Origin of the sequence: Alpinimonas psychrophila, from assembly GCF_014137865.1 — a bacterium.
GTDB classification, from domain to species: Bacteria; Actinomycetota; Actinomycetes; order Actinomycetales; family Microbacteriaceae; genus Alpinimonas; species Alpinimonas psychrophila.
In genome coordinates this window covers 1-57671 of record NZ_JACGWU010000007.1, presented here as the reverse complement: position 1 = coordinate 57671, position 57671 = coordinate 1, and the positions used below count along the sequence as shown (strand labels likewise).

Annotated in this window: 55 protein-coding genes, 5 tRNA genes and 1 other RNA gene (1 of these 61 running past the window's edge); 15 read left to right on the top strand and 46 right to left on the bottom strand. The window is 58.7% G+C overall.

Features of this window, described 5'->3' with window-relative positions:
• The 4 genes from folE to tilS form a co-directional block, all read right to left on the bottom strand.
• Positions 1–330: the 5' portion of a GTP cyclohydrolase I FolE gene (gene folE, locus FB555_RS09305; protein ID WP_182485206.1), read on the bottom strand. It extends 240 nt beyond the left edge of the window; the window shows 330 of its 570 coding nt (coding positions 1–330); its start codon is at positions 328–330; its stop codon lies off the left edge, out of view.
• Between the two features lie 9 nt (positions 331–339).
• A complete protein-coding gene (gene ftsH / locus FB555_RS09300) occupies positions 340–2337 on the bottom strand; it encodes an ATP-dependent zinc metalloprotease FtsH (RefSeq protein WP_182485205.1) in 1998 nt (665 codons plus the stop codon).
• A gap of 64 nt (positions 2338–2401) precedes the next feature.
• Positions 2402–2971, bottom strand: coding sequence for a hypoxanthine phosphoribosyltransferase (gene hpt, locus FB555_RS09295; protein ID WP_182485204.1), 570 nt, complete (start codon positions 2969–2971; stop codon positions 2402–2404).
• A gap of 7 nt (positions 2972–2978) precedes the next feature.
• Positions 2979–4046, bottom strand: a complete 1068-nt coding sequence (gene tilS, locus FB555_RS09290) for a tRNA lysidine(34) synthetase TilS (RefSeq protein WP_182485203.1) — start codon at positions 4044–4046, stop codon at positions 2979–2981.
• Positions 4047–4097: 51 nt separating this feature from the next.
• On the opposite strand from tilS, the gene FB555_RS09285 reads away from it, so the two are divergent.
• Entirely contained in the window at positions 4098–4598 is a 501-nt protein-coding gene (locus FB555_RS09285) for an inorganic diphosphatase (protein ID WP_182485202.1), read from the top strand.
• Between the two features lie 91 nt (positions 4599–4689).
• Here the strand turns inward: FB555_RS09285 and FB555_RS09280 are convergent, their stop codons facing one another.
• The 5 genes from FB555_RS09280 to FB555_RS09260 form a co-directional block, all read right to left on the bottom strand.
• The gene (locus tag FB555_RS09280; RefSeq protein ID WP_182485201.1) at positions 4690–5988 is read right to left on the bottom strand and encodes a peptidoglycan DD-metalloendopeptidase family protein; all 1299 of its coding nucleotides are present in this window, start codon (positions 5986–5988) and stop codon (positions 4690–4692) included.
• A gap of 101 nt (positions 5989–6089) precedes the next feature.
• Positions 6090–7151: an ABC transporter ATP-binding protein gene (locus tag FB555_RS09275; RefSeq protein ID WP_182485200.1), complete on the bottom strand. Its 1062-nt coding sequence runs from the start codon at positions 7149–7151 to the stop codon at positions 6090–6092.
• Entirely contained in the window at positions 7148–7999 is an 852-nt protein-coding gene (locus tag FB555_RS09270) for an ABC transporter permease (RefSeq protein ID WP_182485199.1), read from the bottom strand. The genes FB555_RS09275 and FB555_RS09270 overlap by 4 nt, the downstream gene beginning before the upstream one ends.
• On the bottom strand, positions 7996–8877 hold the full coding sequence (locus FB555_RS09265) for an ABC transporter permease (RefSeq protein ID WP_425485620.1): 882 nt from the start codon (positions 8875–8877) through the stop codon (positions 7996–7998). Before FB555_RS09265 ends, FB555_RS09270 begins: the two co-directional genes overlap by 4 nt.
• Entirely contained in the window at positions 8849–9979 is a 1131-nt protein-coding gene (locus FB555_RS09260) for an ABC transporter substrate-binding protein (RefSeq protein ID WP_182485198.1), read from the bottom strand. The genes FB555_RS09265 and FB555_RS09260 overlap by 29 nt, the downstream gene beginning before the upstream one ends.
• A gap of 239 nt (positions 9980–10218) precedes the next feature.
• On the opposite strand from FB555_RS09260, the gene FB555_RS09255 reads away from it, so the two are divergent.
• The 3 genes from FB555_RS09255 (at position 10219) to FB555_RS09245 (ending at position 10537) form a co-directional block, all read left to right on the top strand.
• Positions 10219–10291 (top strand) — tRNA-Glu (locus FB555_RS09255).
• A 35-nt stretch (positions 10292–10326) separates the two neighbouring features.
• A tRNA-Asp gene (locus FB555_RS09250) sits at positions 10327–10400 on the top strand.
• A 64-nt stretch (positions 10401–10464) separates the two neighbouring features.
• Positions 10465–10537 (top strand) — tRNA-Phe (locus FB555_RS09245).
• Between the two features lie 193 nt (positions 10538–10730).
• Here FB555_RS09245 and katG read toward each other — a convergent pair.
• The 3 genes from katG to FB555_RS09230 all read right to left on the bottom strand — a co-directional run bounded on the left by katG (position 10731) and on the right by FB555_RS09230 (position 15915).
• The gene (katG, locus tag FB555_RS09240) at positions 10731–12884 is read right to left on the bottom strand and encodes a catalase/peroxidase HPI (protein WP_246323705.1); all 2154 of its coding nucleotides are present in this window, start codon (positions 12882–12884) and stop codon (positions 10731–10733) included.
• A 451-nt stretch (positions 12885–13335) separates the two neighbouring features.
• Positions 13336–14769, bottom strand: a complete 1434-nt coding sequence (locus FB555_RS09235) for an APC family permease (protein ID WP_182485196.1) — start codon at positions 14767–14769, stop codon at positions 13336–13338.
• 51 nt (positions 14770–14820) lie between these two features.
• Positions 14821–15915 (bottom strand): alcohol dehydrogenase catalytic domain-containing protein, encoded by a 1095-nt coding sequence (locus FB555_RS09230; RefSeq protein WP_182485195.1) that lies wholly within the window; start codon positions 15913–15915, stop codon positions 14821–14823.
• Between the two features lie 147 nt (positions 15916–16062).
• Here FB555_RS09230 and FB555_RS09225 point away from each other — a divergent pair, with 147 nt between their 5' ends.
• Positions 16063–16695 carry a helix-turn-helix domain-containing protein gene (locus tag FB555_RS09225; RefSeq protein WP_220475940.1) on the top strand — a complete coding sequence of 211 codons (633 nt, stop codon included), beginning with the start codon at positions 16063–16065 and terminating at the stop codon, positions 16693–16695.
• Positions 16696–16866: 171 nt separating this feature from the next.
• Here FB555_RS09225 and FB555_RS09220 read toward each other — a convergent pair whose 3' ends face one another.
• From FB555_RS09220 to FB555_RS09205, 4 genes are all read right to left on the bottom strand, one after another.
• The gene (locus tag FB555_RS09220; protein WP_182485194.1) at positions 16867–17265 is read right to left on the bottom strand and encodes a fasciclin domain-containing protein; all 399 of its coding nucleotides are present in this window, start codon (positions 17263–17265) and stop codon (positions 16867–16869) included.
• 172 nt (positions 17266–17437) lie between these two features.
• Positions 17438–18163: a dienelactone hydrolase family protein gene (locus FB555_RS09215; protein ID WP_182485193.1), complete on the bottom strand. Its 726-nt coding sequence runs from the start codon at positions 18161–18163 to the stop codon at positions 17438–17440.
• Positions 18160–18846: a Pr6Pr family membrane protein gene (locus FB555_RS09210; protein ID WP_182485192.1), complete on the bottom strand. Its 687-nt coding sequence runs from the start codon at positions 18844–18846 to the stop codon at positions 18160–18162. The genes FB555_RS09215 and FB555_RS09210 overlap by 4 nt, the downstream gene beginning before the upstream one ends.
• Positions 18847–18875: 29 nt before the next feature.
• Entirely contained in the window at positions 18876–19307 is a 432-nt protein-coding gene (locus tag FB555_RS09205; protein WP_182485191.1) for an acyl-CoA thioesterase, read from the bottom strand.
• Between the two features lie 78 nt (positions 19308–19385).
• Here FB555_RS09205 and FB555_RS09200 point away from each other — a divergent pair, with 78 nt between their 5' ends.
• Positions 19386–20015 carry a hypothetical protein gene (locus tag FB555_RS09200; RefSeq protein ID WP_182485190.1) on the top strand — a complete coding sequence of 210 codons (630 nt, stop codon included), beginning with the start codon at positions 19386–19388 and terminating at the stop codon, positions 20013–20015.
• 55 nt (positions 20016–20070) lie between these two features.
• Here FB555_RS09200 and FB555_RS09195 read toward each other — a convergent pair whose 3' ends face one another.
• The 4 genes from FB555_RS09195 to sp36 are packed head-to-tail and all read right to left on the bottom strand — an operon-like array spanning position 20071 to position 23032.
• Complete coding sequence (locus tag FB555_RS09195; protein WP_182485189.1) at positions 20071–21465, bottom strand: DUF2252 domain-containing protein; 1395 nt, start codon at positions 21463–21465, stop codon at positions 20071–20073.
• Positions 21466–21476: 11 nt separating this feature from the next.
• Entirely contained in the window at positions 21477–22379 is a 903-nt protein-coding gene (ppk2, locus tag FB555_RS09190) for a polyphosphate kinase 2 (protein WP_182485188.1), read from the bottom strand.
• Positions 22380–22388: 9 nt separating this feature from the next.
• Entirely contained in the window at positions 22389–22859 is a 471-nt protein-coding gene (locus FB555_RS09185) for a RidA family protein (protein ID WP_182485187.1), read from the bottom strand.
• Between the two features lie 11 nt (positions 22860–22870).
• Positions 22871–23032: a Sp36 family protein gene (gene sp36, locus FB555_RS09180; protein ID WP_182485186.1), complete on the bottom strand. Its 162-nt coding sequence runs from the start codon at positions 23030–23032 to the stop codon at positions 22871–22873.
• Between the two features lie 49 nt (positions 23033–23081).
• Here sp36 and FB555_RS09175 point away from each other — a divergent pair, with 49 nt between their 5' ends.
• The 3 genes from FB555_RS09175 to FB555_RS09165 all read left to right on the top strand — a co-directional run bounded on the left by FB555_RS09175 (position 23082) and on the right by FB555_RS09165 (position 26768).
• Complete coding sequence (locus tag FB555_RS09175) at positions 23082–25640, top strand: transglycosylase domain-containing protein (protein WP_182485185.1); 2559 nt, start codon at positions 23082–23084, stop codon at positions 25638–25640.
• A 4-nt stretch (positions 25641–25644) separates the two neighbouring features.
• Positions 25645–26658, top strand: a complete 1014-nt coding sequence (locus FB555_RS09170) for a metallophosphoesterase (RefSeq protein WP_182485184.1) — start codon at positions 25645–25647, stop codon at positions 26656–26658.
• A gap of 36 nt (positions 26659–26694) precedes the next feature.
• A tRNA-Pro gene (locus FB555_RS09165) sits at positions 26695–26768 on the top strand.
• A gap of 75 nt (positions 26769–26843) precedes the next feature.
• Here FB555_RS09165 and FB555_RS09160 read toward each other — a convergent pair.
• The 6 genes from FB555_RS09160 to FB555_RS09135 form a co-directional block, all read right to left on the bottom strand.
• Positions 26844–27962, bottom strand: coding sequence for a class II histone deacetylase (locus tag FB555_RS09160; protein ID WP_182485183.1), 1119 nt, complete (start codon positions 27960–27962; stop codon positions 26844–26846).
• 15 nt (positions 27963–27977) lie between these two features.
• Entirely contained in the window at positions 27978–28994 is a 1017-nt protein-coding gene (locus FB555_RS09155) for an ABC transporter permease (RefSeq protein ID WP_343046445.1), read from the bottom strand.
• Positions 28995–29003: 9 nt separating this feature from the next.
• Positions 29004–30512, bottom strand: coding sequence for an ATP-binding cassette domain-containing protein (locus FB555_RS09150; protein WP_182485182.1), 1509 nt, complete (start codon positions 30510–30512; stop codon positions 29004–29006).
• Between the two features lie 12 nt (positions 30513–30524).
• Complete coding sequence (locus FB555_RS09145; RefSeq protein ID WP_182485181.1) at positions 30525–31502, bottom strand: sugar ABC transporter substrate-binding protein; 978 nt, start codon at positions 31500–31502, stop codon at positions 30525–30527.
• A gap of 155 nt (positions 31503–31657) precedes the next feature.
• Positions 31658–32746: a helix-turn-helix transcriptional regulator gene (locus FB555_RS09140; RefSeq protein ID WP_182485180.1), complete on the bottom strand. Its 1089-nt coding sequence runs from the start codon at positions 32744–32746 to the stop codon at positions 31658–31660.
• Complete coding sequence (locus FB555_RS09135) at positions 32743–33369, bottom strand: TetR/AcrR family transcriptional regulator C-terminal domain-containing protein (RefSeq protein ID WP_343046444.1); 627 nt, start codon at positions 33367–33369, stop codon at positions 32743–32745. The genes FB555_RS09140 and FB555_RS09135 overlap by 4 nt, the downstream gene beginning before the upstream one ends.
• A gap of 15 nt (positions 33370–33384) precedes the next feature.
• Here FB555_RS09135 and FB555_RS09130 point away from each other — a divergent pair, with 15 nt between their 5' ends.
• Positions 33385–35163, top strand: a complete 1779-nt coding sequence (locus tag FB555_RS09130; RefSeq protein WP_182485179.1) for an amidohydrolase — start codon at positions 33385–33387, stop codon at positions 35161–35163.
• A 55-nt stretch (positions 35164–35218) separates the two neighbouring features.
• A complete protein-coding gene (locus FB555_RS09125) occupies positions 35219–36559 on the top strand; it encodes an APC family permease (protein ID WP_182485253.1) in 1341 nt (446 codons plus the stop codon).
• A gap of 98 nt (positions 36560–36657) precedes the next feature.
• Here FB555_RS09125 and FB555_RS09120 read toward each other — a convergent pair whose 3' ends face one another.
• The 13 genes from FB555_RS09120 to ffs all read right to left on the bottom strand — a co-directional run bounded on the left by FB555_RS09120 (position 36658) and on the right by ffs (position 51913).
• A complete protein-coding gene (locus FB555_RS09120) occupies positions 36658–37980 on the bottom strand; it encodes a nucleotide sugar dehydrogenase (RefSeq protein ID WP_182485178.1) in 1323 nt (440 codons plus the stop codon).
• An 11-nt stretch (positions 37981–37991) separates the two neighbouring features.
• Positions 37992–38654, bottom strand: a complete 663-nt coding sequence (locus tag FB555_RS09115) for a thymidine kinase (RefSeq protein WP_182485177.1) — start codon at positions 38652–38654, stop codon at positions 37992–37994.
• Complete coding sequence (locus FB555_RS09110; protein ID WP_182485176.1) at positions 38655–39332, bottom strand: response regulator transcription factor; 678 nt, start codon at positions 39330–39332, stop codon at positions 38655–38657.
• Entirely contained in the window at positions 39319–40452 is a 1134-nt protein-coding gene (locus tag FB555_RS09105) for a hypothetical protein (protein ID WP_182485175.1), read from the bottom strand. The genes FB555_RS09110 and FB555_RS09105 overlap by 14 nt, the downstream gene beginning before the upstream one ends.
• On the bottom strand, positions 40449–41657 hold the full coding sequence (locus tag FB555_RS09100; protein WP_182485174.1) for a sensor histidine kinase: 1209 nt from the start codon (positions 41655–41657) through the stop codon (positions 40449–40451). The genes FB555_RS09105 and FB555_RS09100 overlap by 4 nt, the downstream gene beginning before the upstream one ends.
• 118 nt (positions 41658–41775) lie before the next feature.
• A complete protein-coding gene (locus tag FB555_RS09095; protein WP_182485173.1) occupies positions 41776–43251 on the bottom strand; it encodes a malate:quinone oxidoreductase in 1476 nt (491 codons plus the stop codon).
• A gap of 50 nt (positions 43252–43301) precedes the next feature.
• Complete coding sequence (locus FB555_RS09090; protein ID WP_182485172.1) at positions 43302–44360, bottom strand: aspartate-semialdehyde dehydrogenase; 1059 nt, start codon at positions 44358–44360, stop codon at positions 43302–43304.
• Positions 44357–45622: an aspartate kinase gene (locus tag FB555_RS09085; RefSeq protein WP_182485171.1), complete on the bottom strand. Its 1266-nt coding sequence runs from the start codon at positions 45620–45622 to the stop codon at positions 44357–44359. The genes FB555_RS09090 and FB555_RS09085 overlap by 4 nt, the downstream gene beginning before the upstream one ends.
• 108 nt (positions 45623–45730) lie before the next feature.
• Positions 45731–46327 carry a recombination mediator RecR gene (recR, locus tag FB555_RS09080; protein ID WP_182485170.1) on the bottom strand — a complete coding sequence of 199 codons (597 nt, stop codon included), beginning with the start codon at positions 46325–46327 and terminating at the stop codon, positions 45731–45733.
• 4 nt (positions 46328–46331) lie between these two features.
• Positions 46332–48413 (bottom strand): DNA polymerase III subunit gamma and tau, encoded by a 2082-nt coding sequence (locus FB555_RS09075; RefSeq protein ID WP_182485169.1) that lies wholly within the window; start codon positions 48411–48413, stop codon positions 46332–46334.
• A 17-nt stretch (positions 48414–48430) separates the two neighbouring features.
• Positions 48431–49555 (bottom strand): acetate/propionate family kinase, encoded by a 1125-nt coding sequence (locus FB555_RS09070; protein WP_182485168.1) that lies wholly within the window; start codon positions 49553–49555, stop codon positions 48431–48433.
• On the bottom strand, positions 49552–51702 hold the full coding sequence (gene pta / locus FB555_RS09065) for a phosphate acetyltransferase (RefSeq protein WP_182485167.1): 2151 nt from the start codon (positions 51700–51702) through the stop codon (positions 49552–49554). The genes FB555_RS09070 and pta overlap by 4 nt, the downstream gene beginning before the upstream one ends.
• 114 nt (positions 51703–51816) lie before the next feature.
• An RNA gene (gene ffs / locus FB555_RS09060) (signal recognition particle sRNA small type) lies at positions 51817–51913 on the bottom strand.
• Positions 51914–52023: 110 nt separating this feature from the next.
• On the opposite strand from ffs, the gene FB555_RS09055 reads away from it, so the two are divergent.
• A tRNA-Ser gene (locus FB555_RS09055) sits at positions 52024–52108 on the top strand.
• A 197-nt stretch (positions 52109–52305) separates the two neighbouring features.
• Here the strand turns inward: FB555_RS09055 and FB555_RS09050 are convergent.
• Positions 52306–52737, bottom strand: coding sequence for a DUF4260 family protein (locus FB555_RS09050; RefSeq protein WP_182485166.1), 432 nt, complete (start codon positions 52735–52737; stop codon positions 52306–52308).
• 264 nt (positions 52738–53001) lie between these two features.
• Between FB555_RS09050 and FB555_RS09045 the strand changes: the two genes are divergently transcribed.
• Positions 53002–53304, top strand: a complete 303-nt coding sequence (locus FB555_RS09045; RefSeq protein ID WP_182485165.1) for a hypothetical protein — start codon at positions 53002–53004, stop codon at positions 53302–53304.
• Here FB555_RS09045 and FB555_RS09040 read toward each other — a convergent pair.
• Complete coding sequence (locus FB555_RS09040) at positions 53301–53555, bottom strand: hypothetical protein (protein WP_182485164.1); 255 nt, start codon at positions 53553–53555, stop codon at positions 53301–53303. The two genes, FB555_RS09045 and FB555_RS09040, sit on opposite strands and share 4 nt — an antisense overlap.
• A 443-nt stretch (positions 53556–53998) precedes the next feature.
• Here FB555_RS09040 and FB555_RS09035 point away from each other — a divergent pair, with 443 nt between their 5' ends.
• Positions 53999–54289, top strand: a complete 291-nt coding sequence (locus FB555_RS09035; RefSeq protein ID WP_182485163.1) for an antibiotic biosynthesis monooxygenase family protein — start codon at positions 53999–54001, stop codon at positions 54287–54289.
• A 63-nt stretch (positions 54290–54352) separates the two neighbouring features.
• Here FB555_RS09035 and FB555_RS09030 read toward each other — a convergent pair whose 3' ends face one another.
• Entirely contained in the window at positions 54353–54841 is a 489-nt protein-coding gene (locus FB555_RS09030) for a MarR family winged helix-turn-helix transcriptional regulator (RefSeq protein ID WP_182485162.1), read from the bottom strand.
• A complete protein-coding gene (locus FB555_RS09025; RefSeq protein WP_182485161.1) occupies positions 54838–55452 on the bottom strand; it encodes a DJ-1/PfpI family protein in 615 nt (204 codons plus the stop codon). The genes FB555_RS09030 and FB555_RS09025 overlap by 4 nt, the downstream gene beginning before the upstream one ends.
• A gap of 150 nt (positions 55453–55602) precedes the next feature.
• Between FB555_RS09025 and FB555_RS09020 the strand changes: the two genes are divergently transcribed.
• A complete protein-coding gene (locus FB555_RS09020) occupies positions 55603–55827 on the top strand; it encodes a PLDc N-terminal domain-containing protein (RefSeq protein WP_182485160.1) in 225 nt (74 codons plus the stop codon).
• Positions 55828–55892: 65 nt separating this feature from the next.
• Here FB555_RS09020 and FB555_RS11155 read toward each other — a convergent pair whose 3' ends face one another.
• From FB555_RS11155 to FB555_RS09010, 3 genes are all read right to left on the bottom strand, one after another.
• Positions 55893–56078, bottom strand: coding sequence for a hypothetical protein (locus FB555_RS11155; RefSeq protein ID WP_425485621.1), 186 nt, complete (start codon positions 56076–56078; stop codon positions 55893–55895).
• A 298-nt stretch (positions 56079–56376) separates the two neighbouring features.
• Entirely contained in the window at positions 56377–56997 is a 621-nt protein-coding gene (locus FB555_RS09015; RefSeq protein WP_182485159.1) for a GyrI-like domain-containing protein, read from the bottom strand.
• A complete protein-coding gene (locus tag FB555_RS09010; protein ID WP_182485158.1) occupies positions 56994–57518 on the bottom strand; it encodes a PadR family transcriptional regulator in 525 nt (174 codons plus the stop codon). Before FB555_RS09010 ends, FB555_RS09015 begins: the two co-directional genes overlap by 4 nt.
• Positions 57519–57671 lie beyond the last annotated feature (153 nt).

The following is a 57671-nucleotide window of genomic DNA, read 5'->3' as shown; positions in this document are numbered from 1 at the left end:
GGCCACGACGCGGGGCAGTTTGCCGAGGCCGACGACTTTGTTCAAGGGGAGGTACGCCACGTGGGCGACCCCAATGAACGGGAGAAGGTGGTGTTCGCAAATAGAACGAAAGGCAATGTCTGTCAGGACCACAGCATCGGAAAGCTCCGACACGGCGAGCGTTTCCTGAAGGTGATCCAGAGGGTCTGCCCCGATGCCGGCAAAGAACTCTGCGTAGGCCTCAGCCACGCGGGTGGGCGTCGTTGTCAGGCCTGCACGCTTCGGGTCTTCCCCAATGGCATGAAGGAGTTCCACGACAGCCGCTTCAATGCGGGCCTTGTCGACAGTCATACGTTAAGCCTAGGCGTTGGGTGCCGCAGGCTTTTCTGCGACGGGCTTTTTCGCGGCAACCTTGCGAACGGTTGGCTTTTTCGCCACAGCTTTCTTGGCAATAGCCTTCTGCGGGACGGCTACCGGCGGCAAGTCAGAAACTGGCCGCATATCACTGGAGAGCCATTGAGGCCGCTGAGGCAACTTGCGAACATCCGCAAAGATGGTGGCAAGCTGGTCATGATCGAGGGTTTCTTTTTCGAGAAGCTCCGTGGCCAAGCGGTCGAGGACGTGACGGTTGTCGTTGATAACCTTCCAGGCCTCGGTGTGAGCGGCATCGATCAACAGGCGAATCTCCGTGTCGATGCTCATCGCCAGCTCGTCGGAGTAGTCACGGGAGTGGCCCATGTCGCGCCCCATGAAGACCTCGCCCGAGCCGCCGCCGAGTTTGACGGCACCGACCGTGGCGCTCATGCCGTATTCGGTGACCATCTTGCGCGCGATGCTTGTGGCCTTCTCAATGTCGTTAGAGGCGCCCGTGGTGGGATCGTGAAAAACGATCTCTTCGGCGACACGGCCACCCATGGCATAGGTGAGCTGGTCGAGAAGCTCATTACGGGTAATCGAGTAGCGGTCCTCGAGAGGCAACACCATCGTGTAGCCCAGAGCGCGGCCGCGGGGAAGAATCGTGACTTTGGTCACAGGATCGGTGAAGTTCATGGCTGCAGCAGCGAGGGCATGGCCGCCCTCGTGGTAGGCCGTAATCAACTTCTCTTTGTCGCGCATGACCCGGCTACGACGCTGGGGCCCCGCAATCACGCGGTCGATGGCCTCGTCCAGGGCCCGGTTGTCGATGAGCTGCGCGTTCGAGCGCGCCGTCAGCAAGGCGGCCTCGTTCAACACGTTGGCGAGGTCGGCACCAGTGAAGCCAGGAGTCTTGCGAGCGACAACTTCGAGGTCGACACTCGTAGCCAGGGGCTTGCCCTTACCGTGGACTTCGAGAATCTTGCGGCGGCCCTCGAGGTCCGGAGCATCCACGCCAATCTGGCGGTCGAAACGGCCGGGACGAAGGAGTGCGGGGTCAAGAATGTCGGGGCGGTTCGTCGCAGCAATCATGATGACGTTGGCCTTGACGTCGAAGCCATCCATCTCCACCAGCATCTGGTTGAGGGTCTGCTCACGTTCGTCGTGGCCACCACCCATTCCAGCGCCACGGTGACGGCCGACGGCATCGATCTCATCGATGAAGATGATGGCCGGAGCATTTTGCTTGGCCTGTTCAAAAAGGTCACGCACGCGCGAAGCGCCGACGCCGACGAACATTTCGACGAAGTCAGAACCGGAGATAGCGTAGAAGGGAACGCCGGCCTCACCGGCAACGGCACGCGCCAGCAGGGTCTTGCCTGTTCCGGGAGGGCCGTACAACAGCACGCCCTTCGGGATGCGGGCACCAACAGCTTGGAAGCGAGCGGGTTCCGAAAGGAAGTCCTTGATTTCTTTCAACTCTTCGACGGCCTCATCGGCACCGGCCACATCCGTGAAGAGAACCGTGGGGGTCTCTTTCGTGACGAGCTTGGCCTTGGACTTACCGAATTGCATGACACCTTTGCCGCCACCTTGCATGGAGGACAGCATCCACCAGAAGAAGGCACCGATCAGCAGAATGGGAAGGAGGAAACCGAGCGTGGACAAAAGCCAGTTATCTTTGGGGACCTGGTCATTGAAGCCATCGGACAGGCTGGCAGCCGACACAGCATCCACAACCTGAACGCCACGGGGAGCGACGTAGAAGAACTGCACCTGATTGCCGTACTTGGCATCGGCTTGAGCCAAGGTGAGGTCAACACGCTGATCAATGTCAACGATGGTGGCCGTGGTGACCTTGCCATCTTTCAGGAACTTGAGCCCTTCATCGGTGGATACCTGCTGGTAGCCCGACATGGTGATGAGGCTGGAACCGATCCACACGGCGACAACGGCCAGGATGATGTACACCAGCGGTCCGCGCAAAAGTTTCTTGAAATTCATGGTGACCTAAATCTATCGGTGCGAGAAGAGCAAACTGCTGAGTGTTTGCCGAGGGCGGAATTGCTTAAGCGTGGGGGTCTTCGCCGCCGTAGACGTGGGGTGCCAAAACCGCGACGCCGCGAATGTTGCGGTAGTCCTCGGCGAAGTCCAGTCCATAACCGACGACGAATTCATTCGGGATGTCGAAACCAAGGTATTTCACGTCTACGGGCTCTTTGACGGCATCCGGTTTGCGCAACATGGCACACACTTCGATGGAGGCCGGCCCGCGCGACTGCAGGTTACCGATCAGCCAGTTCAGGGTCAGGCCGGAATCGATGATGTCCTCGACGATGAGCACGTGGCGCCCGGCAATGTCGGCGTCAAGGTCTTTCACGATGCGCACGACACCGGAAGATTGCGTACTGGCACCATAGGAACTGACCGCCATGAAGTCCATGTGGGCGTGAAATTTGAGCTCGCGGGCGAGATCACTGAGAACCATGACGGCTCCTTTGAGAACGGCGACGAGCAGAAGTTCTTTGCCCTCATAGTCGGTCTCAATCCGGCGAGCGAGCACGGCGAGACGCTCCTGCAACTCCTGCTCGGTATAGAGAACTTTGGTGATGTCCGCTTGTACGTCGCTCAGTTCCATGGGGGCCTTATTCGCTTTCCGTTGGTACAAAAACAAGGCGGAAACCCTGTCTCTCAACTCTAATGCCCGGGACATGGGCCGCGCCTTGGCCGTGCCAGTTCGTCACCAACAAGGAGATTGCCGCGGTGTGGGCGCTCGTGAGGCTCACCCCAAATGCCGCGAGCGCGACGGCACGGATGACGCGCGTGTAAATGGCCCGCGGGGCGTCGGCTAGAGCATTAGCGTCGAGGGCAACCTCCGGCCCGGCCCCGGGCATGATGAGCCCCTGCATCAAGTCGTTGGCGAGTGAGTCGAGGGTGGCCGCGTCCTCCCGCAGGTGCTCAGCAGTGCGGACGAGGGCCTCCGCGATTCCGGGACCGAGTTCTTTTTCGAGGACCGGCATGACGGTGTGACGGATGCGCACCCGCGTGTACGTCGGATCGACATTGTGAGGGTCGTTCCAGGGTTCGAGGCCTTGATCGGCGCAGGCCGACTCGGTCGCGCTTCTTCGGATGCCCAAGAGCGGCCGGAGGTAAAAACCCGAAACGGGGCTCATACCGGCAAGGCTCGTGGGGCCTGCACCGCGGGTGAGGCCGAGCAGAACCGTCTCAGCTTGATCGTCTAGCGTGTGCCCGAGCAGCACCGCGGCTGCTCCCGAATCGTCGCGAGCCGCTGCTAGCGCTGCGTAACGTGCGGAACGAGCGTCGGCCTCGGGCCCCGAGGCTGGCAAAACTTCCACGGTGCGGATGAGCACGGGGTCAAGGCCCAGCGAGTGGGCCTGCTCAGCGGCCCGATCGGCAACGGCAGCAGACCCAGCTTGCAGGTTGTGGTTAACGATGACGGCGCCCGCTCGCAGGCCGGCCCGGGGAGCCTCAAAGGCGAGGGCGGACGCCAAGGCAAGAGAATCCGCCCCGCCGCTGAGGGCAACCAGGAGGAGGGGGGCACCCACAGGGGCGAAATCTTGAGCGGCAGGCAGAGAATGTGCAGACTCTTCAGAGCTCTCGCGGGCATCCGGAAAAATATCGGCCAGCATCTCGCGCACGGCCCGTCGAACGTCGGCCATGGCAGGGGTGAGGCGGGGACGAATTGTGCTCATCCAGTAACGTTATTCCAGTACACCGCCTACAGAGTTTGAAGGAGTCTGCCCGTGGCCGCATATGACGTCGTTGTTGAAATCCCCAAGGGAAGTCGCAACAAGTACGAAGTTGACCACCTCACCGGTCGCGTTTATCTGGACCGCGTGCTGTTTACGTCGTTCGCCTACCCCACCGATTACGGCTACTTCGAGAACACCCTGGGCCTCGACGGTGACCCCGTTGACGCTTTGGTCCTCTTGGAATACCCTGTCTTCCCGGGCGTTGGCGTCAAGGTTCGCGCCGTGGGCGTGCTGAACATGAGCGATGAGGCCGGTTCCGATGCCAAGGTCGTCGTGGTTCCTCACAAAGACCCTCGTTGGGCGCACATTCAGGACATTTCGGATGTTCCCGAGCAGGCCCGTAAAGAGATCGAGCACTTCTTCGCCCGGTACAAGGACCTCGAGCCCGAGAAGTTCGTGAAGATCGAGGGCTGGGGCAACGCCGCAGAAGCCGAGCAGATCATCATCGATGGCTTCGCTCGCCTAAAGGCTGAAGGCCACGCCGAACATTAGAGCCGTGCCGGCGTGCTTTTTTAACTGGCGCCACAACAGTACAGGCGCCCACTCATTCGAGTGGGCGCCTGTACTGTTTCTTCGAAAAAAACTAACCTAACCAGACTCCGCGGTCAGACATGAAGGGCTGAGGATCGGTCGTTCCGCCGCCGATGCGAATCTCGAAGTGCGTGTGGCAACCGGTGGCAAGCCCGGTGGCGCCGACGCGAGCAACAAGTTGACCCACGGTCACCCACTGGCCCGTGCTCACAGCAAAACCGCCCGTCTGAAGGTGACCATAGGCCGAGGATACTCCCCCGCCGTGGTTGATCACGAGAAGGTTTCCGTAGCCGCTCGCGCCGCCCGCATAGGTCACAGTGCCGCTTGACGCTGCATAGACAGGAGAACCGCAGCCGGCGGCGAGGTCAGTCGCATTGTGAAAACTACCGGTCCACCCAACCCCCGGGATGTAGAAGTTCGTGCGCGGGCCATAGGTGTCGCTGATGTAAGCGTTCGGAACAGGGTTGGTCCACCCAGCATCCGAAATTGAAACACCACGCGCGGCGGCTTCGGCAGCCGCCGCCGCGGCAGCCTCCTGGCGAGCAATGAGTTCCAAGCGCGCACGTTCGGCAACACCGGCTTCATACCCAGAAACTGTCGTGGCGGTCGTGTCTTGGAGCGCCGCCAGTTGCGCGCTCAAAATCATTGATTGGGACTGACTTTCGGCAAGTTTCGCATCTGCCGCCGCGCTGGCATCCGTCGCCGCCTGCATAGCGGCCTGTGCCGCCACGCGAAGCTTCTCGCGTTCCGTCGTGGCGATGACGGCCTGATCGGAGAGGGATTGTGCTTCGTTCTTGGCCGCCAGAGCGGTCTCATAAATGTCGCTGGAGCGCTGCACGAGCTTGGACATGCTGCCGAGCTTGGCTAGGAGTTCATCGGCACCGGCAGAAGACTTCTCCATTAACAAGTTCACGCTGAGGTCGCTGCCGCCGGAGCGATACAGCTGCGCTGCCAATCGACCGGCCTGCGTTGTGGCTTGATCTGCCTTTGCCTGGCTAGCGGCCGCTTGAGCTTCCAACTGCTGGGAGCGCTGATCAGCAGTATCAAATTTCGCCTGAGCATCTAAGAACTCGCCGCCGCGCTGTTCCGCGAGCGCCCGGGCCGCCGTCACCTCGGTTTGGAGGTTTGCGATCAAACTTTGAATATTGGCGACCTGAGCATTTTTTGCCGATTCGTTGGCTTTGGCGTTCTGCACGTCACCCCACGAGGGGTAGTCGACGGCGTAGGCCGGGGAGGAAACAAACATCCCCATAGCCAAGGCAAACACGGAAAATGCGGCTACACCCCACTGAATACGGGTCTTTCGCAAGGACAGAGCGGACGCAAAACGCGCTCCGGTAGTTCTGCTCATGCGCATTCTCCTAGGGGTCTCGAGGCACGGACCCCTTCACCATAACAAGCGAAGTTGCAAAACAGGGCGAAGGCAAGGCGTAACTCCCGGATGTCGATGAGCTAGACATACTCAAGGACTTCGACCGTCACCGGTGCCCCGGTCAAGCGAAGGTGTACCCGCTCGCCCAGCAGCGGATTAAGTAGGACACTGTGTTGAACGAAGAGTACAGTGTCGTCCTCAAGGCGCACGCTCGTGCGGCGAAGGGACCCGAGGAAACTCGTAGCGATCACTATGCCCGCGATGCCCTCAGAAGCGAGTTCAATGTCCTCCGGGCGAAGGTAGACGCGCACCGGTCCATCCGGGTGGGATGGGTCAACTAGAGGGAGCGCTATTCCATAAACTTCCACGACCCCCCCTCTCACGATGCCAGCAACGTGGTTACTCAGGCCGACAAAATCTGCGACGAAAGGAGACGAGGGTCGAGCATAGAGTTCCTCCGGCGTTCCAATTTGCTCGATGACTCCTGCTCGCATGACCGCCACTCGGTCTGCGATGGCGAGCGCCTCGTCTTGATCGTGAGTCACAAAAAGGGTCGTAATCCCAAGTTCAGTCTGGATCCGCCGAATCTCTTCTCGGAGCTGCACTCGGACTTTGGCATCCAGCGCCGACAAGGGCTCATCCAGAAGGAGAACGCGCGGTTCGGTGACGAGCGCCCTTGCAAGGGCGACACGCTGCTGTTGCCCGCCCGAAAGTTGGTGTGCATAGCGGTCATAGTGACCATCAAGTCCAACAAGGTGGAGGGCATCCAGTGCCCGCCGCCGCCGCTCGGCAGCATTGACTTTGCGCATGCGCAGGCCAAATTCGACGTTCTCCCCGGCGCTAAGGTGCGGAAAGAGCGAATATGACTGAAAGACCATTCCCATATCGCGCTTACTCGTGGGCAGTGTCGAGATATCCGTGCCATTGATCAAAATGGTGCCGTCATCCGTGGATTCGAGTCCGGCCAGAACACGGAGGGCAGTAGTTTTCCCGCAACCGCTGGGGCCCAGCAACGCAACTAGTTCGCCTGCATGAAGTGTCAAATCTAGACCCGCTAAGGCTCGGTGACCGGCAAACTCCTTCATGACACCGGTGAATTCGACTACCGAACCTGAACGCACGGGAGACTCTGTCTGACTCATGACTTACCTTTCACTCGGGAACGCTCTCGTACTGGAACCCTGCGCTCCGCTCCAAGGCGGCCAATGGCAAGCAGGAGGAGGAACGCAAAAATGAGCGCCAGTAATGACAAAATGACGGCCACATAGGGATCAGCCTTGCTGACGACAAGAAGCGCGGTCTGGAGGTTGATCCGGTTCAGAAGAGAAGCGATCGTGAACTCACCGAGCACGACTGCAACCGAAATGAAAGTACCCGCGAGGAGACCTCGCCGCAGGTTTGGAACCAGAACCAAGAGGAGGACGCTCCACCAACCTGCTCCAAGCGAGCGGGCTGCCTCACTCAATGTACGGACATCAACGCCATCAATGTTGGATTGGATCGCGCGGTACGCGAAGGGAAGAACTGTGATGCCATATGCAAAAGCTAGGGTCCACACGCCGCTACCAAACAGGCGAGCCACCACGGAGTACACGGGAGCTAGGCCAACAACGAGCACGATCGCCGGAATGCTGATTGGCAGGATGCAAATGAATTCCATCACTCGGCGCAGCCGAGGAAATCTGATGTGCAGCAGGAGCATCGTTGGGACAAGCAATATCAGTACGATGGCGACGGTGCCCATAGCGAGACCCAGCGAATTGCCGAGGGCCACCAGCACCGTGCGATAGGTACCCGTAAAACCGCCCTGGAAAAGGGCGATCCATCGTGAGAAATCGTGGCCGCCCGAGAGCCCTGCGCGCAACGTGAATTCGACCATTGCCAGGATTGGAATCGCAAAGAGGACGCCAATGACGGCCAAAATAATGATGCTGACGGCGCGCGAGGGTGCGTGGGCGACGTCCCCGCGACGGGACAAGACAGGACTCATTGCTGCCACCGTGCAGCACGCGATTGAAGCGCCGAGTAACTGAGCATCACGACAACCATGACGGCGATCATCCCCAGCGCAAGGGCACCGGCCAAATTCTCTCGTCCCAAGAGCGTTTCACTCGTTAGCGCTGCGCGTATCTGTAGGGGCACAATCTCCGATCCTTGACTGCTCAGGGCGGCCGCTGTGGCGTAGGACGAGAAAGCATTGGCGAACAGGAGTAAGAGGCTCCCGAAAAATGATGGAGCCAAAACGGGGAACGCTATGCGAAACCAGTAACTCGCCCGGGTTCCCCCGAGCGTTGCGTTAGCCTCCGCCCACTGTGGCTTCAGAGCTTGAACTGCGGGCATGAATGTGATGATCATGAGGGGCACTTGGAAGTAGATGTAGGGGAGAACGAGGCCTGGCATTTCGTAAAGCCACACGCCATTCGTGTAAATGTCGACGCCGAAAGTGTCGCGCAGCCAGACCGTCACCATTCCTTGGATGCCGATTGTTGCGATGAAGGCGAACGCAAGCATGACGCCACCAAATTGCGCCAGGACCCCGCTCACGGAATCAACGGCGATTCGGAGTGAGCCATCGGGTCTCGCACTGAGGAGCGCGTAACAGGCTAAAGCGCCTAGCACGGCTCCGAGCACGGCGGTCAAAGAAGACAACCAGAATGAGTTGAAGAACGTGCTGATGACCACTGGACTGCCCAGTGCCGCCACAGTATCGAGCGTAAACGAACCCGCTTTGTCAAAAAACCCCGTGGCAATGGCGATCAGGGTGGGCACTGCAAGAAAGAGCAACACATAGATCGCGAACGGCAACAGCCCTAAGGCTGCTGCCGTTCCACGAGGATTTCTACTTGACAGCGGCTGCCCATTTCTCACCAAGGAGTGTCGCCGCGGCAGCACTTTGCTTGGCAGAAGGAACAACCGTTACCTTCGGCGTTGCGGGAAGTGCGGCAAACAACGTCGCATCGATAGTGCCAGCTGACGCCATCGCATCCGCACGCGCCGGGCGTGCCCCACCAGCTAGCCAGAGGTTCTGGGCCTCGTCGCTGTAGAGGAATTCCTGCCAGAGCCGGGCTGCGGCAGGGTGGGGAGCGGCTGCGTTTATCGCTTGGTTGTAATAACCCGCATATCCTGTTCCAGGGAACACGACAACTTCCCACTTACGGTCGGCGGCAAGTTTTTTACCATAGCCAACATTGAGATAATCCCAATCGAAGACGACGGGGGTCTCCCCCGAGGCGATTGTTGCCGGAGTCGGATCAATTTTCACAAAGTTGCCGGCTGCTTGAAGCTCGGTAAAGAAGTCGATTCCAGCTTGGAAGTTGTCAACAGTGCCCTTGTTTTGCACGGTTGCCATGCCCACAGCAGCAAATGCTGCACCTGCCTGGGTGGGATCGCCGTTGATGGAAATTTTCCCCTTGTAAGCAGGCTTCAAAAGATCAGCAAGCGATGTGGGTGCGGGAACCGCGGCTGGGTCGTATCCGACTGCCATGTAGCCTCCGTAGTCTCCCACATACAAGCCATTCGCTTCCTTGAGCGCGTCGGGAATATCCGCCCACGTGGCGACTTTGTAGGGCGCGAATCGGTCGGTGCTGGCAAGTGCTACAGCGAGGCCAATATCAAAGACGTCGGGGGCCGTGTCTTGACCCTTCAAGTTATCTGCAGCTTGGATTTCCTCGGCACTGGAACCATCGGGAGCAGACTCGTTAATCGTGATTGTGGGGTATTTCTTTGCGAACAGGTCGAGTACGGCGCCATAATTTGCCCAGTCGCGGGGCAAGGCGATGACGTTGAGAGCCCCCTCGGCTTGAGCTGCAGCTTCGAGTGCCGAAAGGTCGCCCCATGCAGCCAGGCTTGTTGCGGTGGAAGCGTCAACCTGACTTGCGGAAGTCGCGGGAGTGGATGTGCAGCCCGTCAGGGTTAAAGCGAGAGCAGCTGTGGCAGCAATGGACGCTACCAGAGTTCGTTTGGCTAACAATTTTCCTCCGTTGCGACCAGCCCTAGGCCGTCCACCGTGCGAGGTGAACAGTTGGTAGCCCGGAGACTGGTCTCGTTCAACCTAGGAGCGCCTTCCAACCGCAGTATGTCTCACGCGTTAACGCATCATGAACGTCGGCTTTCCCAAAGCGCTCAATGTAGCCTCGACCCGCCGATTGGCATATTTGGCAAATCTTCTCTAAGCTCGATTCTCGGTAGTCAACATTCAGTCGACTTCTCGGCCCCATCGTTTAGCGGCCTAGGACGGCGCCCTTTCACGGCGTTAACACGGGTTCGAATCCCGTTGGGGTCACCGGGATAGTAGACTGAACTAGCTCCAAAAAGTAAGACCCTGTAGCGCAGTTGGTTAGCGTGCCGCCCTGTCACGGCGGAGGTCGCGGGTTCAAGTCCCGTCAGGGTCGCAAGGTGAGAAAAACCCTTCCGAAAGGAAGGGTTTTTTACCTAGGCGGCAAGTAATTGTTGTCTGGCTCTGTAGCTCAGTTGGTAGAGCGTCCGACTGAAAATCGAAAGGTCACCGGTTCAATCCCGGTCGGAGCCACAAAATCCCCCAGAATTTTTCCGGGGGATTTTTTGTTGAAGTGTTGGGCGAGCGGTGAAAAGTTTCCCTAGAGCTTGCGTGCCGCCGTCCGGATCCGCTGCAAGGTTCGGGGCTGCGGGGTTCGAGACAACCGCTAAACAAGAAAGGGAGTGCGAGGCTTTCGCCCCGCACTCCCTCACGACATTCGATCGGTTTACGCCAGGTCGAAGCGGTCCAGCGTCATAACCTTGTCCCACGCAGCGACGAAGTCGGCCACGAACTTGGCCTGAGCGTCGTCACTGCCGTAAACCTCGGCGAGAGCTCTTAGCTGCGAGTTGGAGCCAAACACGAGGTCGGTACGGCTACCAGTCCAGTTGACGGCCCCGGTCTTCGTGTCGCGTGCATCAAACAGCTCGGCGTCTTCGGACTTCGGGTGCCAAGTGTTGCCAGCATCCAGCAGATTCACGAAGAAGTCATTCGTCAATGTTCCGGGGCGCTTGGTGAAGACCCCCGCGTCCGAGTGGCCTGTGTTCGCATTGAGAACGCGCATGCCTCCCACGAGAACGGTCATCTCGGGGGCCGTGAGGGTCAGGAGCGTTGCGCGGTCGAGCAACATGTACTCGGCAACCTTGAGGTGACCCTTGCTCGCGAAGTTGCGGAAACCATCGGCTGCCGGTTCCAGGAAACCAAAGGACTCAACATCGGTTTGCTCCTGCGTTGCATCCGTACGACCGGGGGCAAAAGGAACAGCAATGTCGCTACCAGCAGCGTGAGCGGCATGCTCGACTGCTGCGGCGCCGCCGAGAACGATGAGGTCGGCGAGGGAGATCTGGGCGCCACCAGCGGCATTGAAGGCCGCTTGGATCCCTTCCAGAACCGTCAGCACCTTCGCCAGCTCGGCAGGCTCGTTAGACGCCCATCCACGCTGAGGCTCAAGGCGAATTCGTGCCCCATTGGCTCCACCGCGCTTGTCCGTGCCACGGAAGGAAGAAGCCGAAGCCCAGGCGGTCGACACCAGCTGGGACACTGTGAGGCCAGAATCCAGGAGTGTGTTCTTGAGGGCCGCGATGTCGGCAGTGCCCACGAGCTCACCAATCACAGCAGGTACGGGATCCTGCCAGATGAGTTCCTCGGCGGGAACGAGCGAGCCGAGGTAACGCGTAATGGGACCCATGTCACGGTGGGTGAGCTTGAACCATGCGCGCGCGAACGCGTCCGCGAACTCCTCGGGGTTGGCCAAGAAGCGACGCGAAATGGGCTCATAGATCGGGTCCACGCGCAACGCGATATCCGAGGTGAACATGATGGGGGCGTGGCGCTTCGACGGGTCGTGCGCGTCGGGAACCAGTGTCGCCGCATCCTTATCGGCAGGAATCCACTGAGCGGCACCGGCAGGACTCTTCGTCAGAACCCACTCGTGACCGAACAGCAGCTCAAAGTAGCTCATGTCCCAGGTCGTCGGCGTGTTCGTCCAGGCACCCTCGAGGCCACTGCTGATGGTGTTGACCCCATTGCCGGCGCCCAGTGAGTTCTTCCAGCCGAGGCCCATTTCTTCCATGGGGGCAGCTTCGGGCTCGGGGCCAACATACTTGTTGGGGTCGTCAGCGCCGTGAGCCTTGCCGAAGGTATGACCGCCGGCAATGAGGGCGACGGTTTCTTCGTCATTCATGGCCATGCGAGCGAACGTCTCACGAATGTCGACGGCGGATCCCAACGCATCCGGGAAGCCATCGGGGCCCTCAGGGTTCACGTAAATCAGCCCCATCTGAACGGCCGCGAGAGGATTCTCAAGGTTGCGGTTTCCCGTGTAGCGGTTATTGGCAAGCCACTCGGCTTCTTGGCCCCAGTACGTCTCGTCGGGTTCCCAGACGTCGGCGCGGCCGCCGCCGAAACCGAAAGTCTCGAGCCCCATAGATTCGAGGGCACAGGTGCCGGTCAGAATCATGAGGTCAGCCCAGGAGAGCTTCTTGCCGTACTTCTGCTTGATGGGCCACAGGAGACGACGTGCCTTGTCGAGATTAACGTTGTCGGGCCAGCTGTTCAGAGGGGCGAAGCGCTGCATTCCAGCACCGCCGCCGCCACGGCCATCGGAGGTGCGGTAGGTGCCGGCAGAGTGCCACGCCATGCGAATGAAGAAGGGGCCGTAGTGGCCGTAATCGGCGGGCCACCAGTCCTGAGACGTCTTCATTAACGTCTCGATATCTGCCTTGACGGCCTCGAGATCCAGAGTCTTGAACTCGGCAGCGTAGTCAAACTGATCGCCCATGGGGTCGACCATGGGGGAATTCTGTTGGAGAACCTTAAGGTTCAGTTGGTTAGGCCACCAGTCTTGCTTCTTGGTGCCGGAATTTTCTTGCTTGCCTCCCATGTAAGGGCACGTGCTGGCGCTTTCCATTGTTTCCTCCACTGTGGTTCTTGCGAGGCAAGACCATGCCTGAATCGACCGGTTATTCGGGCGACAGCAATACGTTGGTCCGCATATCAAAGCCTACTGTCGCGGGACCCTAAAGCTGTGTGTCCTGGGCATAGGCTGGGCCTCGTCCTTGAAATTCTCACCGGTGAAACGGATGTCGAAATTACCTCCGCTCAGACCGTATCCGGCCGATCCAGAACGTTATCGCCGGTCTCTGGGTCGTCGGGGCCATTGCGTGCCGCCAACCAGCCCGTCGGAGTTGGCCATCGGTACGATTGGCGAAGGAGGCCTGGCAGTGTCTTCGGCCGTATAACAAATAGCCTCACCAGTACGCGTGGAGCACCCGGCTGACCCAGGCTGACCCCGACAAGTTGCGAGAAGGAAGTTGTGGAACTGTCACGCGACGCTAGGCGTCTTCGGGCTCCGGATTGTCATCGGCAAAGGTACCGGCCGTCGCTGCGACAGCAGGCTTGCGCAGGCGCAAAATTGCGAAAAGGATGATTCCAATGAGGAGAGCGACGGCGAAGTAGACGGGTAGGGAATCCAGAGGAGGTGCGGGGATGGGCCACACGTTTCGGTAGAAGACGTACAGCAGCGAGAGAGCGCCAACGATTCCCACAATCATCGTGAAGATCACACTCTTGCCGTTCGTTTTCTTCAAGAAGATGGGTGCTCCAATACAGACCAAAATGTATGCAAACATGTAGCCGAAGACGCCGACGGTGTCGATATACGTTGTGGCACCGAGGGGCGCCACACCGAGCGAGAGCACGATTGCCATGGGCAAGAACACGAGAGGGATTGTCGTGTAGATCGCTCGGGCTGGAGTGCGGTGCTTGGGGTGAGCCTTGCCAAGCCATGATGGAATGAGGCCCTCATTGCCCCAGGCGAACAAGAGGCGCGCGCCCACGGTCATGCAGGCAATGACGACAGCCATGAAGGACGCGGCAAAACCGAGGTTGAGGAGGGGGACGAATCCGTCAAGGCCATATTGTGCCGCGAGGTCATCCATGGGGGAAAGGCTCTTTCCGAGCCCCTCCGCGCCGCCGTCAAAAGCTGCCACCTGAACGTACGTCGCAAAAATGTACACAATTCCGGCGAAGATGGCGCCCCGACGGATGGCACGAGGAATAGCGCGGTACGGGTCTTTCGCCTCTTCGCCGAGGGCGGCAGCGCTCTCAAAGCCGACGAATCCGAGAATGGCAAGAACGACCGCGAAGACCATACCGTCGAAGGTCGCACCGGTAAGAGTCAGCTGAGCGATGTCAAAGACGTTGCCACTGCTGACAAGAACGATAACCAACATGACGACGATGACGAAGATGGAGATCACTTCGAGGGTTGCCGAAACGCGGGCCGCGATGCGAACTCCGGAAATGGTGAGGTAGACAGCAATCGCCAGCAGGATTGCGTCAAGAACAATTTGACCCACCATGGGTTGGAAGAGATTTACGCCAAGGCCCTCGAGGAAGGCTGAAGCAAAAAAGCCGGCACCCGCGAGCGAACCTGAGGCGATGGCGATGACACCGATGAACAGCGCCCAGCCTGTAACGATGCTGCCCCACGGTCCCAGCGCAGGGCGAACGAGGGAGTAGAGCGACCCTGCTCCTGCACGTCGACGCGCAAAGACCGCCACCGACTGGGCGACGATCAGGATAAGGACCATGCCGATCACGAACGAGAACCATGCACCGTTACCTGCGTAGAGTGCCATAACACCGGGGCCAAAAGCGATGACCGCGCTCGGGGCAATGTTGGCGACACTTTGGGCTAAAACCTCGAAAGGCGTCACGCTTCGTCGCGCGAGTCCTCCCGAATGTTCTGCAATTTTGATGCTCATGTTATTTCCTCCGATAGGGGTTGGATGGTGAGAAGCGTGAAGAACGAAGAGTTAGGGAATAAGAAGTTGGCGAAGAGCGAGACCCGAATTAAGGTCGTCGAGGGCGGACTTTGCTTCCGAAAGAGGGCGCCGTGCCGAGACCATGGATTCAAGGTCGAGATCTCCCGACATCAATTCATCAACCAAGCGAGGAATGTCTCGCTTGGGCACCGTAGAACCGTAGTTGCAACCGAGGATTCGTTGGTCAGCTTCGGCAAGGATTAGCGGGTCGAACCGCGCGGTCTGCCCCGTTGGCGGAAGCCCGACGACAACCGCGCTACCGCCGAGGCCGAGTGCCCCAATGGCCTGTTCCGTCGTCGCTATTTTGCCAATCGCATCGAACACATAGTCGAGACCTTCGGGGATAAGGGCTTTCATGGACCTCACCACATCCATTCCCGGCGTGACCAGAAGGGTATGTGTCGCTCCGAGTTTTTTAGCAAGATCTAATTTTTCCTGAGAGAGATCCACAGCAAGAATCTTTGACGCCTTTTCGAGTCTGGCCCCTTGCACAACAGAGAGCCCCACCCCACCGCATCCGATGACCGCCGCGGTCGAACCGGCAACAAAACGAGCGGTATTTCTCACAGCGCCCACGCCCGTCGCGATGGCACAGCCCACGAGCGCAATGAGGTCAAGGGGGGCATCCGAGCGAACTTTGATCGCTCCCGACTGTGGAACAACAGCATATTCCGCGAAGGATGAAACACCGAGGTAGTGATGGAGGAGTGAGCCGTCCTGAGAAAGTCGACTGGTTCCGTCGTAAAGAACGCCGCCGGGGGCTACGACGTTGGCCACCATTTCACATTGGGCCGGGCGACCAAGAACGCAGTAGCGACAGACACCGCAGTTGGGAACCCACGACAGCACAACATGGTCGCCAACGGCAAGGTCAGTGACGCTCTCGCCCAGTGCGGAAACGATACCGGACCCTTCGTGGCCCATGACAAGAGGAAGGGGAACTCCCCATTCACCACGCAAGATGTGCAGGTCGGAGTGACACACGCCCGCGGCCGAGATTTTGACACTGACCTCACCCGGCCCTGGGGCGCTCAGTTCAACGTCGGCGAGTTCGACATCCGTGCCGTTGAAAACGATGGCCTTCATTAATAACCCCTTTGTTATGACGCATTGCCGATGATCGTGAGCGAAATAGTCGCTCCCGTTTAGTGACACTAATCGATACTGTGGCATGTTTTGTATCGTTAAACAAGACGGGCGACATTACTTGCCTTTATGCGAAAGACTGAGCACATGAAGAAGCCCGTAGCCGACGCCCGCGGCATGGAGACTGTCGGCCCCCAACTCCGCACCGTTCGCCTTGCTCAGGGTCGATCCGTTACCAATGTTGCCGAGCTGGCCGGCGTCTCCAAAGGATTCTTGAGTTTGGCAGAACGCGGCAAAACCCGCGTCTCCGTTCCCGTGCTTTTACGCATCTGTGAAGTCCTTGAGATCTCTATTGGGTCGCTCTTCAGCTACCCCCAAGAACCCGTGGTGCACGGCGGAGTTCCGCTCTACATGGGCGGTGTCGACCTGCAGGAATATCTGCTGACGCCCGTAGATGAGAAAAACGTTCAGGTCATGCGAACAACGATGCAACCAGGCGGGGGCTCGGACGGGGCCTACACGCTAGAGGCCGAATCGATCTTCGTCGTCGTCACGCAGGGACAACTTTTTCTCGATATCGAGGGCGAGGAACGCATTCTCGAAACGGGAGACTCCACAACCTTTTCTGCACGCAAGTCGCACAACTGGCATAACCCTCTTGATACGGAGAGCCAAGTTCTTTGGGTTATTTCACCACCGCTTCCCTTCGAGCAAAAGGGGGTGCTCGTCAGTAAACCGGGGTTCGTTTCTCATACCCCGCGCTCGCCCTTTGCTCGCTAAAGAGTCCTCACCGCATAGGACCTTCGACGCGAGGCAAGGTCGTGCAGCTATTTCGTTGTTTGGAGTGTACGGAAATACCCGCCTTTCGCGACGAGCCGGGGGCGCGGCTGAAGCAAAAGACGGGCATCTTGATTCGGCCAAAATTGGCCGAATGCTTTCCCGGTGGAGGGGTTACGGGAGCAAAACGGCATCCACTACGTGAATGACACCGTTGTCGCATTCAATATCTGCTGTCACGACGTGGGCACCATTAACGGTGACTCCATTCGTGGCGTCGATGGTGACGTCGCTTCCTTCAACCGTGGTTGCCGACGTGAGCTTGACGACATCGGCCGCCATAACTTTGCCGGCGACTACGTGGTACGTCAGCACCTTGGTGAGTGCGGGAATGTCCTTCAACAGGCCCTCTACGGTTCCGGCCGGGAGAGCGGCGAACGCCTCGTCCGTGGGCGCGAAGACAGTGAAGGGGCCCGGGCTCGTGAGCGTGTCAACGAGTCCGGCAGCCTGTACAGCAGCTACCAGGGTGGTGAAAGTACCTGCTCCGACGGCAGTCTCTACGATGTTTGACATGGTGCGTTCCTTAGGGCTCGTGGTCCAGATTGCAAAACAGGGGTAAACCCCCTAGAGACGCAATATCAAAAGGGTATAACCCCTTCCCTGATAACGAGCTGTGAAGTGTGCTTGGGCGCGAGGGCGTCCCCCTTCGTTACGGCTTCGTGGACCACAAGGGTAGCTACGTAACTCATTCGGCCGCCAAGTGCATTGCAAAGAATTCTTCAATGCGGCGCCACGCATCAGCGGCCTCTGTGGGGTACGGCTTCATACCGACGACCTTGCTCATGACCGGTCTCAGAACCTTAGGTCCGGCTGGCCCAGGGTTCATGAAGGCATGATTGGCGTTCTTGTATTCTTTGATGTCGTGGGGAATATGGGCGTTCGTCAAAGCGCGCTCCATGGCCCCGGCGGCGCCTTTGAGCGAGCCATCTTTTGCCCCATAGGAGCCGATGATGGGACACGCACCCACCAGGCTTGCCTCAATATCTTTCGGCATCATGCCGTAGTTGACCGATGCCGCATCGAAGCCGTGATTCGCCAGCTGCAACGCGAAACCTCCGCCCATGCAGAACCCGATGACCCCGATTTTTCCCGTGCAATCAGGGCGGTCGAGGAGGAGCCTGCGGGCGGCGGCGACATCGTCAAAGGCTTGGCCTCGCCCGTCGGTAAGCGCCCGGAACGTGGCCATGAGACAGCGGCGAGCGCCCCCGCGACTAAAAAGATCGGGCATCAGCACGACGTACCCGGCGCTGCACAGGCGCTCGATTTGGGCGCGCATGTTTTCTTCGATTCCAAACACTTCGTGAACCATGATGGCGGCCGGGAAGGGGCCCGGCCCATCCGGTATTGCCAGAACACCGCGAAGCTCCCCCTTGCCATCGGTCGTCGGAATGAGCACCTCGGTGACGTTCATGCGGAGACCTTATCTGGCGTTGAGACAACCGACGGAAGTTGGCGCGTTCTGATTTTGGCAAGGAGGAGTCCGAGAAACGCGATGAGCCAAATGACCAGGGCGATTCCCACCACATAAACAATGACACCCATGATTCCGTTGACGCCATTGGGGTTGAGGAACGGGTACGGCCACCATCCGGTGATGGCACCCCGCACCATGGTGAAGACGAGCCAGGCCACGGGATATAGCAATGCCCACAGTGAGGCGCGGAGGCGAAGCGCCCGGCGGCCCGGGCTCAGAGCCCAGTCAAGCACCAACAGAATTGGCGCCCAGACATGCAACACCTCGTTGGGCCACACTGGCCACGCGTAGCCCGGAACAGACGGAAGATCCCGCAACAGAACGTTGTAGACAGCACACGCAATCACGGCGTATGACAGCACGCTGACGCGAACGATGGTGAAGAGTTTCGTGTCACGCGTCGTTCGCCACGCAAGATGGCCGCCAACGGCGAGGACCACGACACACATGAGCATGGACTGGATCGTGAAGTACGCGAAGTACTCCCCCGGAGCAAAAAAATTGTGCCTCACCCGATCAATGATTTGATACGCCACAGCCGCCAGCACCACCAGCGCAAGGGCGGCGCGGAGGAGTGCAATAACGCGTCGAGAGGAAGCAGGGGTTTCCGGGAGTGTCATGAGAGTGACACTAGCAATTCGCCGGGCTTTTAAGCGAGAGGCTCCTGCGGGATTCGGTCGCGGTCATAGGTAATGTCGGTGAAACCATGAGGGAACGGAACCCCCGAGGCATCCAGCCCAACGAAGACGATGCGATCGACGGTCAAAATGGGCTTGCGGGTGATCATGTTGCGCACCGCGGCCCGCATGGTCATGGATGACGAGCCGAATGCCGTTGCCTGCAGGCCCATCTCGATGACATCGCCCTGCACTGCGGAACTTAAGAAGTTGATCTCAGACATGAACTTGGTCACGACGCGGCGGTTGCCCAGCTGCACAATCGCGTAAATCGTTGCCTCCTCATCGATCCACTTGAGGAGACTGCCCCCGAAGAGCGTGCCATTGGCATTCAGGTCTTCCGGACGCACCCATTTGCGCGTTCGAAAGTTGATCTCCAGCGGGTCGTTCTCCAGCGCGGTCATAGGCCAACTTTAGTGGCTCAGGATGCGGTCGACCTTTGCCCCTATTATGGTGGTGACCACTCGGCGTAGGCTCCTCAGATGACATCTCCCGCGCTTCTGGTTCGCCGCACCTCCCCCGCAGCTCTCACCGGTTTCATCGGCGGTGGGCTCTTGCTGGGCTCCGTCGTGATCCGCGTCATCGAGCAGCCACTTCCCTTCCCATTCGCCGGGACCGTGAGCCTCGCTCTCTTTTCGGCGGCACTCTTCGTATTCGCCTTTGGGATTCGGGGCGCCGGCAGCATTACCGCTCGCCGCCCGCTTGGTACCACCGCGCTCGCTCTGTTGGCTATCTGGTTACTGCTCGGGTCTGTGCTGTATGGCGTCATCGCCGACAGCTTCTCGAACAATCCCGTGCCGAACATCCTGATGGCCTTCGCCTACGCGGACTCGTTCGTGCAGTTTGCTCTCGCCCTCACGGCTGTTATGCAGATCGTCCGGCTGGGTGCCGTGCCGGCTCCGTGGAATTGGGTGCCCGCCGGTGTCACCGCGGCAGTCACGTTGACGTGGGTGCTGCTGCAACTGGTGGGTAGTGGAGCCCCCACCATGGTCGGACCCAATGCGGTGACCTGGTTCCTAATGACCCTGGACAGTTTGGCACGGATCGGCGGCACGATGCTGCTCGGCGTCATTGCCATCGTTCTTGCCGATCGCACCGACCGGGCCAGCTGAACCAGCAGCGATAAGCCCAGCAACCTCGCCAACGACTGCGTCCCCGGATCCGCTCCTAACCAGTAGGAGTCGTGCCCAACCCCGTGGCCACAAGGGCCGCGTAGTCAACCTCCGTGATGTCCGCATAGCTCACTGCATAGGCGGCGATTGCGGCATCAAACTCGCTCGTCTCCCCCAGATAGCCGCTGATGATGGAGGCATCTCCAGCTCGAGCATGAGCCCTGGCCAAGACAGCGCCACAGATTTGACCGTAGACGCGCAGCCCGTGCTCGTCCAGTAGGGTCGCATCGATGGACCCCTTCATGTCCCATAACTGGCGAAAATAGAAGTCGAAAGGCGCCGACGGGCCTCCGTGGCACCACCCCAAGAAGGGGTCACCGGCCGACTGCATGAGGCGTTGCCCCGCCACCACCCGCTCGCCGCTATTGGCGAATTCGCTGGCTCCCGCGTAGGGCTCCAGTACAGACGCTCCGGCCTGCTTGGCCTGAAGAACCATGGGCTCGCCATCGCCGGACTCCAGCAGAATGACGTAGGCGCGCGTGCCGACACTGCCCACGCCCACGACCTTGAAGGCGAAGTCAACGAAGGAGTACCGCGCGACGAGTGCGGCGCGATCTGATTGGAGCGTACTGACGTAATCGGCGAACACGGGGGCCAACGTGTCGACCACGGTGCCAAACTCTCCGTCAGCAACGGGCGTGAGGATGGGCGGGTCGGAACGAAATTGACGCTTGCCATCAACAATTTCGGTGAGCTTGAGAATGGCCGATTCGGAATTCTTGCGCTTGGCTTTGTCGCTGGCTTTCACCAAAGCTCGGCGAATATCGGACTTCTTGAGTTGCGAAACCATCCATTCGACGTCAACGCGGGTGTACCACACGTCCAGGGTTTCGCGCTCGCTGAAGGCTTGCATCCACTCGCGATAGGACTGCCCCACACTTTGGCTCGCCCGGACAACCTCCTCGGACGAAAAGCCATTGCCGCGCGCTGCGATAGCGAAGCTAGCCGCCAAGCGTTTGACGTCCCACTCGAAGGGGCCAGGCAGGGTCTCATCAAAATCATTGAGGTCAAAAACGAGGCTCCGCTCCTGCGAGGCAAACATACCGAAATTGGCCAGGTGGGCATCCCCACACAGTTGCACCCGGATGCCCGAATTGGAGGTCAATGAGAGGTCGCTGGCCATGACCGCGGCGGCGCCGCGAAGAAAAGCAAACGGGTTGCTCGCCATGCGCTGATACCGCAGCGGCACGAGGTCAGCATTGCGAACCTCCTCTTGCCCGCGCAGAATCTTGATCGAATCTGGGCGTTCTGCCAGGGCCGGAACAACGGCTTGCCCTGCCAGAGGTGCCCGCAGGCGCAAGTGTTCCCCCACGGTGCGTCGCTCCACTCTCGTGGGACGCGAACGGTGAAAGAGTTCTTTGGCGGCTTCGGTCGACAGCGCTGTCGTCATGGACATTTCCTTTAGGTGTCAGTGGAACGAACGACAGGGAACGAGCCGGTCGGATTCTCCCCTTGGTCATAAACGTGGGCGGGGCTGCCGATGATGAGGGCGTCGGGGGTGCCGACAGCCGCCACATCTTTATCGGGATAGTCAAAAGTGTTCAACACCCAGCGCATCGCTTCGATCCGCGCGCGCTTTTTATCGTTCGATTTCACCACCGTCCAGGGCGCTTGGGGAGTGTCCGTGTAGAAGAACATGGCCTCCTTGGCTTGGGTGTATTCCTGCCACTTATCGAGGCTTGCGAGGTCCGTGGGCGAGAGCTTCCACCGTTTCACTGGGTCGGTTCGGCGTTCGACAAAACGCCGATGTTGCTCGGCTTCGCCGACAGAAAACCAGAACTTGACGAGGTGAATGCCCGACTGCACGAGCATCCGCTCGAATTCCGGGGCCGATCGTGTGAACTCGAGGTATTGGGCAGGGGTGCAGTAGCTCATCACCCTTTCCACGCCGGCACGGTTATACCAGGATCGGTCGAGGAAGACCATCTCACCAGCAGCGGGAAGGTGTTCTACGTAGCGCTGAAAATACCACTGGGTCGATTCGCGGTCGGTGGGTTTTTCGAGTGCCACCACCCGGGCACCACGGGGATTCAGGTGCTCCATGAATCGCTTAATGGTTCCCCCTTTGCCAGCGGCATCCCGGCCCTCAAAAATCAGCACAATGCGCTGGCCGGAATCCCGAACCCATGCCTGAAGCTTCAACAGCTCAATTTGCAGAAGGTGCTTGTTGCTCTCGTAGTTCTCGCGTGACATTTTCGTGTCATAGGGATACCCCTGGCGCCAAGAACCGTCGTCTTCGAGAAGGCTGGGGGCATCATCATCCAGCAGATCACGCGGCGTGATCGTTTTCTTAAGTTCGGGCATTGCCGGCTCTTACTTGAACGCGACGATCAACTCGAGCTCCACCGGAGAATCCAGCGGAAGAACGGCTACCCCAACAGCACTTCGGGCATGGGCGCCAATATCACCAAAAATCTCGCCCAGAACGTCGGAGGCACCGTTGATGACGCCTGGCTGCCCCGTGAAATCAGGATGCGAGGCCACAAAACCGGTGAGTTTGACAATGCGCGTGATGCGGTCCAGCGAACCGATGACAGACTTCACCGCGGCCAGCGCGTTGAGGGCCGAAATTCGGGCGTAGGCCCTGGCGTCGGCGGCCGAAACGAGGCCCTGGCCGTCACCAACCTTGCCCGTGGCCGGAAGTGCGCCCGAAACCATGGGGAGCTGCCCGGATGTGAAAACGAGGTTACCCTCCACGACAGCCGGCACGTAGGCGGCGACGGGAGCAACGACATCTGGAAGATCAATTCCCAGTTCCGCCAGACGCAGATCAATTAAAGACATGGTTCAACCTTCTATTCAGTGAGCGGGCGTTTGAGGTAAGCGACAAGGCCGCCTTCTGGGCCGGTCACGATTTGAACAAGTTCCCAACCTTCGGAGCCCCAGGTGTTGAGGATCGCCGTCGTGTTATGGATCAACAATGGCGTGGTTGTGTACTCCCACTTGATCGCAGGCATGATTCTCCGTTCGGTTATTTCTCAGCAAATTCGAGCTAACCTTGATTCTATGTCTGCCCGAAAAACGTTAAAGCCTGGTGTCGTGGGCGCTGTTCTCGCATTTGTGGGAATGAGCGCGGTCGCCTCGGTGCTTGTAGCCGCTGCCGTGACCCCTGCCATCGCTGTTACCGGACTCACTGCCAACAGCACGTTGGGCATCTTTGACAACCTTCCCGACTACCTCGCCATCGGCGACTTGGCGGAGAAGACCAGCATTTACGCCACTGCATCCGATGGCTCAGAGGTCCTTTTGGCATCCTTCTTCGCCCAGGACCGCCAGGAGGTCTCATGGGATCAGGTGTCCCCCTTCGTCAAAGACGCCGCTGTCGCCACCGAGGATCCTAGATTTTACGAACACGGCGGGATCGACCTTCTGGGCACAATTCGCGCCGCCCTCAGCAACTCGGCCGGAGGCGACGTGCAGGGTGGATCATCCATCACCCAGCAGTATGTGAAGAACGTGCTCGTTCAAAAGGCTGAAGAAATCTCTGACCCCGTCGCTAAAGCAGCGGCTTTCAAGGCGGCCACCGAAACGAGTATTGATCGCAAGCTGAAAGAAATGAAGCTCGCCATCGGCGTCGAGCAGGATTACAGCAAGCAAGACATCTTGATGGGCTACCTGAACATCGCCTCATTCGGCGGTCGTGTGTACGGCATCGAATCAGCGGCGAAGCACTACTACGGAGTGAGCGCCAAGGACTTGACGTTGGCCCAGTCTGCCAGTCTGATGGCCACCGTCAATAACCCCAATAACCTCCGCATTGACCTTCCCGACAACATCGCCGAGAATCAGGCGCGTCGCGACTACGTTCTGGACCGCATGCTGATCGAAAAGAAGATCACGCAACAACAGCACGACGAGGCTGTTGCCGCTCCCGTGACACCCAACATTGTGGAGGCCAGCACCGGCTGCCAGACCGCCGGGGGGGCAGCATACTTCTGTGACTACGTCACCTGGATCATCAAAAATGATCCCGCCTTCGGCACCACGGCCGATGAACGCTGGACTGCTTTTCAGCGTGGTGGTTGGAAAATCATGACAACGCTAAACCCTGAGGTTCAAGCCATTTCGGTGGCAACTATCGATGCCAACGTGCCCAAAGTCGTTGACGTCGGGGACATCGCTGCCACGTCGGTTTCCGTTCAGGTGGGCACCGGACGCGTACTGGCAATGGCACAAAGTAAGGACTATTCCAACGATCCCGAGATTATTGCGACGGGTGGAAACTTTACGTCTGTGAACTACAACACTGACAGCACCTACGGAGGGTCAACAGGCTTCCAAGTCGGTTCGACCTACAAACTTTTCACCTTGTCCGAATGGCTCAAAGCAGGTCATGGTTTGGGTGAATCCGTCGCAGGTGCAACGAAGACCTGGAAGATGTCAGAATTTACGAACACCTGCGATGGAACCGGAGGGCCCGATTGGCGCCCCTCGAACTATGCGGGCGGCGGTCAAACCGCAACCGTTCAGGTGGCCCTCAACAACTCGTGGAACACCAACTTCGTCACGATGGCGTCCAAACTGGACCTCTGCAACATCCGAAAGGATGCCGAGGCACTTTTGGTGCATCGCGCCGACGGCAACCAACTCACCAGCAACCCTTCCGCGGTGCTCGGCACAAACGAGATTGCCCCAATGACGATGGCCACGGCCGTTGCCGGCCTCGCAGATAGCGGCCTAACCTGTCACCCCATTGCCATTGACAAAATCACCGATCGTAACGGCAAAGATATTCCACCCCCCACGGCAGACTGCGTTCAGGCCCTGCCTGCCAACGTGGCCAACACGGTTGCATTCGGCATGACAAAAGTTCCCACCGTGACCGCTCAATGGTCCCCCATCGGTGACGGCGTGCCCTATATCGCAAAGACCGGTACCTCCGAGTACTCGGAGCACAACTGGATGCTCGGCTCGACGACGGCGGTATCGACCGCAATCTGGCTGGGAAACGTCTCCGGACACACACCGGTAGTTCAGTTCGTCCAAGCTCCGTACATCATGGTTCAACACATGTGGCGCGACATTATGAGAGTGACAAACACGCTCTATGCCGGTGGTGAATTTGCCGCGCCTGATCCTGCTCTCGTGGCCGGAAAGTCAATTTCCGTTCCCGAGGTCAAGGGGCTCACTCTTGCCCAAGCCAAATCTCTGATCGAAAGTATCGGTTTCACCTTTGAAGACGGCGGCGAAGTTGATTCTGAACTTGCCAAGGGTACGGGGGTTCGCACCGAGCCCGCAGCCGGAACGACGTCAGCATTGGGCACCACCGTCAAGTTCTTCTCGAGCAACCAAGCTTTGGTGGACGGTCCGCCGAGCACGATTGGCATGACAACAGCCGCAGCCCGGGCAGCTCTTACCGGGTGGGCAGTATCGGTCAACACCGTGCCGGCTCCCTCGCCCACCCCGTGTCCCAGTACACCACCGTCGACGGGTCCTGGCACGCCGACGCCCGTGCCGAGCACGTGCCCGGTTGCTAATCCGAACCAGGGCACAGTAATTGCCCAAGATGTGATCGGCGGGTATGCAAAACCCGGCGCAACCGTCACGATCACCGTTCAGGGCTAACCAAATGTCCAACCGGGGTAGCGGCGGGCGCGATGCGCTCGTCGCCTTGGGGCTTCTCGCTGTCGGATCGTTCGTCTGGGCATCCGTTATCGAACGCAACGCCTTCACACTGCGCCGCGTGACCGCCCCGGTTCTCGAACCCGGCTCGGCCCCCCTGCGCATTTTGCACATCTCCGACCTGCATCTCGCACCGTGGCAGAAAGAGAAGCAAGCGTGGATTCGGGCACTCGCTGACCTGCAACCCGACCTCGTGATCAACACCGGTGACAACCTTGGTCATGCCAAGGCTCTGGATGCCGTGGAATATGCTTTCGAGCCTTTTTTGGGAATTCCTGGAGTCTTTGTCAACGGTTCCAATGATTACTTTGGACCTCAGTTCAAAAACCCGTTCAAATATTTTGCGGGGCCCACCAGCGGCGAGCATCCGGCGGCACGCCTCGACACGGCCCGCCTGCAGTCATTGTTTATCGATGGCCTTGGCTGGGCGAACCTCAACAATGCCGCTGCCACAATCATGCTGGGCTCAACTCGGCTGGACTTCATGGGGGTCGACGATCCCCACCGCCATTTCGACTCGCTCGCCAGCATGACGCGTGCCCTCGATGACGTGCGCTCGGGGGACTTCTTCGAGCTCGGTCTCGAGCTCGGCCTCGAACCGACTAGGGGCGCCAAGGACCCGGGCGCGGCAGTTCCAAGCGAGACCGCACCGGCAGCAACGATCGGCGTGGCGCATGCGCCGTACCAGAGAATCCTCAATGCTTTCGTCAACAACGGTGCGGACATGATCTTTGCAGGGCACACGCACGGCGGCCAAGTGTGTCTGCCCGGTTTTGGGGCTCTCGTGACGAACTGCGACATTCCCCGTTCCCAGGTCAAGGGTTTGAGCACCTGGCGCAATGGGCGCAACACTGCAATGCTCAATGTTTCGGCGGGAGTCGGCACGTCCATCTATGCCCCTGTGCGCTTTGCGTGTGCTCCCGAGGTTTCGCTCGTGACACTCACGGCGCGAGTTTCCTGAGCCTGCACCAACGGGTTTAGACTGCTAGCAACACCGCGGGGTGTGGCGCAGTTTGGTAGCGCGCGTCGTTCGGGACGACGAGGTCGCAGGTTCAATTCCTGTCATCCCGACTCTGTGATGTCTCAAGACAAAAGGAAACCTCCGAGCCTACGCGTTCGGAGGTTTCCTTTATTGCTAGGGCTCCGCTAGCCGACGATAAGTTGCATCTGCCGTGCAATATTTTCGGCAACGTTCAAAACGTCATCCTGAGCCTGCGTAAGGGCATGTGCTGGGGAATTGCCGAAGGAAAATTCAAATGGATCGGGGATGCCCGTTTCGAATCCACACAATTCCTCCAGTACGGCCAAGCCACAATAGGGCACGTAAACAGGTGAGTAACCGCCCTCGTGCGACATGATGAGCCTGCCGTCACATAACTCGTCGGCCACGGTGACCAACGAAGCCGTCATCTGTCGATAAGCGGTCGCCGTGAGTGTCATACAACCGAGGGGATCGACCGCTGAGGCGTCAAAACCACTGGCGACAAAGATCGCTTCCGGCTTGAAATTGCGCAAGGCGGGCAGAACCAGCCGCTCGAAAGCAGCCGCATAGGCACCGTTACCGGTCCCCGCTGGCAGCGGCACGTTGAGTGCGGATCCTTCGGCCCCTGAACCGCCAGTCTCGGTGACGTATCCGCTGTCTTGGGGAAAAAGGCGATCCTGGTGCAAGGAGATCGTCAGCACATTTGGGTCGTCGGCAAAAATACTTTGTGTGCCATTGCCGTGATGGATGTCGAAGTCGACGACGGCAATTCGCTCTATGCCATGGTTGGCTCGGGCCCATTCGATTGCAATGGGGATATTCGCAAAAATACAGTAGCCCATTCCCATGTCCCGTTCAGCGTGGTGTCCGGGAGGACGCACGAGGGCATATGCATTGGTCACGTCACCGCGAAGGACAGCGTCAACTGCAGCGATCGTACCACCCGCGGCGAGACGCGCGATTTCAATGCCCTTGTGCCCAAAAGGCGACCAGCCGTCACCGGCATCGCCGACGACAAGTTCACTCTGATTCTTGATGAAATCGAGATGGCGCGGCGTGTGGATGCGGAGGATATCTTCGTCTGTTGCGATGCGAGCAGGAACCTTGACAAGGTGGTCAATGAGACTGCTCACCTCAACGAGACTGTTGAACCGGGACTTCGAATCCGCCGATTCAAAGTTATGAAACGGCTGGACAGTTGACCCGGGCGCGATGATGCCCGCAAAAGTACCGGTGTCGTGCCATGAGTAGCGTTCATGCCAGACGTATCCCGTTGTTCTCATCTTCTCTTCCTTACTTCAACGAGCCGTTGTAGTGATGTCGGATTTGGGGGTGACGCGCTGGAGAATTTGGCGTCGCGCTTTTTTGACTACCTCTTGGATCGTGCTGTCCAGGGCCACGGCAATGACCAATGTCGCACCCACCAGAATTGTCTGGAGGAATGCGGACGCCTGCAGGAACACCAATCCGTTATTAAGCACCTTGAAGAACAGAAGGCCGGCAACCACGCCACTTATACGACCGATTCCGCCCTCGAAGGCAATCCCCCCCAGCAACACCACGGTGAGAGCGGCGAGTTCCATGCCGGTTCCGATGACGGGGCTAGCGGACTGCACTTTTGCGGTGAGGAGCATCCCGGTAATCGAAGCGGCCACTCCCGAGGCGATGAATATCTGGAAGCGTCGGAGCTGGACACTCACCCCCATGAGGTACGCGGCCTTTTCGTTACCACCGATTGCGAGGGTTTCTTTGCCAAAACGCGTGCGGTTCAGTACGTACCAACCGAGAACCACCACAATGGCGAGGAGCACGATTTGGAGGGGAACGGGGCCAATGGATGCTGTGCCAAGACTACGAAAATCTTCTGGCAGTGAAGACCGTTGAACCGTGCGCCCCGAGGTGACCAGTTGGGCATAGCCGGCCCAGATGCTCAAGAAACCTAACGTCACCACAATGGGATTGAGCTTGACATACGAGACGAGAAAGCCGTTGATAGCACCTGCGACGAGGCCGAGGGCGAGTCCCGCGCCGATTCCTAACAGGGTGTTCTGCGTTGCCGCCATCACGAGCCCGGAAGTCACCGCGGCCGCCGAGGCAACAGCCCCGATCGAGAGATCGACGGAACCTGAAATGAGGAGAAAGGCTAGTGGGATCGCGACGATTCCCAGTTCGGCTGATTGCAGAATGATATTTTCTGCGTTGCCGAAGGTGAGGAAGTTCTTGTTGAGCAGACTAAAGAACGCAACCAACACAATCAAGGCCATGAAAATGCCGTTGCGAGCAGCAAAAAGGGCCAGTGAATTCTTATTCGACACGAGGGGTCCTCAATTTTTCTGAAGCAGATCGGGCTGGGAATGGGGCTGCGGCTGGGCGAGATCGAGGAGATCGGCGAGCAATTGCTCGTCAAACCCTTTTGCCGCCGTGCGCTCGCGAACGTGATCATGAAAAAGGATGTAGGAGCGGTCACAGATGCTGGCAATCTCATCAGATTCAGCGGAAGCCACGATGACGATTGTGCCCTGAGCTGCCATTGCTCTGACCGCGCGAACAATGTCTGCTTTGGCGCCAACATCTACGCCCTGCGTAGGTTGAGCCAACAGCAATATTTTTGGCCGCTTCACGAACATCCATCGAGCGATGAGATGCTTTTGCCGATTACCTCCGCTGAACTGATCGATCGTGGAGGCACGCGTGGGACCCAAAATATTGAGTCGTTCACGAGCGGAATCGTAATCCGCGTTCCCGGTATCTCGAGAAACCCACCACCCGCGTCCCGCAATCGTGCGATACCACGGAAGGAAAGTATTTTCCGCAGCGCTCATGCCTGAGATGAGGCCGTCCTTTTCGCGATCAGCAGGGACAAGGTGGATTCCTTGCTTCATCGCAGACAAAGGATTGCTGACCTCCAATAAAAGACCCGAGAGAACCGTAGAATATTTGCCCTTGAGACCAAAGAGTCGTTCAAGAATGGCGAATTGCTCGCCCCCAGCCATGCCGAAGAGTCCGACAACTTCGCCCTCTCGAAACGAGAGTGGGGTGCCGGCATGCTTAACGCTCAGGAGTGCCTGGCCGAGAACGAGCTCACTCCGTTCGACTTCAAGAAGTCCCGGAGCGAGTGCGCGGGCGAGCTTTCTAGCGTCGTAGTCCGTGACCGGGCCATCGGCGACAATTTCACCAGCAGACAAAATGATGATGCGTTGACACACCTGCAGGATGTCAGGCAGGCGGTGTGAGACGTAGACAACCGCAACACCTTCCTTCGCGAACTTTCTAATGAGCGAATGCAGAGCCTCTGTTTCTTTGAGACCCAGGGCGGCGGTTGGCTCATCGAGGAGAAGAACTTTCATGTCCTTGCCGAGCAGGCCCCGGGCTAGCGCCACAAGCTGACGTTCGCCCAAGCTGAGAGTATCGACCAGTTGATCGAGATCAAGATCACTTCCCACACGTTCCAGGGCGGCAGCAGCCTGAGCACGGTCGGGGCGAGAAAATGGGGCCAATTGAGCAAGATAGAGATTGTCAAGAACACTGAGATTACCGGTGAGAGCAGGGTCTTGATAGAGAACCGTCACGCCCTTGGAGGCAATTTCCCGCGGGGTAATTTTCTGGGAAATTTCTTCGTATCCGAGGAGAAAAGTTCCCGACGTCGCAGGGTTTGCTCCTGCGACAACGTTGAACAGGGTGGTTTTGCCAGCGCCGTTGTGGCCCAAGAGCCCGACAATTTCTCCCGGTTGAATAGAGGCGGTGATGGCGTTCAGTGCCCTCGTCGCTCCAAAATCAACCGTAAGGTTGCGGAATTCAAGGCGGGGCGCCACAACGGCGCTGGCAAGACTCATTGTCTTGCCGCCCTAGTTCTTTGCAGAATAGAAGGACGCCGCGTTCTCGCGGGTGACCTGCGTTGAAGCGATTTCAATATCTGCCGTGAGCGTTCCTTCCGCGGCGCCAATCATCATTTTGACCATAGCGTCGGCAAGGGATTTCGCGGGGAGGATATAGCTGAGGTGCCAGATTGAGTTCGGGGTGAGGTAAATATCGAGAATCGAATCTGTGGCATCTAGCGCCCCCAACAGGTAACTGTCATCATCTGGCGCTACGCCCGAGTCCATGAGGAACTGGTAAGCCCCTTCAGTGGGTTCGGAAGCCATGCCCAAGAAGATTTTCGTGTCAGGGAATGCCGCCAACTGGTTCTGAGCCGCCTTGTAGCCATCATCAAGGTTGATGACGGACAGCTCATTGATTGTCACGTTGGCACCGCTCGAAGCGAGGCCGGCTTTAATGCCCTCGGATCGTTCACGGCCGAGGTCCGTTTCCCAGTAACCGAGAAGAGCGACGGGTTGAGGTGTCGTTTTACCGTACTTATCGATGATCCACTTTCCGGCAGCTTCGCCCAGCGTCTTGCCGTCCTCGAAGTTGTTCAAAACGAGGGAAAAAGAGGTCCCCTCCCATTTGCCGGCATAGCCAAGAACTGAAATCCCAGCGTTTTGAGCCTCTTGCGTGACGTTCACCATTGAATCCGATTGGACGGGGTAGCCCATGATTGTCTTGACGTCACCACGCTGGACCCAATTTTGCCAATCCGATACCTGGGTCTGGATGTCCCATTTAGGGTCATCGGTGAGGAACTTATAACCCGCGGCGGTTATCTGTGGTTCCATGATGGACAACATGTCATTCCAGATGGGAATGTCGAGACCACCAAAGCTCATCGCAATGGCGCCTTTGCTTTCGGCTGGGCTGTCTGCTACTGGACTTGATGAGCAACCCGCAAGGGAGAGAGCAAATGCAAGAGCGATACTTATTCCACCGAGGATTTTCTTTGACAACATTCGTATTGCCTCTTTTCTAATTGGAGTGGGGGGGGGGCGAAACCTAGATACCGTGAGCCACCCTCAACGAAAGGGTGCTGCAAAGTCCTTGTTGGGGAGTCTAGGTTTTGCACGAGGCGGCGTTATCGGCATAAATACCGACGTTTTGAAGACGTTTATGTAACAATTCGCTCGAGCGACGCCAGCGTATTGGGCTCGGGGCGGAAGAGTCCGTTCCGAATGGCGCTCGAAACAGCTTGCGAACGCCGGGAGCAATCCAACTTGGCCAAAATGCTTGCCACGTGCGAGTGAACGGTTCGAATACTGATGCTCAGGGCAACGGCAATGGCCTCGTTTGACGGGCACGAAGACATGTACGTCAGAACGCGGATCTCGGTGGGAGTCAGGCTAAAGGGCCGACTGATCGGTGCTTCGACGATAATGAGATGCTCCGCGCCCTGCATGGAATCGTCCCTCTGATGCTGGACGTGAACTCTGTACCACTGGCGGTCGAGATCCCACAGAAAATACACGTCTTCGCCGACCATGGTGAACAAGGGAACAAGGGCCGACAAGAATTCGGGTTGCTGGGCGAGTCGAGACTGGCCTCGACCGGCAAGAGGTGCGATGTGCCCGTCTCGCGAGAGAACCGCCGCGCGAGAATGGGAGGGAACTCGTTCCATTTCGCGAGCGGTGGCGTTCGCAACGAATCCCAGAATTGAACTCATTGCTTGGCTGCGACGTCGAATCTCATCGGAATAGAAGTGAGGAGTCTTCGACGAAATATTGACAAGGCCGACATAGCGACCGCGGTGGTTCAGCTCGAAGGTGAGACCATCGCGGTAACCCGCTGGATGCAGGAAGTTAAGGTAAATCGCTGACCGTCGAAAGCTGTCAGGAAGGTCCTGCTCGGATCCGATCGTGGGAGGCAAATTGTCCCCCGGGTTCACCGGGAGCCAGATTGGCTTAGGCCAATCCTTGGTGAATTCATGAGCCATGACCCCCGCAACCAGACTCGAGTATCCTTCCCTGGCAAGCTCATGATGTCGGTCATTTGTGCGGTCAAAAACGAGTAACTGAGCAGCGTCATAGGGGAGAATATCGTGCAGGTCTCGAAGGAACCGTTGCATGAGCTCCGCTGTACTCTGCGGAATCACGTCGTCGGCATTGCCGCGTGCCATCGACCGGATGACATGGCGAATCGACCACGTCCCGGGATCGCCGTGGTCGGAGAAGGTACCGGTCACCTCAGGAATGATTGTCATCCCTTCGTTTCATCTTTTGCCTCGTGCCTCAGACCTTTCGCGAGCCCGGCGATGAGCGCGGGGATTCCGAGCCTAAAGGCAAAACGCGCAGTGGAATGTTTCACGTTCGCCGGATCGAGAGACCGGCGCAACGAGACCAGCTCGCGGGGAACGACCTCGGCGGTGAGCAACGACTCGGGGGCGACGATATCTAGCGCAGAACCCAGGACGTGAGCTTCAACCGTGCGCATTACGGCCACTGCGTCACCATCGGGCCACCCCGCCGAGCACAGTGCGCTGACAACGGTCTCATACATTCGCAGCGTCGACGGATCGGTGATGGGGGTCGTCGCGAGCAGGCGAATGCAGTTTGGGCGAGCGGCGAACGCTGCCAGATAGGAATAGGCCCAATCCTGCAAAGCATCGTCCCAGTCTTTAAGAGCGAAGAACGACACGTCGATGTCCTCAACAATGAGCGCTCTCATGCGCTCGATGAGATCAACACGGCCCTCAATGTGGTTGTACAGCGAGGATGGCCGACGATTCAATCGTGTCGCGAGCCGCTTCATGGTCAGGGCTTCGCTCCCGTCAGTATCGACGAGATCAAGCGCGGCGAGCGCAATTTGGCGAGGCTTAAGTACCACCGGGCTCCTCCCAGAATGACTATTCACGTTTTCTTCTCGGAAACCGCTACTCTACTCAATACGAACGTCGTTCGTATTTTGACACCTCTCTCTGGAGCACCCTTCTTGTCAAACTCCTTAGGCGCAAAAGCCCTCCCGTTCTCCTCCGATGGCAGTGCCAATTCTGTGCTGTTTGAAAACGGAGTGATCTGGCAGGGAGCAGATAAAACCGATGCCTCCGCACTCCTCGTGCAGGGCGGCCGCATTGTTGCTCTTGACGAGGACGCGTTGGCGGCTGTAGCCACGTCGAGCTTAGAAATCACCCACGTGGACTTGGGCGGAGGGTTTCTGATGCCCTCCTTTGGCGATGGCCACGCGCATCCCCTCTATGGCGGACTCGAGGAATTTGGCCCCCGTGTGCGGGCCGGTCAGAGCGTCGCCGAAATCGTGGAGGAAGTCCGACGCTTTGCTGAGGCCAACCCCGAGCAGGAATGGATCGTCGGAGCCTCCTACGACGGCAGCCTCGCTCCGAACGGGCTCTTCGATGCGCGCTGGCTAGACGAAGCTGTCAGCGATCGTCCCGTCATGCTGCGCGCCTGGGACTACCACACGGTGTGGTGCAACAGCCGCGCACTTGAACTCGCGGAAATTACGGCAGACAGCCCAGAACCGGTGCTCGGAGAAATTCCCCGCCGAGCCGATGGGTCCCCCCTGGGCACCCTGCGTGAGTGGGGAGCCATCGATCTGTTGAGTGCCGTCTGCCCTCCTTTCACCCTCGACCAAAAAGTGGAGGCGCTGCGACGGGCGACGGCACACTACGCGGGACTCGGTGTGACCTGGGTGCAGGATGCCTGGGTCGAGGGTACCGACATTGACGCGTTTCTCGCGGCCGCGACGCAGGGCGCCCTCTCCACGCGCATCAATCTCGCTTTTCTCGCGGACCCTCGAACGTTTCCGGCGTCCCTCCCGGCCCTCATCGCAGCGCGTGATCGCGTCGAGGCCCTCGGACACCCTCTCCTCACCGCCCACAGCATCAAGTTCTTCGCCGATGGCGTCGTGGAAAACGAAACAGGGGCGCTCCTAGAGCCCTACTGCTCCGGGTTGCACGATCACGGCATGCTGGTATGGACCCCCGAAGACCTCGCGAGCGCCGTTGCGACTATCGATGCTGAAGGATTTCAAACCCACATTCATGCCATTGGGGATGCCGCCGTGCGCGTTGCACTGGATGCCATCGAACACGCCAACGCCGTGAACGGTCCTCGCGACCGCCGCGCGGTTGTTGCTCACGTTCAATTAGCCGATGCTGCCGATCTGGCGCGGTTTGCCTCTCTCGGCGTGATAGCAACCATGCAACCGCTGTGGGCGCAGCTGGATGCGCTCATGATGGTGCTGACCGTTCCTCGCCTGGGCACAGAACGCAGCGCCCGGCAATATCAGATGGCCTCGCTGACGGAGTCTGGGGCGTCTCTGGCCTTCGGGTCTGACTGGCCCGTCTCCTCCGCTGCGCCCCTTGATGGCATCGCTGTAGCGACATCGCGCACCACCAATGATGGTCTCCCCGAAGGGGGGTGGGTTCCACGCGAAATCATCTCTGCCGAAACAGCCTTGGCGGCATACTCGACGGGAGTCGCGAAACAGGCTTTCGCCGACCTGACGGGAGCCCCGTGGGGCATCATCGAGATTGGCGCCAGTGCCGACCTCGTCTGGCTCTCAGCCGATCCCCGAGCCACGACACCTTCTCTCATGCCGACCATCGGCATTTTGGGTACCTACCTCGCGGGTGCAACGACGCATTCCGCGCACAACAAATAACAACGAATAGGACACCTCCATGGCTGTAGAAACAAACTCCGAATCAGCAAAGACCATGATGGGCGGCGCCGAACAGGGGCACCTCAAACGCGTCTTGGGCGTTCCCTCTCTGGTGCTATTCGGCCTCGTCTATATGGTTCCCCTGACGGTCTTCACCACCTACGGTTTCGTGACCCAGCTGACGGGTGGGCGCCTACCGGCGGCTTACATTGTCACCCTCATTGCCATGGTCTTCACGGCACGCTCCTACGGCCAGATGGCGCGAGCCTATCCGTTTGCCGGTTCGGCCTACACGTACACTCAGCGCAGCTTCGGCCCTGGATTGGGCTTTCTGACGGGGTGGGCGCTCATGCTCGACTATCTCTTCTTGCCCATGATTAACTACCTCGTCATCGGTCTGTATCTGCACGCCGCTTTCCCGGATGTTCCCGCCTGGATCTTCGTTCTGGCCACGATTGCTATCGTGACCTTTCTCAACATCATCGGAATCGTCTCGGTGGCCCGCGCAAACATTCTGATTCTGGCCATCCAGATTATCTTCATTGTGGTTTTTGCCGCCATGTCCGTGGGCGCCGTCAACAGTGGCACCAGCGTCGACCTCCTCGCGCCTTTCACGGGAGACGGAAGCACCTCAGGATTCGGACCACTCGTCGCCGGCGCCGCGGTTCTGTGCCTTTCCTTCCTCGGTTTCGACTCCGTGTCGACACTGGCCGAAGAGACGCGCGACCCCAAGCGCAGCCTGCCCAAGGCCATCATGATAACGACCATCGCCGCGGGACTCATCTTCATTTTTCTCGCGTGGCTCAGCCAGTTGGTCCTGCCCGACAACGCTGCATTTACGAGCGTGGATGCCGCGTCCCTCGACGTCATGGTCAAGGCCGGCGGAGCATTCCTCTCCACCTTCTTCATCGCCGCCTATGTAGCCGGCGCAATGGGGTCGGCGTTAACGTCGCAGGCATCGGTATCGCGCATCCTGTTCGCGATGGGACGAGACGGAGTTCTTCCCCGCCGCGTCTTTGGACGCATCAGCGTTCGCTTCAGCACCCCGGTGTTGTCCATCCTGATTGTGTCGGTCATCTCGCTCGCGGCAATCTGGATCGACCTGAGTCTCCTCGCCGAGATGATCAGCTTCGGGGCACTCATTGCGTTCACGGCGGTTAACCTCTCGGTTATCAAGCACTACTTCTTTGACGAAAAGAAACGCGGCGGAGTGAACACCCTGATCTACTTCGTCGTGCCTGCGATTGGTGTTGCCTTGACGCTCTGGCTGTGGACGAGCCTCTCGCCGCGCGCTCTTACCGTAGGCCTCATTTGGCTTGCGATTGGGTTCGTCTATCTCTTAGTGCTCACCCGTGGCTTCAAGCGTAAGACCCCCATGCTCGACCTGAAGGAATAGGAACCGCCCGTCCCGTGGGGCACAAGCGGTGCGATCCTCACAAGGGTCGCACCGCTTGTTTTTTATCTTTACGCTAAGTTCGGAGCAGATGAAAAGCCTTAAGGACGGCCCATGCTCACAAAGGTGAAACCCGCTGCTCGCCAGGCTTGTGCGTCCAGCACGTTTCGAGCGTCAACAATGGCACGATGCCTCACCAGTGTGGCCACGTGAACGGGATCAAGGGCCACAAATTCTGGCCATTCCGTGACGAGCACAATCACATCTGCGCCCGCTAGAACGACGTCGATGCTGGTCGCCGTGACGAGGGCGGGGAATCGAGCCTGCGCTGACGCATTGGCCTCGGGATCAAAGGCGATGATATCGGCACCGAGGGCACCTAGGTTGCGCGCAACGTCCAAGGCGGGAGAGTCTCGTACGTCGTCAGAGTGAGGCTTGAAGGCAAGCCCCAAGACCGCAATGCGAGCGGACGTCACCTCGATGCCTTGGCGCGTGACAGCATCACAGACGAGCTTCGTCACTCTAGAGCGCTGACGTTGATTAATAACATCTACCTCTGTGAGGAAGGCAACGGATTCTCCCTGCCCCAACTCCTCAGCGCGGGCGACAAATGCTCGAATATCTTTTGGCAAACATCCACCCCCAAAGCCCACCCCGGCGTTAAGAAATCGTCGACCAATGCGAGCGTCATAGCCAATGGCATCTGCGAGCTCGGTAATGTTGGCCCCCACCGCATCCGTAATCTCACTCATAGCATTGATGAAACTGATCTTGGTGGCCAAAAATGCGTTGGCCGCAGTCTTCACCAGTTCGGCCGTGGCAAGGTCGGTAACGACAACGGGGGTACCCGCGGCCAGTGCCGAGGCATAGACCGCGTTCAACAGGCGCAAAGATTCGTCATGACGATCTCCGGGGGCAATTCCGTAGACCAGGCGATCGGGGGAAATAGTGTCGGTCACCGCGTGTCCCTCACGCAAGAATTCGGGATTCCAGGCGAGCTCGGCCGCTGAGCCTGAGGCCCCAATCATGTCCCTCAAGCGAGCCGCTGTTCCCACGGGTACCGTGCTCTTGCCAACGACGAGATCACCGTCGTTGAGGTGCGGAATGAGCGCCGTCACTGCGGCATCGACGAACCGCATGTCGGCCGCATTGCTACCAGCGCTTTGCGGGGTCCCCACGGCAATGAAGTGCACGTCGCACCGCGAGGCCACAGAAATATCAGTCGTAAAGGTGAGGCGCCCGCTGGCTAATGCCGAGGCCAAGATCTCCGGTAATCCGGGCTCAAAAAAGGGGGTCTTTCCCGCGGAGAGCAATGCAATTTTGGCAACATCGACGTCGATTCCAACGACATCATGACCCACGTCGGCCATGGCCGCAGCGTGCACTGCCCCCAAGTAGCCGCACCCAATCACAGAAATGCGCACAGTTAAAATCCTTAGGTGAAGTCGGGGTCTGGTTCGAACGTATAGGCCACCGGCCACTGGCGTCGCCCGGCATTCAACACACCGTTACTCTCGGTGAGATAGCACGTTCCACAGAGGGATTCATAGGTAACGGCAACCCCATCGATGGCAACCTGTTCCCCACTGAAGATGTAGCGATCCTGAAGTTTACGGGCATTGAAAATGGCTTTTCGACCGCAGCGACAGATGGTCTTCAGCTCTTCGATGCTGTGCGACACCTCGAGGAGACGACGACTACCAGGAAAAGCCACGGTCTGGAAGTCGGTGCGAATGCCGTAGGTGATGACCGGCACGTCTTCGAGCAAGGCGATACGGAGGAGGTCGTCCACTTGAGCTTCAGTAAGAAACTGAGCTTCGTCGAGCAGGAGGCATTTGACATCGGCTCCCGTTTTACGGATGACTTCTTCCCGCAATCGCTGGAACACGGCGTAGGCGTCGGATTCAGGGCTGATGATGAAATCGGCCTTGCGACTAAACCCGAGGCGGGACAAAATTCCCATGTCGCCTTTGGTATCGACGGCGGGCTTCGCGATCAAGACAGCATGGCCACGTTCTTCGTAGTTGAATGCCGCCTGGAGCATTGCGGTACTTTTGCCGCTATTCATGGCGCCATAGCGAAAATAGAGCTTTGCCATTTAGGTGAGATATCCATCCTCGGCTGCTCGCCGCACAAGATCTGCCCGACGAGACGCCGGCCTACCTGCTCTAGCGTACTTCTCCCTGGCCCGACGCAGGAACGTCTTGGCCGTCTCGTAGTGAACATTGAGGATATCGGCGACTTCGCGAGTGGAATTACCGTGCACGTAGAGGAGTAGTGCCTCACGTTCGCTGGCACTGAGTTTAGGTCTCTCCGAAACGATATGCGCGCCATTGGAGAGTCCGTCGAAGTGGGGTGCGCCGTTGTTCAACGACGGCATGCCAAAGAGCTTGCGGGCAAATGAAACCACGGCGTACATGGGCTCAGATTTGACGAAGAAAGCGTCCGCGCCGGCATCCTCCACACGTTGTCGAATATCTGGCCCAGCGAGCGCGCTCATGACGATAACCTTCGCCCCCGCGGCGCGACACGTCAGGATACGAGCCTCAATTGAGATGGGTTCGATCAGTTGGTAGTCCATGAAAAAGACATCCGGCGGAAAGTTTTCATCGAGGAGACAATCCACCCATGTCGTCGAGGCAACGACAACCTCCATATCTGGACAGTTCTCAAGAATCCAGCACGACATACTGTCAAGAAGAAGAGCGTGATCATCGAGCAACCCCACCCGCAACCTGAGTTCGCTCCGTTGCGTCTTCACATCAGTCCACCCCATAGTCAAACTGTAGTGTCATTTTTGTCGGCTCGTAGACGACGGTCACGTTGGCAAAAACCACATACATCACCCGCAAAATGGGTGCTATCTGAGTTCGCAGAGCGATGCGAGGTTGGCTATGGGTGCCCGTGACGTTGGTGAGAATCTGCTGACTCCCTTCCGCTGATGTCAGCTGAATCACGATATCGCCCACCCCGTGAGCGGCCAGGCCATTGACGAGCGCCGTGACGGCCGCACGCGCTGACACGTCAATTCTTTCGGCCACGCGACCTTGATCGTGGACGGTCACGGGCAAGCGCTCCAACCACGTTTGGTGAGCAATCCCGACGAGGCGAATTCGAATTCGCTCTGTCGCCGCGGCGGCCATGCGACTGTCCCCCTCGGTGATGATTCCCGAGCCCAGAATGCGCGCGAACAAAGGTTGGACGTCAACACTGATCTCCGTCAAAAAGTCTTGACCAATTTTTCTCCCCACCTTGGAAGGAACGAACGTGCGCATATCCTCCCGGGTTTGTTCAAATCCCAGCCGCCAGGCCTTCAGAGACCGAATCGCATGACGGGTGTAGGCCGACTGCCCAATGGTGACGATGACAATAGGAGCGACCGCCGTGATCACAAAATACGGTACTCCGAAGGTTGGTGACGACTGTAAACCCTCGACCGCCATCGCCACGGTCATCACGGTGGCCGCAACAAAGCCCGCCCACAACTGGTCAATCTGAGGCCTGAAGGAGCTCGCGCCCGCCAGAACCCCGGCGAGTGCCAACGGGCCCCAATCGGTGGCGATGGACGGCACTCCCCCCGAGGACGCATTGCCTTGCAAGAGTGCCGCGCCGAGCGCCAAACTCACAATGAGCACAAAATCGAATCGGGCGAAGCCCCCATTTTTGGGAGCCGAAGCGACGATGCTGAGGACAACCCCCAAGGTAACCAATACCAGCGCGAGGAGCATTTGATCGTGGTGGGAAACCGCCGCCCGACCCGCAAGGGTGCTCAACACCGCGTACGACCACGTCGCGAGCCCCAACACAATTGCCAATTCCCAGCTTCCCGCTGAGCCCAGAGGGTTGATGTCCTGCAAGGACAGACGCGGAGGAGATGACCTCAGATTTCGGCTCATGGGTTCGCCCCGTAGGGCACTTGAAGCATGATGGCCGTGCCGTGCCCAGGCGTTGACCAAATCGTTACAAATCCACCGGCGCTCTCGATCCGACTGCGGACCGAGAATCGCAGGCCCAATCTGTCGACGGCGACGGCATCCGGTTCAAAGCCAACGCCGCCATCAATCACCGTCACCGTTACCCCGTCACCCGAGGGAAGAACCACGACATCAACACGGGTCATGTGCGCATGAGCCACGACGTTCGACAGACACTGCCCTACAGCACCCGTGAGAGCCAGAGCGGCCTCTGCGGAGAGCGGATCCAAGGCCGCAATGTCGCCGGACATGTTGATGTCAAGCCCCTGCACTGCGCTGGAATCAATTGCGGCCAAGAACATCTCCGCCGCGAATGACGGCTGACGGGCATTTTCGGCGGTTTTCTCTGACTGATCAATGGCCGCGACAAACCAATCGGTACTGACGAGATGAGCAAGTTCGCGCTCCAGCATGGCCCGCACCTCCGGGGAGAGTGGCCCGGGCTTGATTCTTGCCACAACCGTCAAGTCAGCCAATAACGTGTCATGAACCCGCGCTATCGCTTCGCGATTGACATTGGCGCGTGCGCCATCCTCCTGGGCTTCGGCCAAGCTCGCGTCAAAAGCTGCCTGAGCTTTGGACGCCAATGTGACCTGCCCGGGTACGATGAACGCAATCCCGATGATGACCAGCGCTCCAATAACAGCTCGTGCGTCCCAGCGAAATTCGCTTTGTGCCGTCGTGGCGGCCGCCACCAACACGAGCGTGCTCAACCCGGACCCCACAATCGCCAGAACCACTCGACCTGGTACGGTCGCGGCCGCGCTGGTCACTAACGTCATGGCGATTGACACCAGAGCAAATGGCGCGAGAGCTGTTGTGGTGGCGTTGGGAACGAGCGTGAGTACGGCGCTCGTGGCGATGTACAGGGCTGTTCCCGCCGTGGCAAGGTAAATTGCCGCCACCCAAGGATACGGAAACCAGAACATCATGCCCATCAGTACGAGCAAGGGAATAAAAAACACGCCGGCAGCCGCCACGACCACGAATTGGCCGGCATAAATTCCCATGGCGATCAGCGCAACCTGCGCGGTGACGAGCAAGCAGATGGCATATACGAGGAGCTGGCGCGAGAGTGCTCGCGAGAGAAGCAGTGGTGCAAATTTTGCGGGAATTCCGAGAGCCACGTGTCCCCCACATCCCCTTATGTAACGACGGGAGATGACCCCCGTTTACCACAGCCTAGTTATTTTGCCCCTGCCTCGTGAGGGCATAAAACGAGGATCTTGACGTTGTCCGCCGATCTTAGTTGTTGAGCTCAAGCACCTTCGCTGTCGCCGCCAAGGACTTCTTCGCCGCTGCGGGAGTGACGGAAAGAAGTGTTCCATAACTGGGAATCATCTTCTTCAACGCCGGTTCCCATTCCGACACCTTCGCGGGAAAACACTTTTTGAGCACATCCAGCATGATCGAGACGGAAACGGATGCCCCAGGAGATGCCCCCAGAAGGCCCGCGATGCTGCCATCGGCCGAGGAGACGACCTCCGTTCCGAATTGCAGAACGCCTCCCTTGACCCGATCCTTCTTCATAACCTGAACGCGCTGGCCAGCCGTGATGAGATACCAGTCTTTAGCCTCGGCAGCCGGCATAAATTCGCGCAAAGCCGCAAGTTTTTTGTGCGGGCTGGCCACGAGCTCACCCACGAGATACTTGACGAGATCGACGTTGCGCGCGCCAACGGCCAACATCGTGACAAGGTTGTGGGCGCGGATGGAACCCGGCAGGTCAAGCCACGATCCCTTCTTCAAGAACTTGGGGCTAAACCCCGCATAAGGACCAAAGAGCAGAGACTCCTGGCCGTTGACGTAGCGGTTGTCGAGGTGCGGCACCGACATGGGAGGAGCCCCAACGGATGCTTTGCCGTAGACCTTGGCATGATGTTGAGCAACGATTGCGGGGTCATCGGTGCGCAAAAATTCACCGGAAATTGGGAACCCTCCGTAGCCCTTAGCCTCGGGAATCCCTGAATTCTGAAGGAGCGCCAAGGCACCGCCGCCGGCACCGACAAAAACAAACTTTGCCGTAAAGCTTCGCGGCGTCTGGCCAATGTTGTCACGAACGCTCACGCGCCACTGGCCGTCTCGTTGCTTGTGCAACTTCGTCACCTGAGTCTCGAGGGCAAGCTCCGCGCCATTTCGCGTCAGATAATCAAAAAGCTGATGAGTGAGGGAGCCAAAGTCAACGTCTGTTCCCGACATCATTCGCGTGGCGGCGATCGGGTCGTTTCCGTGACGCTCGGCAACGAGCAACGGTGCCCATTCGCCGATGACAGCGGGGTCATCACTGAATTCCATTCCCGCAAAAAGGGGCTCGCCTTTCAAGCAGTCAAAGCGTTTGCGCAGGTACTCAACATTGGCGTCACCCCAGACAAACGTCATGTGGGGAGTTGAGTTAATGAAGGTCTTCGGGGCTCCGAGAAGTTTGCCGGCAACAAGGTAGGACCAAAATTGGCGCGAAACCTGAAACTGTTCGTTGATGACGAGAGCCTTGGAGGGCTCCACCGATCCATCAGGAGCCTCCGGCATGTAGTTCAACTCGCAGAGACCGGCGTGACCGGTTCCCGCATTGCTCCACGGGTCGGAGCTTTCTTGCGCAACCTCACCGAGGCGTTCAAAAATCTGAATACTCCAGTCGGGCTGGAGTTGTTTGAGAAGGACCCCGAGCGTTGCGCTCATGATGCCCCCACCCACAAGGACGACATCGACAGACTTAGCTTTCACAATGCAACCTTACGGTGAGGGGCCCCACGGGGCCGCTTCGGGTGTCCCACCTAGCGGGAAGAGGCAATGACCTCGGCGATTTGAACGGCATTCAAGGCGGCGCCCTTGCGAAGGTTGTCATTGCTCAGGAAGAGGGCAAGTCCGCGACCACCATCGACGGTTTCATCATTGCGGATGCGGCCAACAAAGCTGGGATCTGAGCCTGCGGCTTGCAGAGGGGTGGGAACTTCTTCCAGCTGAACGCCCGGAGCCACGGCCAAAAGCTCGCGGGCCCGCTCGGGGCTCAGAGGCTGGTTGAACTGTGCATTGATGCTGAGCGAATGGCCGGTGAACACGGGAACGCGAACACACAGACCACTCACGAGAAGGCCTGGAATTTCGAGAATCTTGCGGCTCTCGTTGCGCAATTTCTTCTCTTCGTCGGTCTCATTCATACCGTCCTCCACGATGGAGCCGGCGAGGGGGATGACGTCAAAAGCGATGGTGCGCACATAGTTAACGGGTACTGGGAAATCGATGGCCGATCCGTCATGAACGAGATCTTCCATGTTGCCCTGCTCCACGGCAGCGCGCACTTGGGTCGCGAGCTCAAAGGCACCGACGAGGCCTGAGCCCGAAACGGCTTGGAACGTCGTGATCGTGAGGCGCTCGAGGCCGGCTTCGGCGTGCAATGCCTTGAGAACGGGCATGGCGGCCATCGTTGTGCAGTTCGGATTAGCGATGATGCCCTTGACGGCCTGCTCGATGGCGTGCGGATTGACTTCGCTCACCACAAGGGGAACGTCGGGGTCCATGCGCCACGCGCTGGAGTTGTCGATAACAGTGACACCGGCGGCGGCGAAGCGCGGAGCCTGCGCGCGGCTTGCCGTGGCGCCCGCAGAGAAGAGAGCAATGTCGAGACCCGTGGGGTCGGCGAGCTCGACGTCTTCGACCGTGACGTCATTATCGAGGTAGGGAAGAACCAAGCCGGCCGAGCGCGCCGTGGCGAAATACCGGATGCTCTTGACAGGAAAGGCGCGTTGCTCCAATAAGCGGCGCATGACCTTACCAACTTGGCCCGTCGCCCCGACGACGCCAACATTGAGCCCTTTTTCTGAAATCTGCGTCATCGTCCCGTTCCTCCATGAACTACGGCCTCTTCTTGGGAGTCGAGGCCAAAAGCGGTATGCACGCGACGAAGCGCGTCGTTGACTTGATCATCACGCAGGATGACCGAGATGCGAATCTCACTGGTGGAGATCATGTCGATGTTGACACCCGCCTCATAGAGTGCGGTGAATAGTTTTGCCGAGATGCCGGAGTTACTGCGCATGCCCGCACCCACAACGGAGAGCTTGCCAATGTGATCGTCGTAGGCCAAACTCGCGAAGCCGATGTCGGACTCCGCCTTGGTCAGCGCGGCAAGAGCCGCCGCGCCTTCGGCCTTAGGTAGCGTGAAAGAGATGTCGGTGTGACCGGTTCCGGCACTCGACACGTTTTGCACAATCATGTCGATGTTGATGTTGGCTTCCGCCACGATCGTGAAAATCTGGGCAGCCTTGCCCGGAACGTCGGGAACACCGGCAACCGTGATTTTTGCTTCGCTGAGATCTGCTGCTACGCCGGTGATGAGTGGCTCTTCCACTTTTTGTCCCTCCGTGGGGTTGTAAACGATGGTGCCTTCGTTGTTATTAAAGGATGACCGCACATGCAGCGTGACACGATGGCGACGGGCATATTCCACGGCGCGAATATAAAGAACCTTGGCTCCGCTGGCCGCGAGTTCGAGCATCTCTTCACTTGTGATGCGGTCAATCTTCTGAGCGTTAGCCACCACACGAGGATCTGCCGTGAAAATACCGTCGACATCGGTGTAGATTTCACAGACATCGGCGCCGAGGGCGGCAGCCAGAGCAACGGCCGAAGTATCCGAGCCCCCACGACCGAGCGTCGTGATATCGCCGGTGCTGCGGTTGAAACCCTGAAAACCCGCGACAATCGCGACAGCGCCTTCCGCGAGAGCTTCTTTTACTCGGCCAGGCGTGACATCAACGATGCGCGCGGAGCCGTGCTGGGCATCCGTGATCATGCCGGCCTGACTCCCGGTGAACGACCGGGCGTCATATCCCAAACTGCGAATAGCCATGGCAACAACGGCCATCGAAATGCGCTCGCCTGCCGTGAGAAGCATGTCGAGTTCTCGGGGTTCCGGGTTGTCGGTCACGGCGGCGGCGAGATCGAGCAAGTCATCGGTCATATCGCCCATGGCGCTGACGACGACGACGACATCGTGGCCCGCAATGCGTGCGTCAACGATACGTTGAGCGACTCGTTTCACACTCTTCGCATCGGCCACGGATGAGCCGCCGAACTTTTGCACAATCAAGCTCACGAAAATTCTCCTGAAAGAAGTAGCATCGTCCCCCGGCGTGTGGTGGAATCGAAACACCATTCTACGCTCCGTTGGCCGCCCGCTTTAGCGCGGTCGATCAGTCCGGACCTAGGAAACGGTGCGGCGCCCCTCAAAGGCGCGCCCGAGCGTGACCTCATCGGCATATTCAAGGTCGCCGCCAACGGGAAGGCCCGAGGCCAAGCGTGTCACCTTAATCTCGAGCGAAGAGAGCAAGCGCGTCAAGTAGGTCGCTGTCGCTTCACCTTCGAGGTTGGGATCGGTCGCGATGATGACCTCCTGCACAGTGTTGTCTGCCAGACGGGTCATGAGCTGGCGAATGCGCAGGTTATCGGGGCCGATGCCGTCAATCGGGCTAATCGCACCGCCCAAAACGTGGTAAAAACCTTTGAACTCGCGGGTGCGCTCAATTGCCACAACGTCCTTGGCCTCTTCGACCACGCAGATCGATGTTGCATCACGCCGTGGGTCGCGACAAATCGAACAGGTCACTTCTTGCGTGACGTTGCCACAAATTTCACAGAACCTGACCTTTTCCCGCACTTCAACAAGCACCGATGCGAGGCGAGAAACATCGAAAGATTCCGTTTGCAGAATGTGGAATGCGATTCGCTGGGCAGACTTGGGACCAATGCCCGGGAGGCGACCGAGCTCGTCGATGAGCTCTTGAACGATGCCTTCGTACATTTCTTTACGCGCCCATTCCGGTCGACGTTGGTCGCGCTGGCTCAGCGGTCTCTTCAGAAATGAACGAAGCATTCAAAATCTCGCGCACGACCGACTCTCCATAGCGATTGTTTTCAGGGATTGTCGGAACGGGCTCACTCGGCACGTACGAGTTGAGCACAGCGTCAACCGAGGCAACATCGTCGACGTCAATATCTGCATCTGCGGCATTGGGTGCCGAGCTCGCGGCACCGTTCGGAATGCTGACGACATTCCAGCCATCATCATCTTCTGGGGGCGCCTCCTCGAGAGGAGGAGCATCGACCTCAGGGGGAACGTCGTCTGCCGGTGGAACGTCGCCCTCGGGAGGAGCATCATCTTCGGGAGGAAGGGGAGTCGCAAACTCACGGGTGGATTTTACCGAAGTCCTCTGATCGAAGCCAGGAACGGGAATGGATCCGCTCGTCGTCAGGCGATCAATGGGCTGAGTGAATTCGCCCTCGGTGGAAATCAAGAACTGAACGCGAACGCCAAGTAGGGCCAGGATGGCGTTGCGAAGAATTTCGTGAACGCCGCCGGGCACACCTTTTTGGGGCCGGAACGAAGCAGCATCGCGTGCGTCTCTGAAGACGAGAGTCAGAACTTCACCCTCCAGCGAGCGCACCTGCGCGGCATCAACAACAATCCACGCGGTTCGATTTTTCTGCGAAACGGCATCCAGCACGGCAGGCCACGCCACGAGGAGTTCAGGCGTGCCAATTGGCCCTGCCGGAACCACGGGGGCGGACGCGCGTTCCAATACGACCGGTGCCGTGACCGGAGCGGTCGGCGGAACCGAGGCCACCAACGGAACTGCCACGTTGGGCGTTGGGGTCGAAGTCGTTGTCGTTGTCGACGCGACTGGGGATTCGTGAATCACAACCGGCGCCGAAACGGGAGGGCGTGTTTGTGCGGGAACGGATTGTGCGGAACCGGATTGCCCTGGTGTCGCCGAGCTACCCGCCGCGCCGGACTGCACGAGCAGGCGCGCAATCATCAGTTCAAGGTGGAGTCGGGGGGACGTGGCGCCCGTCATCTCGGTGAGCGAGGAATTTGTGATGTCCGCCGCCCGCGACAGCTCGCGGGAACCAAAACGCTGGGCCTGGCCGTGCATGCGCTCCAACTCGTCGGCGGGCACACCGCGGAGGGCGGCATCTGCGCCGGTGCCGGTGGCGGCCACCAGAATCAGGTCGCGTAGGCGCTCGAGCAGGTCTTCCACAAAACGGCGCGGATCTTGGCCGGTCTCGATCACACGATCTACCGATGCGAAGGCCGCGGCGGCATTGCCAGCGGCGAGCGCATCCACCGCTTCGTCCAGCAAGGTGGCATGCGTGTATCCCAGCAGTGACACGGCGCGCTCGTAGCTCACGGTATTGCCCTCGGAGCCGGCAATGAGCTGATCCAGTAGGGACAGCGTGTCACGCGCTGATCCGCCACCGGCGCGAATCACCAGCGCCAGGACCCCCGGCTCCACGGTGATGCCCTCAATGACACACAGCGAAGACGCATAATCGAGCATCTGCGCCGGAGGAATCAAGCGGAAGGGGTAGTGGTGGGTGCGCGAGCGAATCGTTCCGATAACCTTTTCGGGCTCGGTAGTCGCAAAGATGAACTTGACGTGCTCGGGGGGTTCTTCCACCAGTTTGAGCAGCGCATTGAAACCCTGAGGCGACACCATGTGGGCCTCATCGATGATGAAGATCTTGTAGCGATCACGCGAGGGCGCAAAAATCGCACGTTCGCGCAGGTCACGGGCGTCATCAACACCACCGTTGCTCGCGGCATCCATCTCGACGACATCGAGGCTGCCACCGCCCTCACGGGAAAGCTCGACACAGCTGGGGCACACACCGCAGGGGGTATCGGTGGGGCCCTCGACGCAGTTCAGGCATCGGGCCAAGATACGAGCGGATGTCGTCTTGCCACAGCCGCGGGGGCCGCTGAAAAGATAGGCGTGGTTGACGCGGTTGGTGCGGAGCGCCGTCATGAGCGGATCGGTCACGTGAGACTGCCCAATTACTTCGGCAAAGGACTCGGGTCGATAACGGCGATACAGTGCGGTAGCCACCCCTCCATCGTACTTGGCTACGCTTCGAGCACGTCCAACAGTTGCCGGGCTATTTCCAGCTCTTCGTTTGTCGGAATCACGAGCACGCTTACCGCGGCACCCTCCCCCGAAATCTTGCGAGCACCACCACCGCTCACGGCATTCCGGGACTCGTCGAGGGTGAGCCCCAGATGCGCGAGGGGGACAATCACGCGCGCGCGAACATCCGCAGAATTTTCGCCGACACCGGCCGTGAAGACCACCGCGTCGAGCCCACCCAATAACGCAAAATACGCGCCCACATAATGACGGATCCGATGCGCATAGATCTCGAGCGCCAGCGTTGACCGAGGGTCCCCCGCTGTGGCGGCGAGCGACACGTCACGCATGTCGTTCAGCCCGGTGAGCCCCACAAGGCCGCTCTCCCGGTTCAAAAGAAGATCCAGCTGATCGGGGGTGTAATCGGCGACGCGAGACAGGTACATCAAGATAGCGGGGTCCAGGTCTCCCGAGCGGCTGCCCATCACCAACCCCTCCAACGGGGTCATGCCCATCGAGGTCTCAATGGAGCGCCCGCAATCGATCGCGCAAGCGGAGGCCCCGTTACCGAGGTGCAACACGATGATCTTGAGGTCGGCGAGATCGCGCCCGAGAAATTCGGCCGTACGCGACGCGACGTAGGAGTGGCTGGTGCCATGGAATCCGTAGCGCCTGATGTGGTGCTTGCTGGCCACCGCGGTATCGATGGCATAGGTATACGAGGCCGGGGCCAAACTCTGGTGGAATGCCGTGTCAAAGACAGCAACGTGGGGCACGTCGGGGAAAGCGGCGATGGCGGCCTCGATCCCGGCCAGATTGCCGGGGTTGTGCAAGGGCGCTAGTGACGCCAGCTCATGAATTTGGGTCAACACCTGATCGGTGACAACCGTGGCTTGCGAAAAGGCGGTGCCGCCATGAACGACACGATGTCCCACCGCGACCGGGGAAATGCCTTCTAAGCGAGGCTCCCCCGCGGCAATCTCCTTCAACATCTGCGCAAACGCCACACCGTGATCGCTGACTCTCTCTAGGAGCCCGTGCGCCAGAACTTCTTCGGTGACCATATCGATGAGCTGGTATTTCAGCGAGGATGATCCGCTGTTGACCACCAAGATTGGCTTCATCGTTGGGTTTCGTTCGGAGTGGACGACGGAACGGCAGAATCCAAGGTAGCGGCCTGGATCGCGGTGATCGCGATCGTGTTGACGATATCGCTCACCCGTGCCCCACGCGAAAGGTCGTTGATGGGTTTGCGCAGCCCCTGAAGAATGGGCCCAATGGCAACGGCACCGGCCGTTCGCTGCACCGCCTTATAGGTGTTGTTGCCCGTATTGAGGTCGGGGAAGATGAAGACGGTCGCGTTGCCTGCCCCGCGGGATTCAGGAAGTTTTGCCGCGGCGATTGCCACATCCACGGCGGCGTCATATTGGATGGGTCCCTCGATGACGAGATCAGGGCGGCGCTCGCGCACCAACGCAGTGGCGATCCGTACCTTCTCTACGTCACTTCCCGAGCCCGATGTTCCGGTCGAATACGACAGCATGGCGATGCGCGGTTCGATGCCGAAACTGCGCGCCGTCTCCGCGGAGGAAATTGCAATGTCAGCCAGCTGTTCCGCCGTGGGGTCGGGTACTACCGCGCAGTCGCCGTAGACCAGAACTCGGTCGGCGAGGGCCATGAAGAAGACACTCGAGACGATCGAGACATCCGGTTGTGTCTTGACAATCTCAAAAGCCGGCCGAATCGTGTTCGCCGTGGTGTTGACCGCGCCCGACACCATACCGTCAGCCAAGCCCAGCTGCACCATCATCGTGGCGAAGTAGGCGTCGCCCTTCATCACCTCACGCGCGCGTTCCAAGGTGACACCCTTGTGAGAACGAAGCCGCGCGTATTCGGTGGCAAAGAGTTCACTCAGCTCCGGGTCATGAACAGAGATAACGGATGCCCCACCCAGGTCCAGCCCGAGCGCAGCAGCGCGGCTAGCCACCGTCGCGGGGTCACCCAAAATCGTAATGCGGGCGATCTTCTTGGCCAAGATCTCGGCGGCCGCGCTCAGAATGCGGTCATCCCCGCCCTCGGGCAAAACAACGTGGCGTTGCGCTGCCCGCGCCTTAGCGGCGAGGGCATATTCAAAGAGAAGAGGCGTGACGACAGAAGTCTGCGACGCTTCAATTCGAGCCATGAGATCGGCGCCGTTCACGTGGGCCGCGAACACCGCCCGCGCTTTAGCCACTTTTTCGGCATCTCCCACTTCAAGGCGACCGCGGGTGCGGATCACGCTCACGGTCGTGTCGAAGCTTCCGCCGGTCGTGGCGACGACAGGCAGGGTGGAGTTGAGCCCGTGCAAGAGGCGCGCCACGGGCTCCGGGATCTCGAAACCGCCGTTCAGCACGATGCCGGCCAAGTTCGGGAACGTCTCTGCGGCATCCGCCATGACTAGGGCCAGCAACACTTCCGTGCGGTCGGAGGGCACGACAACGACCGCGCCGGGCAACAGCCGGAGCAGCACATTGACCATCGACATGGCGGCGACGACAACCTCGAGGGCCTCGGTCTGGAGGCGATCTTCGGAGCCAAAAACGAGGGTGCCGTTGACCGCCGTGGTGACATCCGTCATTCTTGGCGCCGCCAACGAGGGATCATCGGTGACGACCCACACGGGAACCCCCGCGGGAAGGGTTGCCGTGACGGCAACAGTGATGGCCGCGGTGTCGGCGCCATCCGCCCGATTGACCATGACGCCGGCGAGAGTGGAGTGTTCGTGGACAAGTTCGACGAGCGCCAGCTCGGAGATGCGCTTAAGGTCCTCGGCGCTTCGGGGTGGCGCTTGCCCCAAGTGCTCGTCGGTATCATAGGACTCGCGCCCATTCAGAACCAACACCAGGGGCGCGCCCACGTTGGTGGCGACCCTTGCGTTATAAGAGAGTTCGGTGGGGGATCCGACATCCGTGTAATCAGAACCCACAATAACGACGGCATCACACTGGGCTTCGAGCGCCTTGTAACGATCAACGATGCGGGCCAGGGCAGCTTCGGGGTTGGCATGCACGTCGTCGTAGGTGACGCCCACGCACTCGTTGTAATTCAGGCGCCCATCGGTGTGCGCCAGTAACAGCTCCAGCACGTAGTCGGGCGTGGACGCGGTGCGGGCTACCGCGCGAAAAACGCCGACGCGGTCGTAAGACTGCCGCAAGACGTCAAGCACTCCCAGCGCAATCGTTGACTTGCCGGTGTGACCCTCAACCGAGGCTAAATAAACGCTGCGTGCCATGATTCCCACCCTACGCTGACATTCTTGACGGCACCCACGGCGTGCTCTCCCCCACGTTCACCACCCCTTGATGCGCCCGAAGGTGCGGCCCCGGCCATCACAAGGAAGTTAACGGTAAATGACTCCCCGCGCACCCGCCAGAGCCGGGTTACCCTTGCTACGTTTCCGTCCTGGGGGAGTTGGCCTGGGTGGCGCCACGCGAGGAGCCGCTTCAAGTGTACGGGATGCTGCGGGGCCAGCTCTATTTGGCGTCGCCGCGCACCGGATCGTTTCCGGTAAGCTAGCGGAGGTTCGAAACGAGTTTTCTCGTTGTCGCACGCTGGAGGATTCGCCTAGTGGCCTATGGCGCCAGCTTGGAAAGTTGGTTGGGTGCAAGCCCTCGGGGGTTCGAATCCCCCATTCTCCGCAAAAAAATTATGACCTCCTTCATGGGGGTCATAATTTTTTTACCGTTGGAAATCGGCGGATTCGGGGAGGAGAAATGGTGGAACCATTTCGACGGAGTCCCCCATTCTCCGCAAAAAAGGGCCTTGTTTTAGGCCGGTGTGCTAAACGATGTGCTACCAATAGCGAACTCCGCCCAATCATGTCGATTTATGCTGCCTAGCCTTTGCCCAAGTCCCCAAGGTGGGTGTGCTTGAAGTTGGTTCCATACTTCAAGCCGTAGCCGAGCATCCGATCCCAGCCAATATGGCCAAACCAGATAGCTCCCAGTGCAATCAACAGAGTTGCCCCAAAGGCAAAGCCGAAAACAACCAAAGCAGCCGCCACGGGGTACGAATGGCCGATGTTATAAAAAACGGAGCCTGAACCGTCCCTGATTTCCTGCCGCTTTCCTTCTGGTGAAAGGATGCAGCTATGCCCAAGAAATTCCCAACAGTGAACCGTCCCGGCCCGACCAGTCTTGCCAAGCCAAACGTTCTTGAACTCTCCGGTCCATACAGGACCTGTCGTTAGATAAGACTGCGCAAGCTTCTCCAAGAGGATTCCTTTTTCGCGGATCTCCACCAATGTGAAACCCGGTGTAATCGACATTGTCGTGCTTCTAACTAGTTGTGAAGTGACTCACAACCAGCTTGGTAACGAGGGTTTAAGTGCAATTTAAAACACGTATTTTATGCAATGCAGCACAACTAAAAATTAGGATGTCCAGTGCAGGACGTTAAGCGGCCATCCGAGCATCCTGGGCACTTTTGACAATCATCCACACGCCAAGGCCGAGCGCAACGAGAAAATCTCAGCCGGCACTCGCCTTGTCGGGAACAGAAAGATGTGCTGAGCTAGGTTCGACGACGGGGGATGCCCATGCAAACGAACAACGGTGTTCTAGGCGAGGGAACCCATCCTGGTTGGGGTTTCACGCTCCGGGAAAATGACGCTCCCTCCCACGTTCCTCTCGAGGCCGCCGAGATAACTCACGCGGCAACACTGTGTGAGTCAGTCGGCGACAACAGTAAGGCTTCAGAGGCCGACCGAAGCGATCTCGCCGAGCTTTTGACTGAATGGCAACATCGCGGCATCTCGGCGGGCCAGATGGCGGTGGTCCTGAAACTGCCCCTCGCAAGTGTTAATCAAATGCTGGGTACGTCAACCGGCCGCTAACTCGGGTTATCGCCAAATTCTTTGCGCATCAGATGCTGAACATCGCGGTCGAGATAGTCGATGCGCCGGTTAACGGCGTCGAAACCTGACTCCGTGCGCACGGCGAGTGATGTTATTTCGGCGCTGAGAGAAGCGTGCATGCTCTTCATCTCGCTACGCAACGACCCGAATCCAATCGTCAAGATTGCCACCATAATCCCGCTAAAGACGCCGATCAGGGTCCACACGTGAGGTTCATTCAATCCGAGCACACTCCTATCTTCCATGTTATGGATTGAGAGTGCCAGCTAATTTAGTGCCGGTTTCAGTTTTCGAGATTCACGAACCCCGCTTCGTATCGGAAACGGCTGGGGAGGAGAAGTGGACGGGCCATCAACGGCTAGCGGGAGACTGAACTCAAGATTTCACCACGGCATTGCCCGGTCGTTGTCGCGCTTCGCGTCATTGGGGAACTCGGGCAACTCTGTGCCACTGGCTCTAATGCAGATGTTGACCTCCCCAACATTAGAAAATATGTTCGAATGTTGAGTGTAAGCCTGAGGGCCGACAATAACCAAGACGGGAATATCGCTGCCGTGTAGAACTTAGCCCCGCGTGCACTTAAGAATCTACGACAGGGGGATTAAGCGAAGAGGTCGAGGTCATCGGTCGGGCAATCGACACGGGACAGTGTGTTTCCTGTCAGGATTACGGGATGATCACTGAACACGCGTTGTTACCTGTAATCCATGGGCGAGAAGATGAGTTCGAGTTCGAGTTCCGCGAGGCACGATCCATCATCAGCGCGATTCCCGGCTTCCGGAACCTCTCACTTTCCCGGTCGGTCGAGTCCCCCAACACCTACCTACTCCTCGTCGAATGGGAGCGCTTGGAGGACCACACTGTTAGATTCCGCCAGTCGCCCGACTACGACCGATGGAGAGAATTACTTCACCACTTCTACGAACCGTTCCCGGTCGTAGAGCACTATCAGGTCGTCCTGTAGCAGTGCGATCTGCAGGTCGCTGATCGCCAAAGACGGGATCGTGCGCGACAAAGCGATCTGCTCTCACCTTGGACCGTTATCTAAGGCGGGAGGTGCATCTCCACGGTACGCCCGGGACGCTGCGATAATGCGCTGAACAGTCGTTTGTAAGGTCAGCAACTCACTCTCACCTAGGGCTTTTCCAACCGAGTCGGCCCACAGGTGCTGTGAGCGGCGCAATCGGGTGAGTGATTTGAGACCCGCCGGTGTCGGCTGAAGAAGTTTTGCTCTCTGGTGGCGCGGATTCTCTAGATACTCGGCCCAGTCTTTTTCGACGAGAATGTCTGCGCTTCGTTGCACGCTCTGACGCGCCAGCCCCAATCCAACGCGACGCGCGATCTCTGAGACTGTCAGGGGTTCATCCAGTGTTGCCCCGAGAACTTGCCACAATGCTGGGGTAAGTCCAGCTGGTTCTGCAATGTCGCGGGCAGCGGCGAGGAACTCACCGCTGAGCTCAAAGATGGGTAGCACCAGATTCGTCAGCGCGTCACCACCAGCGGACCGCTCGCTCATTTAGATTTGCCAATGAGCCGATCGAAGTACTTTTTGTCCCCGGTCGTATACAGCCCGTACCACGCATCGATAATCGGCTGCGGGAAGAGCTCGAGCCGTTCAAATACGGCTTTGGCGAACTCTATGGGAGCTGTTGCAGGTGCTGTAATGAGGCTGCCGTCCGACACGGTCTTTTTTGACTGATAGTGCTCCGCCCCGTTGTATCCGGGAGCACCGAGAAGAAATTCGGGAGCATTGCTTGTATGGGGTCTATCGTTCAGGAGCCCCGAACGAGCAAGTCCAAGGGTGGCTCCACAGATTGCTGCCACGGGGGTACCGACCTGCAACAGATCTTCAGCGAAGCGGAGAACTGCGATGTGATCACTGTCCCAGGTATCGGCTCCCGGGAGAATCAATACCCCAACATTGTCAGGGTTGAGTTCACTGACTTGCACATCAGGGCGAAGGCGTAAACCTCCCATAGTTGTAACGTGAGCTGCCGAACCGTCTGAGGCGACGACAAGTCGATATCGCCCGGGAGTGGCTTGCTCGGCCATTGTGAGGCCCGCCACCAGATAGCCGTATTCCCAATCAGCCATAGTGTCGGTCGCGTAGAGAATCACATTCTTCATTGTCGTTCCCTTTCCAGAATTGACAGCGTACTGTCATTATATCGTAGATGACAGCGTCCTGTCAAAATGACATGACCGAGTACACCTAGTAACGTGAAAACTGGTGCGCGTACGATGGATTGAGTATTCGGGACATTTAAGGAGTTGGCAGTGGAAACGTTCGCGATTGTGGCTGCCATTCTGGCTGGGGCGCTCTATCTCGCCACCATTACCTACGTGATCACCCAGATCACCAGAACAAGTGGCCTAAACCCAACAGAGAAGGCCATCTGGGTTGTCGCGATTCTCACATTCCCACTCGTTGGCACGATCGTCTGGTTCGTCCTGGGACCGCACCCCTTCGGGATCCGTGTTGGAGACCCAACGCTGAAATAGCTGTGGGACGGCCGAGCGGAGCCGGCGATACGCGCCGGATTGTCACAGTCCCGTAACGGGAACCCTCAGAGCGTCTCGACTCCGTTGCTCCATGATCGAGTCGAGAGAACGCACAGGTAGCCGTCTGGGTCCGTGAACGTTACGCCGTTGTGATCCCAATACGGGTTATGGGAGGCCACGTGCACGCCGCCTGCAGCTTGAATCCTGTGGATGATTTCTTCCTCGACGGCGTTCTCCAAATAAAGAACGATGAGATCTTCAACGGTTGGTGCTGGGGGAAATTCTGAGGTGTCGACAAGCTCCAGATGCTATCCAGCTCCAGGCAAACCAATGAAGGCGAGGGCATGTCCTCCTTCGGCGGTGTCGTCTGTGCGTCCAATCACGCGAAGACCAACACCTTCTGTCCAAAATTTGAGAGTGACTTGGAAATGTGCCGAAGGACGAGCTATCCGAATATGGGTTTGGGGCGAGGGCTGCATATCCAAAGAGTTGGGCGCGAGACGCCGCCATCGTTCATCGATGGTGGTCTCTAATAACAGTTCGGTGGTGCTACTTGCCTATGTGGGTGACAGGTTGACGGAGTATCGTCTTGAGCTTGTCCGCGGGCGTGCGACGGGCATCGCTGAGGTAGATTTCGTGGTGCTTTCCGATCATGCGTAGCCCGTTGGCCGGAATGAACTCGTGGTGCATTGTGTCCAGCACTGGTGCTTCGTCGTCGTAGGAGCCGATGTGGAGAGTTTGCACACACAGTCCCTCGTCGATTGGCTCGAGACGGAGCTTTTCGAGTGCCGGGGCTCCGCCTTTGCGTGCGACCGCGTTGACCACCGCATCAAAGTGTTCCTGAGTGAGCCACTCAGGGACCATGTTCATCGCGGTCCAGTTCCACTGCGACTTGTCCCGCGCGCTGGTGAATGAATCCATGTCGTCGGACCACCACAGGGCTTCGAGGGGCATGACTGCATAGTCGCGACCGAGCTCGCCCTTGCTGAAGAATTTGAGCTTGTACGCGACGGGGTAGATCGTTGCCAGGACGTCCTTGAAGGCCTGAGACGTGTTGGGGTCGCCGTGGCCGTCAATCATGAGGCAACGCATCGCCGGCACCGTTACGACTTCGAACTTTCCACCAGGAGCGGTATAGGTCTCGATCTCCTTCTTGAAGTCAGATTTCATGAGGTGATCTCTCCTGTTTCAATTGTGATCAACCAATCGCGCTCTGCGACGAGGATGGCAAGGGAGTGCGCGAAGACGAGGCGCGCGGCATGTGAGAGCGGGGCTTGTGTTTCTCGCGCAGACTCCACAGCAGTGATCTGCTCAGAGAGCGCCCTCATTCGCTCGCGCAGACAAGCGTGGAACTGCTCAGAACCAATGAGATTGACGTTGGCCAGGCCTACCACGAATTGGGAGAAGTTCGGAGTTGCGTCCCTAAGTACGTCGGTTACCGCAGCTACGGCGGTCGTCTTCCCCTCGTCCGTAGCGGAGTACACCCGGCGAGACTTGGGGCCACCCGTGGTCGCGACTCGAATAAGTCCGCGGCGTTCCAGTTTGGCAAGCAGGTAGTAAATCGAGGAGAAAGCCAGGTCCGCCCACCGACGAATACCCCGCTCGGCGATGGTGCGATCGAGTGCGTAGCCGTGGCGAGGTTCCTCGATAAGAAGACCGAGCACAACCAACTCAGCGGAGGTCAGAATCATGCATTTACTCTAGCACTAGAGTAAATGCATGACGAATACTAAATCGATGGCGCAATCCCGGTTCGATCGGCGGTGAGTAGCACCTTCCTGTCTGACTACGGCGCGGCAATCCTTGTCAACGAGATCATTAAATGGTCGCGTAAGTGAGGGCCT

Bases quoted from the DNA above. Each gene is read 5' to 3' on its own strand.
- FB555_RS09090 (WP_182485172.1), bottom strand. From the start codon at position 44,360: ATGACGCAGATTTCAGAAAAAGGGCTCAATGTTGGCGTCGTCGGGGCG.
- FB555_RS09275 (WP_182485200.1), bottom strand. From the start codon at position 7,151: ATGAGTCAGACAGAGTCTCCCGTGCGTTCAGGTTCGGTAGTCGAATTC.
- ftsH (WP_182485205.1), bottom strand. From the start codon at position 2,337: ATGAATTTCAAGAAACTTTTGCGCGGACCGCTGGTGTACATCATCCTG.
- FB555_RS09225 (WP_220475940.1), top strand. From the start codon at position 16,063: ATGAAGAAGCCCGTAGCCGACGCCCGCGGCATGGAGACTGTCGGCCCC.
- FB555_RS09170 (WP_182485184.1), top strand. From the start codon at position 25,645: ATGTCCAACCGGGGTAGCGGCGGGCGCGATGCGCTCGTCGCCTTGGGG.
- FB555_RS09235 (WP_182485196.1), bottom strand. From the start codon at position 14,769: ATGAGCATCAAAATTGCAGAACATTCGGGAGGACTCGCGCGACGAAGC.
- FB555_RS09185 (WP_182485187.1), bottom strand. From the start codon at position 22,859: ATGTCTTTAATTGATCTGCGTCTGGCGGAACTGGGAATTGATCTTCCA.
- FB555_RS09025 (WP_182485161.1), bottom strand. From the start codon at position 55,452: ATGAAGAATGTGATTCTCTACGCGACCGACACTATGGCTGATTGGGAA.
- FB555_RS09150 (WP_182485182.1), bottom strand. From the start codon at position 30,512: ATGAGTCTTGCCAGCGCCGTTGTGGCGCCCCGCCTTGAATTCCGCAAC.
- FB555_RS09210 (WP_182485192.1), bottom strand. From the start codon at position 18,846: ATGACACTCCCGGAAACCCCTGCTTCCTCTCGACGCGTTATTGCACTC.
- FB555_RS09125 (WP_182485253.1), top strand. From the start codon at position 35,219: ATGATGGGCGGCGCCGAACAGGGGCACCTCAAACGCGTCTTGGGCGTT.
- ppk2 (WP_182485188.1), bottom strand. From the start codon at position 22,379: ATGCCCGAACTTAAGAAAACGATCACGCCGCGTGATCTGCTGGATGAT.
- FB555_RS09220 (WP_182485194.1), bottom strand. From the start codon at position 17,265: ATGTCAAACATCGTAGAGACTGCCGTCGGAGCAGGTACTTTCACCACC.
- FB555_RS09105 (WP_182485175.1), bottom strand. From the start codon at position 40,452: ATGAGCCGAAATCTGAGGTCATCTCCTCCGCGTCTGTCCTTGCAGGAC.
- FB555_RS09160 (WP_182485183.1), bottom strand. From the start codon at position 27,962: ATGAGAACAACGGGATACGTCTGGCATGAACGCTACTCATGGCACGAC.
- FB555_RS09280 (WP_182485201.1), bottom strand. From the start codon at position 5,988: ATGAGCAGAACTACCGGAGCGCGTTTTGCGTCCGCTCTGTCCTTGCGA.
- recR (WP_182485170.1), bottom strand. From the start codon at position 46,327: ATGTACGAAGGCATCGTTCAAGAGCTCATCGACGAGCTCGGTCGCCTC.
- katG (WP_246323705.1), bottom strand. From the start codon at position 12,884: ATGGGAGGCAAGCAAGAAAATTCCGGCACCAAGAAGCAAGACTGGTGG.
- FB555_RS09050 (WP_182485166.1), bottom strand. From the start codon at position 52,737: ATGTCGATTACACCGGGTTTCACATTGGTGGAGATCCGCGAAAAAGGA.
- sp36 (WP_182485186.1), bottom strand. From the start codon at position 23,032: ATGCCTGCGATCAAGTGGGAGTACACAACCACGCCATTGTTGATCCAT.
- FB555_RS09010 (WP_182485158.1), bottom strand. From the start codon at position 57,518: ATGATTCTGACCTCCGCTGAGTTGGTTGTGCTCGGTCTTCTTATCGAG.
- FB555_RS09140 (WP_182485180.1), bottom strand. From the start codon at position 32,746: ATGACAATCATTCCTGAGGTGACCGGTACCTTCTCCGACCACGGCGAT.
- FB555_RS09030 (WP_182485162.1), bottom strand. From the start codon at position 54,841: ATGAGCGAGCGGTCCGCTGGTGGTGACGCGCTGACGAATCTGGTGCTA.
- FB555_RS09175 (WP_182485185.1), top strand. From the start codon at position 23,082: ATGTCTGCCCGAAAAACGTTAAAGCCTGGTGTCGTGGGCGCTGTTCTC.
- FB555_RS09045 (WP_182485165.1), top strand. From the start codon at position 53,002: ATGCCCATGCAAACGAACAACGGTGTTCTAGGCGAGGGAACCCATCCT.
- FB555_RS09015 (WP_182485159.1), bottom strand. From the start codon at position 56,997: ATGAAATCTGACTTCAAGAAGGAGATCGAGACCTATACCGCTCCTGGT.
- FB555_RS09270 (WP_182485199.1), bottom strand. From the start codon at position 7,999: ATGAGTCCTGTCTTGTCCCGTCGCGGGGACGTCGCCCACGCACCCTCG.
- FB555_RS09215 (WP_182485193.1), bottom strand. From the start codon at position 18,163: ATGAACGTCACCGAGGTGCTCATTCCGACGACCGATGGCAAGGGGGAG.
- FB555_RS09110 (WP_182485176.1), bottom strand. From the start codon at position 39,332: ATGGGGTGGACTGATGTGAAGACGCAACGGAGCGAACTCAGGTTGCGG.
- FB555_RS09205 (WP_182485191.1), bottom strand. From the start codon at position 19,307: ATGACCGCGCTGGAGAACGACCCGCTGGAGATCAACTTTCGAACGCGC.
- tilS (WP_182485203.1), bottom strand. From the start codon at position 4,046: ATGAGCACAATTCGTCCCCGCCTCACCCCTGCCATGGCCGACGTTCGA.
- FB555_RS09115 (WP_182485177.1), bottom strand. From the start codon at position 38,654: ATGGCAAAGCTCTATTTTCGCTATGGCGCCATGAATAGCGGCAAAAGT.
- FB555_RS09070 (WP_182485168.1), bottom strand. From the start codon at position 49,555: ATGAAGCCAATCTTGGTGGTCAACAGCGGATCATCCTCGCTGAAATAC.
- FB555_RS09195 (WP_182485189.1), bottom strand. From the start codon at position 21,465: ATGACGACAGCGCTGTCGACCGAAGCCGCCAAAGAACTCTTTCACCGT.
- FB555_RS09035 (WP_182485163.1), top strand. From the start codon at position 53,999: ATGATCACTGAACACGCGTTGTTACCTGTAATCCATGGGCGAGAAGAT.
- pta (WP_182485167.1), bottom strand. From the start codon at position 51,702: ATGGCACGCAGCGTTTATTTAGCCTCGGTTGAGGGTCACACCGGCAAG.
- FB555_RS09230 (WP_182485195.1), bottom strand. From the start codon at position 15,915: ATGAAGGCCATCGTTTTCAACGGCACGGATGTCGAACTCGCCGACGTT.
- FB555_RS09200 (WP_182485190.1), top strand. From the start codon at position 19,386: ATGACATCTCCCGCGCTTCTGGTTCGCCGCACCTCCCCCGCAGCTCTC.
- FB555_RS09145 (WP_182485181.1), bottom strand. From the start codon at position 31,502: ATGTTGTCAAAGAAAATCCTCGGTGGAATAAGTATCGCTCTTGCATTT.
- hpt (WP_182485204.1), bottom strand. From the start codon at position 2,971: ATGGAACTGAGCGACGTACAAGCGGACATCACCAAAGTTCTCTATACC.
- FB555_RS09130 (WP_182485179.1), top strand. From the start codon at position 33,385: ATGACTATTCACGTTTTCTTCTCGGAAACCGCTACTCTACTCAATACG.